The 55,016-nt window shown below is 64.4% G+C and carries 54 protein-coding genes and 2 pseudogenes (2 of these 56 cut by a window edge); 29 read left to right on the forward strand and 27 right to left on the reverse strand.

Annotated elements, in window-relative coordinates; translation table 11 throughout:
* Positions 1 to 712, reverse strand: partial view of a selenide, water dikinase SelD gene (gene selD / locus FAZ11_RS04835; protein WP_058761555.1) — the 5' portion only. 323 nt of this gene lie to the left of the window's left edge; only the first 712 of its 1,035 coding nucleotides appear in the window; its start codon is at positions 710 to 712; the stop codon falls past the left edge of the window.
* 342 nt (positions 713 to 1,054) lie between these two features.
* Here selD and FAZ11_RS04840 point away from each other — a divergent pair, with 342 nt between their 5' ends.
* Positions 1,055 to 2,245: a CynX/NimT family MFS transporter gene (locus FAZ11_RS04840; protein ID WP_240043561.1), complete on the forward strand. Its 1,191-nt coding sequence runs from the start codon at positions 1,055 to 1,057 to the stop codon at positions 2,243 to 2,245.
* Positions 2,246 to 2,404: 159 nt separating this feature from the next.
* Here FAZ11_RS04840 and FAZ11_RS04845 read toward each other — a convergent pair whose 3' ends face one another.
* Genes FAZ11_RS04845 through FAZ11_RS04870 form a run of 6 tightly spaced genes read right to left on the reverse strand, consistent with a single transcriptional unit; the run spans position 2,405 to position 6,357 of the window.
* Positions 2,405 to 3,214: a DUF4892 domain-containing protein gene (locus FAZ11_RS04845; RefSeq protein WP_058772743.1), complete on the reverse strand. Its 810-nt coding sequence runs from the start codon at positions 3,212 to 3,214 to the stop codon at positions 2,405 to 2,407.
* A 6-nt stretch (positions 3,215 to 3,220) separates the two neighbouring features.
* Positions 3,221 to 4,102, reverse strand: coding sequence for an alpha/beta fold hydrolase (locus tag FAZ11_RS04850; RefSeq protein WP_058772744.1), 882 nt, complete (start codon positions 4,100 to 4,102; stop codon positions 3,221 to 3,223).
* Between the two features lie 2 nt (positions 4,103 to 4,104).
* Entirely contained in the window at positions 4,105 to 4,542 is a 438-nt protein-coding gene (locus tag FAZ11_RS04855; RefSeq protein ID WP_058761552.1) for a hotdog fold thioesterase, read from the reverse strand.
* A 21-nt stretch (positions 4,543 to 4,563) separates the two neighbouring features.
* The gene (gene sixA, locus FAZ11_RS04860) at positions 4,564 to 5,019 is read right to left on the reverse strand and encodes a phosphohistidine phosphatase SixA (protein ID WP_137279170.1); all 456 of its coding nucleotides are present in this window, start codon (positions 5,017 to 5,019) and stop codon (positions 4,564 to 4,566) included.
* A complete protein-coding gene (locus FAZ11_RS04865; protein ID WP_058761550.1) occupies positions 5,016 to 5,303 on the reverse strand; it encodes a DUF4389 domain-containing protein in 288 nt (95 codons plus the stop codon). Before FAZ11_RS04865 ends, sixA begins: the two co-directional genes overlap by 4 nt.
* Before the next feature lie 31 nt (positions 5,304 to 5,334).
* On the reverse strand, positions 5,335 to 6,357 hold the full coding sequence (locus FAZ11_RS04870; RefSeq protein ID WP_058761549.1) for an NAD(P)H-dependent glycerol-3-phosphate dehydrogenase: 1,023 nt from the start codon (positions 6,355 to 6,357) through the stop codon (positions 5,335 to 5,337).
* Between the two features lie 365 nt (positions 6,358 to 6,722).
* On the opposite strand from FAZ11_RS04870, the gene fabA reads away from it, so the two are divergent.
* From fabA to FAZ11_RS04885, 3 genes are all read left to right on the forward strand, one after another.
* Positions 6,723 to 7,238, forward strand: coding sequence for a 3-hydroxyacyl-[acyl-carrier-protein] dehydratase FabA (fabA, locus tag FAZ11_RS04875; RefSeq protein WP_058761548.1), 516 nt, complete (start codon positions 6,723 to 6,725; stop codon positions 7,236 to 7,238).
* A gap of 11 nt (positions 7,239 to 7,249) precedes the next feature.
* Positions 7,250 to 8,467 (forward strand): beta-ketoacyl-ACP synthase I, encoded by a 1,218-nt coding sequence (fabB, locus tag FAZ11_RS04880; RefSeq protein ID WP_058761547.1) that lies wholly within the window; start codon positions 7,250 to 7,252, stop codon positions 8,465 to 8,467.
* Positions 8,468 to 8,721: 254 nt separating this feature from the next.
* Positions 8,722 to 9,936, forward strand: a complete 1,215-nt coding sequence (locus FAZ11_RS04885; protein ID WP_058772745.1) for a sugar MFS transporter — start codon at positions 8,722 to 8,724, stop codon at positions 9,934 to 9,936.
* Between the two features lie 412 nt (positions 9,937 to 10,348).
* Here FAZ11_RS04885 and FAZ11_RS04890 read toward each other — a convergent pair whose 3' ends face one another.
* Positions 10,349 to 11,695 (reverse strand): dicarboxylate/amino acid:cation symporter, encoded by a 1,347-nt coding sequence (locus tag FAZ11_RS04890; protein ID WP_058761545.1) that lies wholly within the window; start codon positions 11,693 to 11,695, stop codon positions 10,349 to 10,351.
* A gap of 387 nt (positions 11,696 to 12,082) precedes the next feature.
* Between FAZ11_RS04890 and FAZ11_RS04895 the strand changes: the two genes are divergently transcribed.
* The 5 genes from FAZ11_RS04895 (at position 12,083) to FAZ11_RS04915 (ending at position 20,924) form a co-directional block, all read left to right on the forward strand.
* Positions 12,083 to 12,823, forward strand: a complete 741-nt coding sequence (locus tag FAZ11_RS04895) for a 4'-phosphopantetheinyl transferase family protein (protein WP_058772746.1) — start codon at positions 12,083 to 12,085, stop codon at positions 12,821 to 12,823.
* 635 nt (positions 12,824 to 13,458) lie between these two features.
* Entirely contained in the window at positions 13,459 to 16,374 is a 2,916-nt protein-coding gene (locus FAZ11_RS04900) for a ribonucleoside-diphosphate reductase subunit alpha (RefSeq protein WP_058761544.1), read from the forward strand.
* 172 nt (positions 16,375 to 16,546) lie between these two features.
* On the forward strand, positions 16,547 to 17,797 hold the full coding sequence (locus FAZ11_RS04905; RefSeq protein ID WP_058773641.1) for a ribonucleotide-diphosphate reductase subunit beta: 1,251 nt from the start codon (positions 16,547 to 16,549) through the stop codon (positions 17,795 to 17,797).
* Between the two features lie 143 nt (positions 17,798 to 17,940).
* Positions 17,941 to 19,659: an AIPR family protein gene (locus tag FAZ11_RS04910; protein WP_081320045.1), complete on the forward strand. Its 1,719-nt coding sequence runs from the start codon at positions 17,941 to 17,943 to the stop codon at positions 19,657 to 19,659.
* Between the two features lie 221 nt (positions 19,660 to 19,880).
* Positions 19,881 to 20,924 (forward strand): hypothetical protein, encoded by a 1,044-nt coding sequence (locus FAZ11_RS04915; RefSeq protein WP_058773640.1) that lies wholly within the window; start codon positions 19,881 to 19,883, stop codon positions 20,922 to 20,924.
* 285 nt (positions 20,925 to 21,209) lie between these two features.
* On the opposite strand, the gene FAZ11_RS04920 is transcribed toward FAZ11_RS04915, so the two are convergent.
* Positions 21,210 to 21,635: a transcriptional regulator gene (locus FAZ11_RS04920; RefSeq protein WP_058768528.1), complete on the reverse strand. Its 426-nt coding sequence runs from the start codon at positions 21,633 to 21,635 to the stop codon at positions 21,210 to 21,212.
* Positions 21,636 to 21,808: 173 nt separating this feature from the next.
* On the opposite strand from FAZ11_RS04920, the gene FAZ11_RS04925 reads away from it, so the two are divergent.
* From FAZ11_RS04925 to FAZ11_RS04935, 3 genes are all read left to right on the forward strand, one after another.
* A complete protein-coding gene (locus tag FAZ11_RS04925; RefSeq protein WP_081320044.1) occupies positions 21,809 to 22,249 on the forward strand; it encodes a BRO-N domain-containing protein in 441 nt (146 codons plus the stop codon).
* Between the two features lie 300 nt (positions 22,250 to 22,549).
* Positions 22,550 to 23,683, forward strand: a complete 1,134-nt coding sequence (locus FAZ11_RS04930; protein ID WP_058773638.1) for a GGDEF domain-containing protein — start codon at positions 22,550 to 22,552, stop codon at positions 23,681 to 23,683.
* A gap of 55 nt (positions 23,684 to 23,738) precedes the next feature.
* Positions 23,739 to 24,203: a GNAT family N-acetyltransferase gene (locus FAZ11_RS04935; protein ID WP_058773637.1), complete on the forward strand. Its 465-nt coding sequence runs from the start codon at positions 23,739 to 23,741 to the stop codon at positions 24,201 to 24,203.
* A 258-nt stretch (positions 24,204 to 24,461) separates the two neighbouring features.
* Here FAZ11_RS04935 and FAZ11_RS04940 read toward each other — a convergent pair whose 3' ends face one another.
* Positions 24,462 to 25,337 (reverse strand): LysR family transcriptional regulator, encoded by an 876-nt coding sequence (locus tag FAZ11_RS04940; RefSeq protein WP_137279169.1) that lies wholly within the window; start codon positions 25,335 to 25,337, stop codon positions 24,462 to 24,464.
* Positions 25,338 to 25,555: 218 nt separating this feature from the next.
* Here FAZ11_RS04940 and FAZ11_RS04945 point away from each other — a divergent pair, with 218 nt between their 5' ends.
* Entirely contained in the window at positions 25,556 to 26,314 is a 759-nt protein-coding gene (locus tag FAZ11_RS04945; protein ID WP_058773635.1) for an SDR family oxidoreductase, read from the forward strand.
* Positions 26,315 to 26,320: 6 nt separating this feature from the next.
* Here FAZ11_RS04945 and FAZ11_RS04950 read toward each other — a convergent pair whose 3' ends face one another.
* Positions 26,321 to 27,064 carry a class I SAM-dependent DNA methyltransferase gene (locus FAZ11_RS04950; protein ID WP_058773634.1) on the reverse strand — a complete coding sequence of 248 codons (744 nt, stop codon included), beginning with the start codon at positions 27,062 to 27,064 and terminating at the stop codon, positions 26,321 to 26,323.
* 96 nt (positions 27,065 to 27,160) lie between these two features.
* On the opposite strand from FAZ11_RS04950, the gene FAZ11_RS04955 reads away from it, so the two are divergent.
* Positions 27,161 to 27,628 (forward strand): RNA methyltransferase, encoded by a 468-nt coding sequence (locus FAZ11_RS04955; RefSeq protein ID WP_007160503.1) that lies wholly within the window; start codon positions 27,161 to 27,163, stop codon positions 27,626 to 27,628.
* A 6-nt stretch (positions 27,629 to 27,634) separates the two neighbouring features.
* Here the strand turns inward: FAZ11_RS04955 and FAZ11_RS04960 are convergent, their stop codons facing one another.
* Positions 27,635 to 28,465 (reverse strand): IclR family transcriptional regulator, encoded by an 831-nt coding sequence (locus tag FAZ11_RS04960; RefSeq protein WP_058773633.1) that lies wholly within the window; start codon positions 28,463 to 28,465, stop codon positions 27,635 to 27,637.
* A gap of 238 nt (positions 28,466 to 28,703) precedes the next feature.
* Between FAZ11_RS04960 and FAZ11_RS04965 the strand changes: the two genes are divergently transcribed.
* The 8 genes from FAZ11_RS04965 to FAZ11_RS05000 all read left to right on the forward strand — a co-directional run bounded on the left by FAZ11_RS04965 (position 28,704) and on the right by FAZ11_RS05000 (position 35,652).
* On the forward strand, positions 28,704 to 29,723 hold the full coding sequence (locus FAZ11_RS04965; RefSeq protein ID WP_058773632.1) for an ABC transporter ATP-binding protein: 1,020 nt from the start codon (positions 28,704 to 28,706) through the stop codon (positions 29,721 to 29,723).
* Positions 29,720 to 30,586 carry an ABC transporter permease gene (locus tag FAZ11_RS04970; protein WP_058783144.1) on the forward strand — a complete coding sequence of 289 codons (867 nt, stop codon included), beginning with the start codon at positions 29,720 to 29,722 and terminating at the stop codon, positions 30,584 to 30,586. Before FAZ11_RS04965 ends, FAZ11_RS04970 begins: the two co-directional genes overlap by 4 nt.
* 3 nt (positions 30,587 to 30,589) lie before the next feature.
* Positions 30,590 to 31,384 carry an ABC transporter permease gene (locus tag FAZ11_RS04975; protein ID WP_058768537.1) on the forward strand — a complete coding sequence of 265 codons (795 nt, stop codon included), beginning with the start codon at positions 30,590 to 30,592 and terminating at the stop codon, positions 31,382 to 31,384.
* Positions 31,385 to 31,401: 17 nt separating this feature from the next.
* Positions 31,402 to 31,692, forward strand: coding sequence for a (2Fe-2S)-binding protein (locus tag FAZ11_RS04980; protein ID WP_058768538.1), 291 nt, complete (start codon positions 31,402 to 31,404; stop codon positions 31,690 to 31,692).
* Complete coding sequence (locus FAZ11_RS04985; RefSeq protein ID WP_058773621.1) at positions 31,689 to 33,050, forward strand: NAD(P)/FAD-dependent oxidoreductase; 1,362 nt, start codon at positions 31,689 to 31,691, stop codon at positions 33,048 to 33,050. The genes FAZ11_RS04980 and FAZ11_RS04985 overlap by 4 nt, the downstream gene beginning before the upstream one ends.
* A complete protein-coding gene (locus tag FAZ11_RS04990) occupies positions 33,047 to 34,183 on the forward strand; it encodes an NAD(P)/FAD-dependent oxidoreductase (protein WP_058783143.1) in 1,137 nt (378 codons plus the stop codon). Before FAZ11_RS04985 ends, FAZ11_RS04990 begins: the two co-directional genes overlap by 4 nt.
* Positions 34,174 to 35,202, forward strand: a complete 1,029-nt coding sequence (locus FAZ11_RS04995) for an ABC transporter substrate-binding protein (RefSeq protein WP_058773619.1) — start codon at positions 34,174 to 34,176, stop codon at positions 35,200 to 35,202. Before FAZ11_RS04990 ends, FAZ11_RS04995 begins: the two co-directional genes overlap by 10 nt.
* Before the next feature lie 102 nt (positions 35,203 to 35,304).
* Positions 35,305 to 35,652, forward strand: coding sequence for a cupin domain-containing protein (locus FAZ11_RS05000; protein WP_058773618.1), 348 nt, complete (start codon positions 35,305 to 35,307; stop codon positions 35,650 to 35,652).
* 79 nt (positions 35,653 to 35,731) lie between these two features.
* On the opposite strand, the pseudogene FAZ11_RS25335 reads toward FAZ11_RS05000, so the two are convergent.
* Positions 35,732 to 35,933: pseudogene (locus FAZ11_RS25335) on the reverse strand (histone deacetylase family protein); the annotation flags it as partial.
* Between the two features lie 67 nt (positions 35,934 to 36,000).
* Between FAZ11_RS25335 and FAZ11_RS05010 the strand changes: the two are divergent.
* The gene (locus tag FAZ11_RS05010; RefSeq protein ID WP_058773617.1) at positions 36,001 to 36,861 is read left to right on the forward strand and encodes an ion transporter; all 861 of its coding nucleotides are present in this window, start codon (positions 36,001 to 36,003) and stop codon (positions 36,859 to 36,861) included.
* Positions 36,862 to 36,873: 12 nt separating this feature from the next.
* Here the strand turns inward: FAZ11_RS05010 and FAZ11_RS05015 are convergent, their stop codons facing one another.
* Positions 36,874 to 37,497, reverse strand: a complete 624-nt coding sequence (locus tag FAZ11_RS05015) for a glutathione S-transferase family protein (protein WP_058773616.1) — start codon at positions 37,495 to 37,497, stop codon at positions 36,874 to 36,876.
* A complete protein-coding gene (locus tag FAZ11_RS05020; RefSeq protein WP_058773615.1) occupies positions 37,491 to 38,123 on the reverse strand; it encodes a DJ-1/PfpI family protein in 633 nt (210 codons plus the stop codon). The genes FAZ11_RS05015 and FAZ11_RS05020 overlap by 7 nt, the downstream gene beginning before the upstream one ends.
* 245 nt (positions 38,124 to 38,368) lie before the next feature.
* On the opposite strand from FAZ11_RS05020, the gene FAZ11_RS05025 reads away from it, so the two are divergent.
* Entirely contained in the window at positions 38,369 to 39,385 is a 1,017-nt protein-coding gene (locus FAZ11_RS05025; protein WP_058764450.1) for a GGDEF domain-containing protein, read from the forward strand.
* A gap of 4 nt (positions 39,386 to 39,389) precedes the next feature.
* Here the strand turns inward: FAZ11_RS05025 and FAZ11_RS05030 are convergent, their stop codons facing one another.
* The 3 genes from FAZ11_RS05030 to FAZ11_RS05040 form a co-directional block, all read right to left on the reverse strand.
* Positions 39,390 to 39,788 carry a septal ring lytic transglycosylase RlpA family protein gene (locus tag FAZ11_RS05030; protein ID WP_058764452.1) on the reverse strand — a complete coding sequence of 133 codons (399 nt, stop codon included), beginning with the start codon at positions 39,786 to 39,788 and terminating at the stop codon, positions 39,390 to 39,392.
* A gap of 137 nt (positions 39,789 to 39,925) precedes the next feature.
* A complete protein-coding gene (gene trhA, locus FAZ11_RS05035) occupies positions 39,926 to 40,552 on the reverse strand; it encodes a PAQR family membrane homeostasis protein TrhA (RefSeq protein ID WP_058773614.1) in 627 nt (208 codons plus the stop codon).
* A gap of 33 nt (positions 40,553 to 40,585) precedes the next feature.
* Positions 40,586 to 41,947, reverse strand: a complete 1,362-nt coding sequence (locus FAZ11_RS05040; RefSeq protein WP_193557138.1) for a cation:proton antiporter — start codon at positions 41,945 to 41,947, stop codon at positions 40,586 to 40,588.
* Positions 41,948 to 42,128: 181 nt separating this feature from the next.
* Between FAZ11_RS05040 and FAZ11_RS05045 the strand changes: the two genes are divergently transcribed.
* Complete coding sequence (locus FAZ11_RS05045) at positions 42,129 to 44,522, forward strand: DEAD/DEAH box helicase (RefSeq protein ID WP_058773612.1); 2,394 nt, start codon at positions 42,129 to 42,131, stop codon at positions 44,520 to 44,522.
* A gap of 154 nt (positions 44,523 to 44,676) precedes the next feature.
* On the opposite strand, the gene FAZ11_RS05050 is transcribed toward FAZ11_RS05045, so the two are convergent.
* Positions 44,677 to 45,144, reverse strand: coding sequence for a DUF4442 domain-containing protein (locus FAZ11_RS05050; RefSeq protein WP_058773611.1), 468 nt, complete (start codon positions 45,142 to 45,144; stop codon positions 44,677 to 44,679).
* A gap of 167 nt (positions 45,145 to 45,311) precedes the next feature.
* On the reverse strand, positions 45,312 to 46,502 hold the full coding sequence (locus tag FAZ11_RS05055; protein ID WP_058764461.1) for a sugar transporter: 1,191 nt from the start codon (positions 46,500 to 46,502) through the stop codon (positions 45,312 to 45,314).
* Between the two features lie 406 nt (positions 46,503 to 46,908).
* Here FAZ11_RS05055 and copM point away from each other — a divergent pair, with 406 nt between their 5' ends.
* Both copM and FAZ11_RS05065 read left to right on the forward strand, forming a co-directional pair.
* Entirely contained in the window at positions 46,909 to 47,244 is a 336-nt protein-coding gene (copM, locus tag FAZ11_RS05060; RefSeq protein ID WP_058764463.1) for a CopM family metallochaperone, read from the forward strand.
* Positions 47,245 to 47,305: 61 nt separating this feature from the next.
* Positions 47,306 to 47,386: pseudogene (locus FAZ11_RS05065) on the forward strand (VOC family protein); the annotation flags it as partial.
* 165 nt (positions 47,387 to 47,551) lie between these two features.
* Here FAZ11_RS05065 and FAZ11_RS05070 read toward each other — a convergent pair.
* From FAZ11_RS05070 to FAZ11_RS05095, 6 genes are all read right to left on the reverse strand, one after another.
* Complete coding sequence (locus FAZ11_RS05070) at positions 47,552 to 48,871, reverse strand: purine-cytosine permease family protein (RefSeq protein ID WP_058773610.1); 1,320 nt, start codon at positions 48,869 to 48,871, stop codon at positions 47,552 to 47,554.
* Positions 48,872 to 49,065: 194 nt separating this feature from the next.
* Complete coding sequence (locus FAZ11_RS05075) at positions 49,066 to 50,043, reverse strand: 5-oxoprolinase subunit C family protein (protein WP_058773609.1); 978 nt, start codon at positions 50,041 to 50,043, stop codon at positions 49,066 to 49,068.
* Positions 50,033 to 50,911, reverse strand: coding sequence for a 5-oxoprolinase subunit B family protein (locus tag FAZ11_RS05080; RefSeq protein ID WP_058773608.1), 879 nt, complete (start codon positions 50,909 to 50,911; stop codon positions 50,033 to 50,035). The genes FAZ11_RS05075 and FAZ11_RS05080 overlap by 11 nt, the downstream gene beginning before the upstream one ends.
* A gap of 1 nt (position 50,912) precedes the next feature.
* The gene (locus FAZ11_RS05085) at positions 50,913 to 52,277 is read right to left on the reverse strand and encodes an acetyl-CoA carboxylase biotin carboxylase subunit (protein WP_058773607.1); all 1,365 of its coding nucleotides are present in this window, start codon (positions 52,275 to 52,277) and stop codon (positions 50,913 to 50,915) included.
* A gap of 10 nt (positions 52,278 to 52,287) precedes the next feature.
* Entirely contained in the window at positions 52,288 to 52,536 is a 249-nt protein-coding gene (locus FAZ11_RS05090) for an acetyl-CoA carboxylase (protein WP_058764472.1), read from the reverse strand.
* A gap of 70 nt (positions 52,537 to 52,606) precedes the next feature.
* Entirely contained in the window at positions 52,607 to 53,365 is a 759-nt protein-coding gene (locus tag FAZ11_RS05095; protein WP_058773606.1) for a 5-oxoprolinase subunit PxpA, read from the reverse strand.
* Positions 53,366 to 53,494: 129 nt separating this feature from the next.
* Here FAZ11_RS05095 and FAZ11_RS05100 point away from each other — a divergent pair, with 129 nt between their 5' ends.
* Both FAZ11_RS05100 and FAZ11_RS05105 read left to right on the forward strand, forming a co-directional pair.
* Entirely contained in the window at positions 53,495 to 54,412 is a 918-nt protein-coding gene (locus tag FAZ11_RS05100) for a LysR family transcriptional regulator (protein ID WP_058773605.1), read from the forward strand.
* 125 nt (positions 54,413 to 54,537) lie between these two features.
* Positions 54,538 to 54,918 (forward strand): VOC family protein, encoded by a 381-nt coding sequence (locus FAZ11_RS05105; protein WP_099049459.1) that lies wholly within the window; start codon positions 54,538 to 54,540, stop codon positions 54,916 to 54,918.
* On the opposite strand, the gene FAZ11_RS05110 is transcribed toward FAZ11_RS05105, so the two are convergent.
* Positions 54,915 to 55,016 carry the 3' end of a CAP domain-containing protein gene (locus FAZ11_RS05110; RefSeq protein WP_058773603.1) on the reverse strand. The gene runs 747 nt beyond the window's last position, so only the last 102 of its 849 coding nucleotides appear in the window; its start codon lies off the right edge, out of view; its stop codon occupies positions 54,915 to 54,917. The genes FAZ11_RS05105 and FAZ11_RS05110 overlap by 4 nt on opposite strands.

The raw sequence follows: 55,016 nt of genomic DNA on the forward strand, positions 1-55,016 counted from the left end.
CCACCAGGTGCCCGAGCAGGCCGAAACCGGTGACGTCGGTCATCGCCGTGACCCCCGCCAGACGACCGAAACGACTGCCGGGGCGATTGAGCTGGCACATGGTGTCCCGCGCCAGGTGCTGGTCCTGCGGGCGCAGCAGCGCGCGCTTCTCGGCGGTGGTGAGGATGCCGATACCCAGGGGCTTGGTCAGATAGAGGCGGCTGCCGAGAGTCGCCGTGTCGTTGCGCTTGAGATGGCGCTTTTCCACGATGCCGGTCACCGCCAGACCGAAGATCGGCTCGGGGGCGTCGATGGAGTGCCCCCCGGCCAGGGGAATGCCGGCCTCGTCGCACACCCGCCGCCCGCCAGCGATGACCTCCCGGGCCACTTCGGGCGGCAGGACATTCACCGGCCAGCCAAGGATGGCGATGGCCAGCAGCGGATCGCCGCCCATGGCGTAGATGTCGCTGATGGCATTGGTGGCGGCGATCCGGCCGAAGTCGAACGGATCGTCGACGATGGGCATGAAGAAATCGGTGGTCGAAACCACCCCGCGCTCCTCGTCCAGGCCATAGACCGCCGCGTCGTCGCGCGAGGCGTTACCCACCCACAGCCGCGGATCCAGATGCTGGGCGCCACTCCCCGCCAGGATGGTCTCCAGGGTCTTGGGTGCGATCTTGCAACCACAACCGGCGCCGTGGCTGTATTGGGTGAGGCGAATGGGATTGGTCATCGAAACTCCGGATCAGCGGCGCCGCTCGTTCGACAGGCAGCGCGAGGGGCGCTAATAGTAGCAAAAGCCCGTTCCGGGGCGGTGATCGAGGCGCCTAACAGATCGTCAACCAAAGCAAAAGGGCCTATTTCTGGCGGTAATCCACAGTTGCTGTGGATAACCACGTGGAAAACCTTAAGCTGGCCGCGGACAAGCGAGCGGCAGTGCGGCAGTGGTCGAACTGGTGATTTTTTAGCCGGCCCGCCAAACTATTTTTTCTACGCCAAGGCTGGCATAAGACAGCGCCGTGCGTTATGGCCAAGGTGCGCTAGCATTGCTGGTTTCCCTGCCATTGCCGTGCTCATGTCTTCTCTCGCCACCACCCGTCTCACCGCTTTGCAACGCGGCTGGCTGCTCGCCAGCCTCATGCTCATCGCCCTCAACCTGCGCCCCGCGCTTTCCAGCCTGGCGCCACTACTGCGCCAGATCGAGAGCAGTACCGGCCTTTCCAGCAGCGCCATCGGCCTGCTGACCACCCTGCCGGTGCTCTGTCTGGGTCTCTTCGCCCCCCTGGCGCCGCGCCTGGCCCGCCGCTGGGGCAGCGAACGCACCCTCGGCGCCATCCTGGCCCTACTGGCGGTGGGTATAGTGCTGCGCAGCCTGTGGCCACCTTTGGGCCTGTTCCTCGGCAGCCTGATCGCCGGTGCCTGTATCGGCATCCTTGGCGTGCTGCTGCCAGCGCTGGTCAAGCGTGATTTTCCCGCCCAGGCCGGCCAGTTGATGGGGCTCTACACCATGATGCTGTGCATCGGCGCAGCCATAGCGGCCGGGGCGACCGCGCCGCTGGCCGCGGCCTTCGACGGCCACTGGCAACCCGCCCTCGCCGCCTGGGCAGGGGTTGCGCTGCTGGCCTTGCTGATCTGGCTGCCGCAACTGCGCCAGCCTCCAACCATGGCGCCGCCGCGAGGCGCGGGCGGTTCGCTGTGGCGCAACCGCCTGGCCTGGCAGATCACCCTCTACATGGGCTTGCAGTCGTCCCTGGCCTACATCGTGTTCGGCTGGCTGCCCACACTGCTGGTCGACCGTGGCCTGGGCGTCGTGGAGGCTGGTCTGATGCTGTCGGGGTCGGTGCTGACGCAGCTGATCAGCGCCCTGACCGCGCCCTGGCTGGCCACCCGTGGTCGCGATCAACGCCTGGCCATCGTCGTGGTGATGGCCGCCACCCTGGCCGGCCTGCTGGGCTGCCTGTATGCGCCCGTGGATAGCCTTTGGCTGTGGGCGGTGGTGTTGGGCCTGGGTCAGGGCGGCACCTTCAGCCTGGCCCTCGCCCTGCTTGTATTGCGTTCGCGCGATGCGGAGACCGCCGGACGCCTGTCGGGCATGGCCCAGGGCGCGGGCTACAGCCTGGCGTCGCTCGGGCCACTGCTGGTTGGCATCCTTCACGACGCCACCCACAGTTGGGCGCCCATGGGCGCGCTCTTCACCCTGATCGCCGTCCTGGCCACGCTGTTTGGCCTAGCCGCGGGGCGTACCCGCTACGTCAACGACGTCTAGTGTGGTGTTTCAGAAGTTCGCGCAAGAATTGGCGAGTGATTTTTGGGTATGGGCCAGGCGCCGCGACGAGTCATAGCAGGGCTATGGCGAGGAACGGCAACGCCGCCCAAGCCCAAAAAGCGCCGCCAAAATTGTGCAGTTAACTTCTGAAACACCACACTAGCGTCGATAGAGACCAGCCGCGCGATCACCATCGGTCTGCAATCGCGGCGCGCGAGTACCGGCCTCGAGTAAGGCGCTCTGCCAGGCTTCGGCCTGGGCGCCGCCCAGGGTCACGGCGACGTCGCGATTGAGCGCCAGGGCCGCCGCGAGAAGCTCGACCCAGGGTTGTTCCGGAGCCTCACCCAGGGCCGGCAGCAACAGTTGACCGTCACGCTGCAGCTCCTTGAGCAGGGTACCCGCCGTCGGTAACAGCTCCGGCAAGGGCTGCGCCGCCTGCAGGCGTTCGGCGTGCAGATAGCCGCGCCGATTGCCGCGCACTATGCCGTAGAGCATCAATACGGTTTGCGGTTCTTGTAATTGCAGCACGACCAGGCCCTGCTGGTCGTCGGGACCATAGAGCATGGCCTCGCCGAGAAGGTTGTTGGCGATGACGTTGCTGGCGCCGCAGTCGCGCCCTTCGCACCAATAGAGCAGGGTCGCGCCCCGTTGCTGCAGGCGCTGGCGTTCGCTGTCGAGGCGTGCGAGCGGTGGATGACCACTGGCCAGTTCGAAGGTCTGGGTCTGCAATTCGCCCTCGACCCGCAAGGACGCCTCCAAGCGCAACCGGCCACCGATGCGATTGACCGGTCCCAGCGGATAGAGTCGCTCGACCGTCGCGGGTCCCGTCTCGCGAACGAGTTGCGCATGGTCCAGGGGGGCGATTTCCGCCAGCACCGCCCCTTGCGCCCAACCAGCGGACAGCAGCAGACCGATCAGCAGGAAGCGGCGAGTGGATACAGCGCGAGGAAGGAGCGGACGGCTAGGCATGCCGCATTATTCGTTGCGTCCGACCTCGGCGGCAAAGAAGGCATTGAAACAATCTGCGACGGCCTGGGCGCCCTGGGCGTCATCCAGATGCAGATGATGCCCGCCCGGCAGCTCATGGAGGGTGAAGCACGGCTGCTCCCGGGCCAGCGCCATGGCCTCTGGATGCGGCGCCAGCAATCCGTCGGCGGCAATCACCAACGCGGTAGGACAGCTTACGGCGCGCACGCAGGCCTGCGCCTGCTGCGGGGTGAATCTCATACGACTGGGCAGCCGCAGACGGGGATCGGAGCGCCAGGTGTAGCCGCCAGGCACGGCCATGAGGCCACGCTCGGCCAGGAGTTCGGCCGCTTCCCGGCTCACCGTCAGGGCGCCTTTCAAGCGCGCCGCCACGGCGTCTTCGACACTGGCATAGACGGGCTTGCGCCGGTTGGGCAGCTCCAGTTCAGCGAGCAGTGCCTTGCCCAGTTTCTCGGGCACCTCGTCCGCGGGCGTGGTGTAGGGCAGCAAGCCGTCGATCAGGGCCAGACGCTCGATCCGCTCCGGCAAGGCCGCGGCGGCGATGACACCGACGATGGCACCCATGGAGTGTCCGAGCAGCCCGAAACGCGTCCAACCCAGTTGCTCGGCGGCGGCCAGCACGTCCAGCACATAATCCTGGATCGCATAGCCACCGCCAGCCGGCCGATGCGCCGACAGCCCATGGCCGGGCAGATCCAGGGCGACGATGCGCAGTCCGGTCAGCCGCGGCGCGAGCTGGGCGAAGGTCATGGCGTTGTCCAGCCAGCCGTGCAGTGCCAGCACCGGATAGCCGTCCTCGGGGCCAGACACCCGCGCGCTCAGCTCCACATGGGGCAGCTCCAGCCGCAACTCCTGAACGTGCGCCGTCATGCTCAAGAGGCGTCTCGCTGCAGGGGAACCACGGCGACGGTCAGCCGCGACACACAGGTCAGCCGCCCTTCGTCGTCGCTCAAGCGGATGTCCCAGACGTGACTGCTGCGTCCCAGATGCAGCGGCCGGGCGACCGCCGTCACCCGCCCGGAACGCACGCCGCGCAGGTGGTTGGCATTGATTTCCTGGCCCACGCAGTAGTAACGCGCTCTATCCACGCACAGCATGCTGGCGACCGAACCCACCGTCTCGGCCAGGGCCACCGAGGCGCCGCCGTGCAGCAGGCCCATCGGTTGATGGGTACGGCGATCCACCACCATGCTGGCGGTGAGGCTGTCGTCGTCCCAGGCTTCGATACGCATGTCCAGGTGCTGGCCAAGGGTATCGTCGAGCAGGCCGGTCAGGGCCGCGGGATCGGGAGGGGTCTGCCAGATGCTCATGTCGCTTCCTTAGAAGAGGCGTCAGGCGTCGAAACGACTGACCAGATCGAAACCACCCGCCAATGGCAGCGGTGCTTCCAGACATAGTAGGCAAGCGGTACCCATGGGCACCGGCGCCTGACGATGGCCATGCAGTAGCCAGCCGGCCAAGTCGCCGACGAAGGGATTGTGGGTCACCAGCAGCAACCGCTCCACCCCCTGCCGCTCCAGCTCCGCCAAGGCCCGCTCGGGTTCACCGTCGGGCGTCGCCCAGGCGGCGGTATGCAGCTCGCCGGCCCAGGCCAGGTGCTGCTGCACCAGGGCGGCGGTCTGGCGCGCTCGCACATAGGGACTGGCCAGGATGAGTTGCAGGTCAGCGTCCTGCAACTGCGCAGCGCTGCGCAAGACGGCGGCGCGACCGGCCACGGTCAGCTCACGCAACTCGTCGCTGGGCGCCCGCGCCTCGGCTTCGCCGTGTCGTAGCAGCCAGAGCTTCATGGCGCGGTGGCGGAGCGGCCCTCGGCCGGCCAGTCGGCGAAGGGCCAGGGTTTCGCCTCACTGGCAAAGGTGCCGAAACGCACGATCTGCGCCAGGTAAGTCGCCAGCGCCGCGCCGAAATCGGTCAGGCCAGGGTTGGCTTCACCCTTGACCAAGCGTACGACCAGTTGCAGCAGCACCACCACCGCCAGCACGTATTGCGCGCCCAGCCAGACGAACAGGAACAGCAGCATCCAGATCAGGCGCAGGCCAAGCAGCTCGCGGGAATGCGTGGGTTCGGACATGAGAATTCCTCTTTTTGGACAGTGTAGCGGCTCAGATAAAGGTGGCGTCCGCGACATCGACATCGGTCTTGGGCTCTCCGCCCATCAGGGCCTCGATCACCTGGCCCAGGCTACGACCCTGGAACAGGATCGCATGGAGGCCATTGACCAGTGGCATGTAGACGCCCAGCTCATCCGCCTTTTCCTTGAGCACCTTGAGGGTATTGACGCCCTCGGCGGTCTCGCCGATCTGCGCCACCGCCTCTTCCAGGCTAAGGCCCCGGCCGAGCGCATGGCCTACCCGGTAGTTACGGCTCTTTTCCGACGAGCAGGTGACGATCAGGTCCCCTACCCCGGCCAGGCCCAGGTAGGTGATGGGATTGGCACCACGCTGCACGGCGAAGCGGGTCATCTCCGCCAGGGCGCGGGTGATCAGCATGCTGCGGGTGTTCTCGCCCATTTCCAGCGCCGCGGCCATGCCGGCGATGATGGCGTAGACGTTCTTCAGCGCCCCGGCCAGCTCCACGCCGAGGCGGTCGGCGCTGGCGTAGACGCGGAAGGTCCGGCCATGCAGCGCGGCCTGGACCTGGCGGCAGACGGCTTCGTCCTCGCTGGCCACCACGGTGGCGGTGAGTTGATGCTCGGCGATCTCGCGAGCGAGATTGGGCCCGGAAATGATGCCGATGCGCGCCCGCGGCACGATCTCCGCGAGGATCTCGCTCATCAGCATGAAGGAGTGCGCTTCGATACCCTTGGTGGTGCTGACCAGGAAGCGCCCTTCCAGTTGGCTGGCGATGGGCGCCAGGGCCTGGCGCAAGGCACTCGACGGCAGGGCTACCAGTACCAGTTCGCAGCCGGCGATGGCGGCCGGCAGATCACTGGTCGCCTCGACCGCGGCGTGTACCTTGATGCCTTTCAGATAGCGCGGATTCTCGCGCTCGCGGCGGATGGTCTCGGCCTGTTGCGGATCGCGCATCCACAGGCGTACCGGCAGCCCGTTCTCGGCGACCAGATTGGCCAGGGCGGTACCGAAACTGCCGCCACCCAGCACGGCGATAGGGGATTGGACTGTCATCGAAACTCTCGTCTTCACCGCGGTCGCGCGGCCTTGTCACCATTATACGGTAGCCGCTCGCACGTCTCAGAGCCCGTTCTCGATCGGCCGAACGGCGTTGAAAACGCCTGCGGAAGGCTCATGTACCCAGCGTAAACTCGGCGTCCTCAGGCCTGCCAGCCTCGTTTGGCACTAGCCTGCGCGATCATGAACAGGCGCTCAGGATGGAGAATTGACTGCGGAAAGTGCACAATGGTCCGTTAACGAGCGGGGCGCTGGCCTGTGACTTTCCCGATGCCCCGGCAGTCTACTGCTACACGAAGCCATACCCAGAGCGACCTTTGGAGTCGCCAGAGCCTGGATCTAGGCCAGCTACAGGAGCTTGCATGACCAAACAACACGCCTTTACCTACGAAGACTTGCTGCGCTGCAGCCGTGGCGAGCTCTTCGGGCCGGGCAACGCCCAACTGCCCGCGCCGAACATGCTGATGATCGATCGGATCGTGCATATCAGCGAGGTAGGCGGGAAATACGGCAAGGGCGAACTGGTGGCGGAACTCGACATCCGTCCCGACCTCTGGTTCTTCGGTTGCCACTTCGAAGGCGATCCGGTGATGCCGGGCTGCCTGGGCCTGGACGCCATGTGGCAGCTGGTCGGTTTCTACCTTGGCTGGCAGGGCAATCCGGGTCGCGGTCGCGCCCTGGGCTCCGGCGAAGTCAAGTTCTTCGGCCAGGTACTGCCGACCGCCAAGAAGGTCACCTACAATATCCATATCAAGCGCACCATCAACAGGTCGCTCATTCTGGCCATCGCCGATGGCACCGTTAGCGTGGACGGCCGCGAGATCTATTCCGCCGAAGGTCTGCGCGTCGGCCTGTTCACTTCCACCGACAGCTTCTAAGGGCTTTTCGCATGCGTCGCGTCGTCATTACCGGTCTGGGTATCGTTTCGTGCCTGGGCAATGATAAAGACACCGTTTCCGCCAACCTGCGCGCGGGCCGCGCCGGCATCCGTCACAACCCGGAATATGCCGAAATGGGTCTGCGTAGCCAGGTGTCCGGCTCCATCGACCTGAACCTCGAAGAATTGATCGACCGCAAGGTCAAGCGTTTCGTCGGCGATGCCGCCGCCTACGCCTATCTGGCCATGGAGCAGGCCATCAAGGATTCCGGTCTGTCCGAAGAGCAGGTCTCCAACCCCCGCACCGGCCTGATCGCCGGTTCCGGTGGCGCTTCCACCTTCAACCAGATGGAAGCCCTGGACATCCTGCGCGAGAAGGGCGTCAAGCGCGTCGGCCCCTACCGCGTGACCCGGACCATGAGCAGCACGGTATCCGCCTGCCTGGCCACCCCCTTCAAGATCAAGGGCCTGAACTACTCCGTGGCCTCGGCCTGCGCCACCAGCGCCCACTGCATTGGCCTGGCCATGGAGCAGATCCAGCTCGGCAAGCAGGACGTGGTCTTCGCCGGCGGCGGCGAGGAAGAGCACTGGACCCAGAGCATGCTGTTCGATGCCATGGGCGCGCTCTCCAGCGACTACAACGAGACCCCGGAAAAGGCCTCCCGTGCCTACGACAGCAAGCGTGACGGCTTCGTCATCGCTGGCGGTGGCGGCATGGTGGTGGTCGAGGAACTCGAACACGCCCTGGCCCGTGGCGCCAAGATCTATGCCGAGATCGTCGGCTACGGCGCGACCTCCGATGGCTACGACATGGTCGCTCCGAGCGGCGAAGGCGCCATCCGCTGCATGCAGCAGGCGCTGTCCACCGTCGACGGCGAGATCGACTACCTGAACACCCACGGCACCTCCACCCCGGTGGGCGACGTGGCCGAGATCAAGGGCGTACGCGCCGTGTTCGGCGACAAGGCCCCGACCATCAGCTCCACCAAGAGCCTGTCCGGTCACTCCCTGGGCGCTGCCGGCGTGCATGAAGCCATCTACTGCATGCTGATGATGGAAGGCAACTTCATCGCCGCCTCGGCCAACATCGACGAATTGGATCCGGAAGTCGCCGACATGCCGATCCTGCGCGAGACCAAGGAAGGCGCCAAGCTGGACCTCGTCATGAGCAACAGCTTCGGCTTCGGCGGCACCAACGCCACCCTGGTACTCAAGCGCTGGCAGGGCTGATAGCCCCCACCTCGCTCGATGAAAACGGCGCCTCTGGCGCCGTTTTTCATTTCCGCTTCCCTGCCCGGCTGAACCGGCCATGCCCTTGGCGGTCGAAGGCGCCAGCACTTCGCCTGCGAACCTCTCGGAAGAATGGATTCAGCAGCGCGAATAGCTTAATCTCGCGCCGCCTCGCTGTGCCTGCGCATCTGCCATAGACAGCGCTGTCCAGAAACCTGGGCAGAGACAAGAAATCGTTTTCCCCTGGAGCCCCAATGCACAATCAAAACCAGAGCTACCGCGGACCCTTGATCGTCCTCACCATGCTGTTCTTCATGTGGGGTCTGATCACCTCGCTGAACGACATCCTGATTCCCCACCTCAAGGCGGTCTTCACTCTCAGCTATCTGCAGGCCTCGCTGATCCAGTTCTGCTTCTTCACCGCCTACTTCATCGTCTCCTTCCCGGCCGGTCGCCTGGTGGAAAGCCTGGGCTACAAGAAGGGCATCATCGTCGGCCTGCTCACCGCCGGCGTCGGTTGCGTGCTCTTCTACCCGGCAGCCGGCGCTCACTCCTACGGCTTCTTCCTGACCGCCCTGTTCGTGCTGGCGGCCGGTATCACCGTGCTGCAGGTGGCGGCGAATCCCTACGTCACCATCCTCGGCAAGCCGGAAACCGCCGCCTCGCGCCTCAACCTGACCCAGGCCTTCAACTCCCTGGGTACCACCGTCGGCCCGCTGGTGGGCGCCGTGACCATCCTGGCGCTGGTCGGTGAAGATTCCGCCGCCCATTCGGTGCAGCTGCCCTACCTGATCCTGGCCGGCATGCTGGTCGCCCTGGCGGTGATCATCGGCCTGTTCCGCCTGCCGCAGATCAAGGACACCGAACAGGACAACGCCACCGACGAGAACGCCCTGACCGCCAACAGCGTCTGGGCCTATCGCCACCTGCTGCTCGGCGTGGTCGGCATCTTCATGTACGTGGGTGCCGAAGTCTCCATCGGCAGCTACCTGGTGAGCCTGATGGAAAGCCCGGACGTGGCCGGTCTGGACGCCGCCACCGCCGCCAAGTACCTGTCCCTGTACTGGGGTGGCGCCATGGTCGGTCGCTTCATCGGCGGCGTGATCATGACCAAGGTGCGCCCGAACCTGGTGCTGACCTTCAACGCCATCGCCATTGGTGTGCTGCTGGCCGTGGCCGTGCTGCAGGGCGGCAAGATCGCCATGTGGGCCCTGCTGGCCATCGGCTTCTTCAACTCCATCATGTTCCCGACCATCTTCTCCCTGGCGCTCAAGGGCCTGGGCAAGTTCACCTCCAAGGGTTCGGGCCTGCTGTGCATGGGTATCGTCGGTGGCGCGCTGGTGCCGGCCATCCAGGGCTACTTCGCCGACACCATCGGCCTGCTGCCCTCCTTCGTGATCCCGCTGATCTGCTACGTCTACATCCTGTTCTACGGCGTGATGGGCTATCGCCCCAGCCTGCGTCGCTGATCCACCCTCCGAAGCGCTGGCGGCCTGCCAGCGCTTCGTCCCCTCTGCTACCCCTCCGCTCCTCCCCCCCTCCTTCTCTCGCGCCTGACCGACCCGCGCCCCTGCCAGCTAGCGGGCTGTGCGACCCTACGCGAGCCATCCGGTCCACCCTGCGCCATCCCTGCTCCTCCCGCTATGCAGCATCGACAGAGGCCGCCCGGAGCGCCCTGCCTTGCCCTTTAGCTCTCGGCGTAGGCAAGACGGCTCGGCGGGCTCCCCTACCTGCCAATCGAAGGACTCGACATCACTGCCTGACGCGGCGCGACCACCCTGCCCTGGCCAGATCCTGGGCAAAAGAAAACGCCCGCATCTTTCGATACGGGCGTTCGTCGTTACCGCAGGGACCGCTCCAGGAGCGGCCCTTTTGCTAGGCTCAGGCAGTCTGACGCGCTTCCTCGATCTCGACGGCGTTCGGGCCGCGGGCGAGTTCGGTCTTCAGGGTCTGCTCGTCCAGCTGGCCGCACCACTTGGCGACCACGATGGAGGCCACGCCGTTACCGACCAGGTTGGTCAGGGCGCGGGCTTCGGACATGAAGCGGTCGATACCCAGGATCAGTGCCAGGCCGGCGACCGGTACGTGACCGACGGCGGACAGGGTGGCGGCCAGCACGATGAAGCCGCTACCGGTGACGCCCGCAGCACCCTTGGAGGAGATCAGCAGCACCAGCAGCAGGGTGATCTGGTGGGTGATGTCCATCTGGGTGTTGGTGGCCTGGGCGATGAACACGGCGGCCATGGTCAGGTAGATGGAGGTGCCGTCGAGGTTGAAGGAGTAGCCGGTGGGGATCACCAGACCAACCACCGACTTCTCGGCGCCCAGCTTCTGCATCTTGGTCAGCATGCGCGGCAGGGCGGACTCGGAAGACGAGGTGCCCAGCACGATCAGCAGTTCTTCACGGATGTACTTGATGAACTTGAGGATGCTGAAGCCGTGCATACGGCACACCGCGCCCAGCACCACCAGTACGAACAGCAAGCAGGTGATGTAGAAGCACGCCATCAGGTAGCCCAGCTGCACCAGGGTGCCGACGCCGTATTTGCCGATGGTGAACGCCATGGCACCGAAGGCGCCGATGGGGGCGAGCTTCATGATGACGTTGATGATGTTGAAGAAGACGTGGGAGATACGGTCGATGAAGTTGAACACCAGTTGACCGGTCTCGCCCAGACGGTGCAGGGCATAGCCGAACAGCACGGCGAAGAACAGCACCTGGAGGATCTCACCGGTGGCGAAGGCGTTGACCACCGTCGACGGGATGATGTTGAGCAGGAAGTCGATGGTGCTCTGCTTCTCGCCAGCCGCGGCGTAGGCAGCGATGCCCTTGGTGTCCAGGGTGCTGACGTCGACGTTCATGCCAGCGCCGGGCTGGACGATGTTGACCACGACCAGGCCGATCAGCAGCGCGATGGTGGAGAAGATCTCGAAGTACAGCAGCGCCATGCCGCCGGTCTTGCCCACGGCCTTCATGTTCTGCATACCGGCGATACCGGTGACCACGGTGCAGAAGATGATGGGCGCGATGACCATCTTGATCAGCTTGATGAAACCGTCGCCCAGCGGCTTCATGGCAGCGCCGGTCTGGGGATAGAAGTGGCCGAGCAGAACACCCAGCACGATCGCCACGATCACCTGGAAGTACAGGCTCTTGTAGAGGGGTTGCTTGACGTTTCGCTTGGGCGCGGGAGCAGTAGTAGTTGTTGTGTCGACGGTTGCTGTCATGGCTCGTTCCCTTGTGGCCACTGGCTGACGTCCTGTCTGAGTGGGCACCTGACTGAAAGTGGCTCTCTCATCCTGAGAGCTTTTTGTTGTGGATCCGATGGCCGCGCTGACGGCAGCACCAGTATCTGGCTGGAATATAAGCAAGCGTCGTTCCACTTTTATTACGCAAGCAAAAGGCCAGCTTTCATGCACCTTTCAGCCAAGAGTCTGGTGAGTGGATGATGGCGGAACCTCGCCATCCGACCGAAATGGGCGGAAATCCCCCACCGCCCTAGGCGGTTTTCCGCCAGCATGAGCCGGTAGTCGGCTATCCTTTAGCGCCTTGTTGATGGAGTCCGTCGTGGTTGTTGGTAACCGCTCTTGCCTGCTCGGGATCGCCTGGTCGTCATGCCTCGCCCGTCACTGAATGACCTGCCGGGCTGCTGCAGCGCTCCCAGCGAATTGCCGCCCCTGAACCCGGAGCTGGCGACGCTGGAAATCCTCTGCTGCCGGTTCGACCCCACCCAGGTGAACCTTGAGCGTGATGCCCTGCGCCTGGGCATAGAGCCTCCAGACACCATCCGCCGCGCCGTGGCCAAGCGCCAGGCCGAATACCTCGCCGGCCGCCTGTGCGCCCGGGAAGCCCTGCGCCGCTTGAGCGGCATCGACGCCGTGCCAGGTCATACCAGCGAGCACCGGGGCCCGGTCTGGCCGAGCGACCATGTCGGCGCCATCACCCACAGCCACGGTTGGGCCGCCGCGGTGGCCGGCCGTCAGCAGGACTATCTGGGGCTCGGCTTGGATGTGGAATCCCTGCTCGAGCCCACCAAGGCCCTGCGCCTGGCCGAGCAGATCCTCACCCCGACCGAACTGGAGCGGCTCGATCCGCTGGACGAAACCGAACAGGCCTTTGCCATCACCCTGGCCTTCTCCGCCAAGGAGAGCCTGTTCAAGGCCTTGTATCCACAGGTGCGGCAGATGTTCTTCTTCCAGGATGCCGAGATCCTCAGCCATCGACCGACCGGCAGCTTCGGCATCCGCCTGCTGCTCGACCTCTCGCCGCGCTGGCAGGCCGGTACGCAGTTGGAGGGCTATTTTCGCCTGGACGAGGAAAACCGCCTGCTGACGCTACTGGCGCCCAAGGCCTGAGCACGGCGACTGCTGCCTTATTAAAGGAGAGCTTCTTACCTTCCGCGCTGGAAGATGGGCCGCGGAGATAGCCGATAGCCTGACCGGGGCAGAACGTCGCAGTCGCTATCTACCGTTTTCTTATGGTGAAGAAAATCCTCATAGCGAACCGGTATATCCCTTGACCCTTCCCAAGGCGACAACCGGGTGAGCTGTACGTTATTTGACCACCCCCCTCGGAGCCCAGCGCTCATGCGCAACGACTCGGCATCGCCCCCAGGATACCCCCCAGCTCCAAACAGCTTATCCACGTCTTATCCACAGACCGAAATGTGATAAACGCGACATCTAGTGGCCAATAGAGCCTCACACCACCATATATAGCAGTTCGTCGGTGAGGGCTGGGACGGTGAAACACCCCTCTGTCAAGACTGTCTCTCCTTGCGAGGAGGGCTTATCCTGTCGCCCGAATTGTGAATTTCCAGGGTCGTTAACCCCGCCCGCCGTTCTTTCGGGAGCCGGCGTCGGCACGGCTTTTCGTTGGAATCTTCATTGGTAAAGGCGCGACAGGCAGTCGTCGCGCAGGCCCTGGGCCAACCCTATTCCGGACCGCCGGCTCGCCGTCGGTCCCCTCTTTCAGATCAAGGGAGATCCGCATGCACACCGACCTGACCCGCGAGCAAGCCCAGCAGGGCCGCCCGGCGCAAGACGACAGCCAGGACCTGGGCGCCACCGCCCCCGGTCAACTGCGCGTCATCAAGCGCAACGGTACCGTCGTCCCCTACACCGACGACAAGATCACCGTGGCCATCAGCAAGGCTTTCCTCGCCGTGGAAGGCGGTACCGCCGCGGCCTCTTCGCGCATCCACACCACCGTCAAGCAGCTCACCGACCAGGTCAGCAGCACCTTCAAGCGCCGCATGCCGTCCGGTGGCACCATCCACATCGAAGAGATCCAGGACCAGGTCGAACTGGCCCTGATGCGCGCTGGCGAGCAAAAGGTCGCCCGCAGCTACGTGATCTACCGTGAAGCCCGCAGCCAGGAGCGCAAGCAAGGCGCCGCCAGCGACATCGCCGAGCCGCACCCGAGCATCCGCGTGACCAAGGCCGACGGCACCACCCAGCCGCTGGACATGGGCCGCCTGAACACCATCATCAGCGAAGCCTGCGAAGGCCTCGAAGAGGTGAACGGCGAGCTGATCCAGAAGGAAACCCTGAAGAACCTGTACGACGGCGTGGCCGAGAAGGACGTCAACACCGCCCTGGTGATGACCGCCCGTACCCTGGTCGAGCGCGAGCCCAACTACTCCTACGTCACCGCCCGCCTACTGCTGGACAGCCTGCGCGCCGAAGGCCTGAGCTTCCTTGGCGTGGCCGAATCCGCCACCCACCACGAGATGGCCGACCTCTACGCCAAGGCCCTGCCCGCCTACGTCGCCAAAGGCGTGGAGCTGGAGCTGCTGGACCCGAAACTGGCCACCTTCGACCTGGCCAAGCTGGGCGCCGCCATCGATCACGAGCGTGACCAGCAGTTCACCTACCTGGGTCTGCAGACCCTGTACGACCGCTACTTCCTGCACAGCCACGGCACCCGCTTCGAGCTGCCGCAGCTGTTCTTCATGCGCGTGGCCATGGGCCTGGCGCACATGGAGAAGGACAAGGAAGCCCGCGCCATCGAGTTCTACAACCTGCTGGCCAGCTTCGACTACATGGCGTCCACCCCGACCCTGTTCAACGCCGGCACCCTGCGTCCGCAGCTGTCCAGCTGCTACCTGACCACCGTGCCCGACGACCTGTCCGGCATCTATGGCGCCATCCACGATAACGCCATGCTCTCCAAGTTCGCTGGCGGCCTGGGCAACGACTGGACTCCGGTGCGCGCGCTGGGCTCCTACATCAAGGGTACCAACGGCAAGAGCCAGGGCGTCGTGCCCTTCCTCAAGGTGGTCAATGACACCGCCGTGGCGGTCAACCAGGGCGGCAAGCGCAAGGGCGCGGTCTGCGCCTACCTGGAAACCTGGCACCTGGACATCGAGGAATTCCTCGAGCTGCGCAAGAACACCGGTGACGACCGTCGGCGTACCCACGACATGAACACCGCCAACTGGATCCCCGACCTGTTCATGAAGCGTGTCTTCGAGGACGGCAACTGGACTCTGTTCTCCCCCGCCGACGTGCCCGATCTGCACGATCTCTACGGCAAGGCCTTCGAAGAGCGCTACGAGTACTACGAAGCCCTGACCGAGTACGGCAAGCTCAAGCTGCACAAGACCATCAAGGCCAAGGACCTCTGGCGCAAGATGCTGTCCATGCTGTTCGAGACCGGCCACCCGTGGCTGACCTTCAAGGACCCGTGCAACCTGCGCAGCCCGCAGCAGCACGTGGGCGTGGTGCACAGCTCCAACCTCTGCACCGAGATCACCCTGAACACCAACAAGGACGAGATCGCCGTGTGCAACCTGGGTTCGGTGAACCTGGTGAACCACATCGTCGACGGCAAGCTGGACACCGCCAAGGTCGCCCGCACCGTCAAAACCGCCGTGCGCATGCTCGACAACGTCATCGACATCAACTACTACTCGGTGCCCCAGGCGGAGAACTCCAACCTCAAGCACCGTCCGGTCGGCATGGGCATCATGGGCTTCCAGGATGCGCTGTATCTGCAGCACATCGCCTACGGTTCGGATGCCGCCGTACAGTTCGCCGACACCTCCATGGAAGTGATCAGCTACTACGCCATCCAGGCCTCCTGTGACCTGGCCGAAGAGCGTGGCAGCTACTCCAGCTTCCAGGGTTCGCTGTGGTCCCAGGGCATCCTGCCGATCGACTCCGAGAAGCGCCTGATCGAAGAGCGCGGCGCCAAGTACATCGAGGTCGACCTGTCCGAGACCCTGGACTGGGCCCCGCTGCGCGAGCGTGCCAAGAAGGGCATCCGCAACTCCAACATCATGGCCATCGCGCCGACCGCGACCATCGCCAACATCACCGGCGTGTCCCAGTCGATCGAGCCGACCTACCAGAACCTCTATGTGAAGTCGAACCTCTCGGGCGAATTCACCGTCATCAACCCCTACCTGGTACGCGACCTCAAGGCCCGCGGCCTGTGGGACTCGGTGATGGTCAACGACCTCAAGTACTACGACGGCTCCGTGCAGCAGATCGAGCGCATCCCGCAGGATCTGAAGGACCTGTACGCCACCGCCTTCGAAGTGGAGACCAAGTGGATCGTCGAGGCCGCCAGCCGTCGCCAGAAGTGGATCGACCAGGCCCAGTCGCTGAACCTGTACATCGCCGGCGCCTCGGGCAAGAAGCTCGACGTGACCTACCGCATGGCCTGGTTCCGCGGTCTGAAGACCACCTACTACCTCCGTGCCCTGGCCGCCACCAGCACCGAGAAGTCGACCATCAACACCGGCAAGCTGAACGCCGTGAGCGCCGACCCCATCACCGGCGTCCAGGCCAGCGCAGCGCCCGCCCCGGCCCAGAAGGTCGAAGCCGCTCCGGCCCCCGCACCGGCTCCGGTGCCCAAGGCCTGCAGCCTCGACGACCCCGAGTGCGAAGCCTGCCAGTAACACCCAGCCCTCTCTAGCAGAGGGCCGCTCTCCATCCCCTCTCCCTCAGGGAGAGGGCTAGGGTGAGGGCCACCCCACACCCAAAGCTCCAGATCCCCTCTCCCCCGGGAGAGGGCTAGGGCGAGGGCCACGCCGCCCCGCCCCCACCACACAGCCACCCAGGAGACACCCCATGCTGAACTGGGAAGAATTCGACAAAGACGACGACACCACCACCGCCAAGCCCGCCCAGGCCGCTGGCCAGCAAGCCCCGGCCCAGACCGAGCGCCTGGATTCCGAAGGCGACGCCCTGGTCCATGACGCCCGTGCCCTGTCCGCCGATGACTCCGATGCCGTGGCCCGCGCCAAGGCCGCGCTGAACGAGCTGGACATCCAGGAAGGCCTGGACGATCTGGAAGGCTCCTCCGCCCGCGTGCACGTCGGCGACAAGCAGATGATCAACGCCCGCGCCGACCTCAACCAGCTCGTGCCCTTCAAGTACGACTGGGCCTGGCAGAAGTATCTGGATGGTTGCGCCAACCACTGGATGCCCCAGGAAGTGAACATGAACGCCGACATCGCGACCTGGAAGAGCGCGGACGGCCTCACCGAGGACGAGCGCCGCATCGTCAAGCGTAACCTCGGCTTCTTCTCCACCGCCGACTCCCTGGTCGCCAACAACCTGGTGCTGGCCGTCTACCGCCTGATCACCAACCCCGAGTGCCGCCAGTACATCCTGCGCCAGGCCTTCGAAGAGGCGATCCACACCCACGCCTACCAGTACTGCATCGAATCGCTGGGCATGGATGAAGGCGAGATCTTCAACATGTACCACGAGATCCCGAGCGTCGCGAAGAAGGCGAGCTGGGGCCTGAAGTACACCCGCTCCATCTCCGACCCCGAGTTCAAGACCGGCACCCCGGAGACCGATCGCCAGTTCCTCAAGAACCTGATCGCCTACTACTGCGTACTGGAAGGCATCTTCTTCTACTGCGGCTTCACCCAGATCCTCTCCATGGGCCGCCGCAACAAGATGACCGGCACCGCCGAGCAGTTCCAATACATCCTGCGCGACGAGTCCATGCACCTGAACTTCGGCATCGACATGATCAACCAGATCAAGATCGAGAACCCCCATCTGTGGGATGCTCAGATGAAGGACGAAGCCACCCAGATGATCCTCCAGGGTACCCAGCTGGAGATCGAATACGCCCGCGACACCATGCCCCGCGGCGTGCTGGGCATGAACGCGGCGATGATGGAGGACTACCTCAAGTTCATCGCCAACCGCCGCCTGACCCAAATCGGCCTCAAGGAAGAATACCCGGGCGCCACCAACCCCTTCCCCTGGATGAGCGAGATCATGGATCTCAAGAAGGAGAAGAACTTCTTCGAGACGCGGGTGATCGAGTATCAGACGGGTGGGGCGTTGAGCTGGGATTGAGCTCCAGGCAGAGCACACAACTCCTATGACAAATAGAACCCTCGCTATAGCGAGGGTTTTTCTTTTATAACACCACAAAAGCCTGTACTTGCAAGCCTTTGGCTACACCGCTACGATCAAGAAGTGCCCATGGAGGAAATCAAATGCAAACTAAAAATGATGGCCTGCCAGAGTTTCTTCAAGACTACGGCTCTCTACTAAGCCATTTCCAAGGACAAATGGAAGGACTAAATACCGTTGAAATGGGCGATAAGTTCGCCGAACTAGCGGAGCACCTAATACCACACACGGAACCAGGCGCAGATTTTGAGCGAGCCACAAAGTCCAAAAAAAGCTGGGACAAAGGTGTCGATTTAATTTTTCAAAACAAAGAAAATAGCGAAATAGAATTAAGAGTCCAAGCAAAATATACAATATCAGGAATTGATGACTTAGATATAATTTTTAGTAAATTTCAAGAGTATGAATCAAATAGAAACAACAGCTCACAAGGGGAGTTGGATCTTAGTGGAATAGAGCACTCGAATCATCCTCCAAAGGATTGCTACCTAATAATAACGGCATCTAAAGCCTCAACCTTAATTGAAAAATTTTCGAAGAGCCTGCGCCCTTCAAAATTTTTTCTCGAAAAAATAAAAAAAGAAAAAAGATTTTCAATAATAGATGGACTGGAAATTCTTCACACTATTCAGTCCATTTACAAAAGTGTGTATATTCGACCACAGAGCACGTCTATTTCTTTCGACAATGCATATATAAAGATCAATAACGTCTATATAGGTGCACTACCTTGTAGCGAGCTCAGAAAGATTTATGAAGAATCTGGAGACGCTATATTTTTTGAAAACATTAGGGAATGGCTAGGATTCCAAGGTAAAAAAGTCAAATCTGGTGGCGTTCGCGAGACAGTTAACGAAGCTATTGCATCCACACTGGAAGAGTCGCCGGAGAAAATGCTCGAACGCAATAATGGCATTGTAATCCGAGCATCCAAAGTAAACGAAACTTCCGGCTTTTCACTAAACCTCGAACAAGCCAGCATTGTAAATGGCTGTCAGACTACGATGAGCATTTTCTTCGTTAACCCAAGCTCGGGACATGTTCTTACAAAAATAGTAGAGACCGAAGACTCTTGGGAAATAGCAAAAGCAGCAAACTTCCAAACCGAGATTGAAAGGATCGAGCTAGAGCTTGCCAGATACCTTAGACCCCAACTAGCAAGAGCTGTCGGCGCTGAAAATAATTTCAAATTTGACAACCAAGTAGCAACAGGAGGGAAATCAGCATTCTCCCTACTTGACCAAGTTTACAAAGATGAAATCTGCTACGATGAATTAAAATCCATATTTATAGGTCTATTTTCTCGCTCCGCAAACAACGCAATATCTCCAAACTACACAGAGCTAAGAATCGACTTACTGCAAAGCTTTGAAAGAGACCCTGAAAAGTCGAGCTTCCTTGAGTCCCTTTTCATACTCCACAACAAATCCTCCAACGCAATGGAAACACTAAAAGACGGGCTTTTAAAGCCTGAAATAACCGACTTATTCAGAAGATTCTGGCGAGAAGACAAGCCTTCGTATAGGGCATTTGTAGCTTTGCTTGCGATATTTAGCTCCCTTGAAAAAAGGGACAGACGCTTTGAGAGTTACAGCGAACTGAAAAAGGGAATAACATCTCTTGCAGGCCAAATTGAAGCAGACCCATCCACCTACATAGAAACTTACATAAAAGCTTTCAAAACAATTGCCTTAGATGTCTTAAAAGGAAAAGAAGATAAAGACAAAATACTTCAAAGCATGTATCACCACATAGGCTCCATGAACTTTGAGAACGCCTTGCTATCGATGTCACTCCTTTAAAAATTTAACCAATAGCAAATCTAAAAACCTAACACCCAACACCCAACACCCAACACCCATATAAATATAGATAGAGCAAACAGTACAAGCCTTTCCCATCGACAAGTTTAATTCAAAGGTTGTTTCGTCACTACGTGCTAGCATCTATTATCTCGAAAAAACGTCACCATTTTCTACACATGAAAGCCTAATGCAGCGCCATAGTCGTCAAGGACGAACCCATGCCCCGCTGGACCGACCAACCCGCCACTGATACGGATGCCGTCTTCGACTTCATCCTCCAATTCTCCGGCACCGTCTTGCGGCGTCATGCTTCGCTCCTGGCCAAGGTACTGCCGCCGGCCCTGGGCTTCGGGATGTTCCTGGCCTATTTCGCCCGTAATCACTTCTATCCCAGCTTCGATCTCTTTCAGTTTTCGTCGCTATTGCTGGCGGCTGCCTGCCTGGGCTTTCTGACCATTGGCGCCTTCGTTGCCGCGCTGTTCCTGCCTGGGGCCTGGGTTTATTACCGCTTCATCAATACGCCGGCGATCAAGGAAGACATCACCTACGCCCTGCCCTATCGCGGCGAGGGGCGCTTTCGCAAGATCATGCTGTTGATGACGCTGGTGTTCTTCGTACCCTATCTGCTGGCGGGGTTCAGCGATGCGGTCATCCTCTTCGTCGATCCTGAGCTGTTCACCAGCGTTGCCTTTCTTGCGCCTATTCCCATCACGCTACTGGCGGGCATTGCCGTACAAGGCCTGTTCGACTTGCGCCGCTTCAGCTTCCTGAAGTTCGTCTGGGAGGCTTACCTGTCAACGATGGTCGTCGGCCTATTCATTGTCTGGATGCTGGCCCAGGCCTATCCGCTGGTGAGCGATTGGCAGCCGCTGCTCAAGTGGGGCGCTCTGGCCATCGCCCCCTTCATTATCAGCTTCGTCGTGACGATGACGTCCATGGTGTTCATCGCCGGCTGGAATGCAGCACTGATGTTTTCCCTGTTCTTCGCGCTCTTTCTGGCCGGCTATGGCGGTGTGCTCACCACCCTGCCCGAGACCATGGTGAAGACGCTAGGCCTGGGTAACTACCAGGCCAAGGCCATCGTGCTGGATGCCTCCTATTGCGCCAAGGAGCAGCCCAAGTTGCTGCCCACCAACGAGCAGTGCGTGCTGCAGGATGTGGAGGTGGTCTGGTCGTTGGGTGAGGCCTTCGTGCTGCGGCTGGCGGATGGCAGTACGGCGCGGTTGCCGGCGTCGGCGATTCGGGCGTTGGTGAAGCCCTAGGCGAAGATGAGGTTCAGCCTTCGCCATACCTCGGTCCACGGCTAGTCGCGGGCAAGACCATAGCGAGCGCCTGAATGTGCGTAGGAGGGACAACGCGAAGCTTGTCCGCCAGGGGTGCTCGATCGGAGCGTCTACGTGGAAAAGGCTGCGCCGTTTTCCACCCTACGCAAGGCTGGCATGCCGTAATTTGCGGATGGCCCCATGGTGGCGAGAGGTGCTCTGGCAAGATCCTGCTGCGGAAGGCACTGAGCCCTTAGTACCCCGCTGCGCCCCGTTTGGCCGAAATCACGCCTTCCCTTTGCCACCCTTGGCGACGGGCTGGGAGGGGCCGGCCTTGACGAAGGCCAGGATGACGTCGCGCACGACCTTGCGCTGCTCCGCCGGCAGTTTGAGGAAGGCCTCGATGGCCTCGCGTTCGGGATAGAGTTCGGGGGTTTCCCAGTTGCCCCGGGTTTCGCGAATCGCGGTCTGCGCCTGTTCGCCGAAGCGCAGGACCTGGGGTTCGATCTGCAGCCACTGGGCCAGGACCTGGAGCTTGTCCTGGGCGGGGATGGACTTGCCGCGCAGCCAGCGGGAGACCGCCTGGAAGGTGACGGAGCGCCCCCAGTAACGGGAGTTGAATTCGCGCTCCAGGACCGCGGGGCGGTCGGGGTAACCGGCCGCGAGCATGGCGTTGCGCAGGCGCTGGGCGAAGTCGGCTTTATCGTTCATGGAGGCGGACGTTAAGGTCCGCTTCAGCTCCACATTGAACATTCGATTGCGCAAAAAATGAAATTCATGATTTCATTCGAGCTCACAGAGGTGCTTTCCCAGCGTCTAGACCGGGGATCTCCCACGTGCAAGCGGATAGTCTTCCGCCTTATCTTGGCTACGGAGGTAATGGAATGCCTACGTCTCATCTCATGCACTTCGCCGGTCGTCCCCTGCGCATCTACCAGTTCTTCGATGGCCAGCTCTGGTTCGATTGCCGCGACGTGGCCAAGGTGTTGGGTTATCCGGATGCGCTCGAGGCCATGCGTGTCCACTGCAACCGCAACGGCATCCACTTGGGTAGCGGCGATCGGCCCACTATGCTGATCGACCTCCCCAACACGATGCGTCTGCTGATCGGCAGCTCCAGCGAACACGCCGAACGCTTCGAGGAATGGCTGCGACACGATTGCCTGAACCGCTTCTTCTGCCGTCTCCTGCTGCCTAGCGAAGGCCAGGTAACGGTCGACGCCCAGCCACTCATCCGTCTCTGCTGGCGCGACCAGTACTGGGTGAAGCTGTCCGACGTCGCCGAGGCGCTCGGGCCGCGCTTGCGCCTCGGCCGGCCGAGTTGAACAGGCTGCGGTAGCCAGCACCTTCAGCTTCGTCACCTCACGCCTGGCGGGTCAGCCCGTCTCCAGCGAATCTCTTCAAGAGCCTGTCTTTTCAGCCGATAGATATACTCAGCCTGTCGCTATCGGCGGGGCAGCTTTCCCAGAGACTCCATAGCGCACGCAGCATATCAGACGTCAGACGGAGCGCTCACAGGGGTTAAACTGGCTTTATCCGTCAGGTTTCGTTCGGTCTGAGGTCGCCTGGCACCGTTCCAGTCAGTGATTGACCGCTCTTGCCCGTTGCAAAGGTTCGCCCCGCCCATGGCACTCGATGCCCCTACCATGCTGACCCTCACCATCGCCCTGGCGGCCGCTGCGGCCGGCTATCTGGCCGTCGAGTGGCGGGCGGTGCGCGAGTCGGCGTTGTTGTACTGGAGCACGGGTTTCGCCCTCATTTCCGTAGGCAGCACGCTCGCCCTATTGCGCAGCCAGGGGCAGGTGCTGGTAGGAATCTGGTTCGCCAATGGTCTGCTGATCTTCGTGCACGGTCTCTTCTTGCTTGGCGTGGCCCGCTTTACCGGGCGTCGCCTGAGCCTGGGCTGGTGGGCCTTCGCGCTGATCTGGCTGGGGTTGTTGCTACTGCCCAGCCAGCCCTGGTGGTCCAAGGTAATGCTGGTGGCGCAATCGCTGATGGTCGGCGTCCTGGCGGTGCGGGCGAGCCTGCTGCTGCGGCGGCGTCATGCGGGCGAGCGACAACTGCGCCTGGTCCTGCTGGCCCACGGACTCTTCTACTTCGCCAAGACGATTCCGCCGCTGACGCCCGGGACCCTGATCAATCTGGAATCCTATCGCGGCGCGATCATCCAGATTTCCCTGGTGGAAGGCGTGATGGCGGTGATGCTGATCGCCTTATCGATGACTGGCACGGTGCGCTATCGCCGCGAGCGCCGTATCGAGCAGCTGGCCGGCAGCGATCCTCTCACCGGACTCTACAATCGCCGTGCCCTGGAGGCGGAAGCACCCTCGTTGTTCGGCCAGGCGACACCCGAGTGCCCAGGCGCCCTGTTGCTGATCGATCTGGACAACTTCAAGCTGGCGAACGACCTGCACGGCCACGCGGCGGGTGATGAGCTGCTGATCGCCACGAGTGACCTCCTGCGCACCACCCTGCCCCAGTACGCCTTGGCGGCGCGGCTGGGAGGTGACGAATTCGTGGTGATGCTGGCCGAGACGAGCGAGGCCGAGGTGATGCGCCTAGCGGAAACGCTGCGCACAGCCTTCAATCCCCTGGCTGCACAACGCTGCGACACGCCCGAGCCGATCACCCTGAGCATTGGTGCCGTACTGTTCGACCAGCCGCCGGAGAGCCTGGCGACTTTGCTGGAGCGCGGTGATGGGGCGCTCTACGAAGCCAAGCGTGGCGGGCGGGATGGCCTGCGGATCAGTGCGGGGTGATGGGTGACGGCGGGATAATCGCTTAGGCTTGAGCGACTTACCGAGCGGAGTCGCCATGCCCATCGCCCTCGAATCCCCCGATCAACCTGAGGTGATCGCCCTGATCGCCGAGCTGGACGCCTATCAGGACGGGCTTTATCCGCCGGAGAGTCGCTACGCCCTGGATCTCGCATCGCTGCTGCAACCGAACGTGTTGTTCATGGTGGCGCGTGACGAGAGCGGCTGCGCCTTAGGTTGTGGGGCCATGGTGTTGCATGACGGTTATGGTGAGATCAAGCGGATGTATGTGAGCCCGGCAGCGCGGGGCCAGGGATTGGGTAGGCGTTTGCTCGCTCGACTGGAGGCTGAAGCGGTCACGACAGGATGCGAGCGGGCGATGCTGGAGACCGGTCCTTACCAACCCGAGGCGTTGGCGTTGTATGCCGCGGCGGGCTACGAGCGGTGCGGGCCTTTTGGTGGGTATCGGGATGATCCGTTGAGTGTGTTTATGGAGAAGCGGTTGGTGACGATGGAGCCATAAGGCTGACGATGAATCGGTGAGAGTGGAAAAGGCTGCGCCGTTTTCCACGCTACGGGGTCCGGGCGGTAGGGTGGACAACGCGAAGCTTGTCCACGCGGGGTCTTGGGGTCACACAGGGGTGTGATCAGTGGAAAAGGCTGCGCCGTTTTCCACGCTACGGAGCCTGGGCGGTAGGGTGGACAACGCGAAGCTTGTCCACGCGGATCTTGGGGTCAGGGTTGCTGGCGACCAGGGGAAAAGGCTGCGCCGTTTTCCAGGCTACGGAGTGAACTCCGCCACTAGAAACTCCACGAAACTCCTCACTGTCACCGACCGCCATCTCGTCTGGGGATAGAGCGCATTCAGCGGGCGGGTGAGTTCCTGCCCCTGGAACAGGCGTACCAGGCGACCCTCGGCGACGTCGTCCTGTAGCAGAAAAGCCGGCTGGAGGATGATGCCGAGGCCCTGCAAGGCGGCGAGGCGCAGGGCGGGGCCGTTGCTCAGGTGCAGGCGGCCGGGTGGTAGTGGGCCGAAGGTGGCGCCGGTCTGGGTGCGCCATTGGGCCAGGGCGCGGGGGTCCATGCCAAGGCAGTCGTGAGCTTCCAGATCGGCCAGTCGCTCCGGAGTGCCGCGGCGCGCCAGGTAAGCCGGTGCGGCGCAGCACCACACCACATAGGGTGCCAGCGATCGCGCCACCAGGGAGGAGTCGGCCAGTTCGCCGATGCGGATGGCGATGTCGATGCCCTCTTCTACCAAGTCCTGCACCCTGTCGCTCAACGTCAGGTCGAGGGTGACCTGGGGATGGCGCTCCAGGTAATCCCCGAGTCGTGGCGTGAGGCCGTAGGTGCCGAAGGATACTGGTGCGGAGACACACAGGATGCCAGCCGGGGCCAGGCGCTGGGTTTCGGCCTGGCGGTCGGTGTCGGCGACCAGGGCGAGAATCTCGCGGCAGCGGGCGTAGTAGCCCTCGCCGAAGGCGGTCAGCCGCTGCCGCCGGGTGGTGCGCACCAGCAATTGCAGGCCGAGGCGCTTTTCCAGGGCGCGTAGGTGATTGCCGGCCATGGTCGGTGAGATGCCCTGGGCTTGGGCGGCGGCGGCCAGGCTGCCGCGTTCCACCACGGCGACGAACACCTGCATGCTGTCGAGCAGATCCATTCCACACTCCTGATGAGGAATCCTCGCACTTTAGCGGCGTTTATCTCATCTGGGTGCTAGGTGAGGCTAGCCGTGTGCTGAGCGGCGATGACCTTGTTGGACTGCGGTGCTCAGCCAGCCGCGTGGAAAAGGCTGCGCCGTTTTCCACCCTACACGACTGTTGGGCTTCGCTGTGCTCAGCCCAACCTACGAAAGCCCTAACTTCTGGAGAATCGATCATGGATCTGCAACTGCACGAGCGTACCGCGCTGGTCACCGGCGCCAGCATGGGCATAGGCGTTGGTGTCGCCCGGGTCCTGGCGGCGGAAGGCGTTCGGCTGGCCATTACCGCGCGGCGGCGTGAGGCCCTGGAGGAACTGGCCGAGGAGATAGCCGCAGCGGGGCATCCCAAGCCGCTGGTGATCGTTGCGGATATCACCGACGCCGAAGGCATCCAGCGCCTGGCGCGGGAAGCCGAACAGGGATTGGGCCGGGTAGACATCCTGGTCAATACCGCTGGTGGCCACCGCAATTTGCCCCTGGATGCGGGGGACGATCTCTGGCAGGAGGCTTTCGATCTGAACTTCGCTTCCGCCCGCCGTCTGACCCAGGCGCTGCTAGGCGGGATGCGCGAAAGGCGCTGGGGACGCATCGTCAATTTCAGCGGCTCGATGGAACCCCGGGAAGTCGGGGCTTCAGGAGCGGCCAAGGCCGCGATCCAATTCTGGTCCAAGGGCCTGGCGAGTCAGTTGGCGGCTGAGGGCATCACGGTCAACACCATCGCCCCGGGGCGGATCAACTCCGAGCAGATCCTGCAGCGGCTGCACCCGACGCCCGCGGCGCGCCAGGCCTTTATCGACCGCCATATCCCCATCGGCTATTTCGGCGAGCCGGAGGACGTAGGCTATCTGGTGGCCTTTCTCGCCTCGCCACTGGCGCGCTATCTCACCGGTGAAGTGATCGCGGTGGATGGCGGGATGCACGCCTACGCCCACTAACGCCCTCTAGCGTTTGACGCAGGCGAACAGGGCATTGCCCGTCTCGCCGTCCCAGGGTTCGATGCGCTGGTAGTCGTGCTCCAGCACCTGGACCTCGAAGCGCGGCTCCAGCAGCGCCAGCAGTTCGGGGAAGTCCACCGCCACCATGGGGTGTTCGTCCTGCCAGGTCTGGCGCTCACCCGCGTGGTGGCGCTCGATGCGCAGGCGGAGCTGCTGGCGCTCGCCCTCGCCTGGGTAGTGCCAGGCAGAGGCGAAATTGAAGTGACCATCCGCCCGCTCGACGCTGTGGCCGACGCTGGAGCCATTGTCGATACGGCGCTTGTCGACGGCGTTGAAGCAGAACAGGCCGCCCGGGGTCAGGGCCGCCTGGACCCGCGCCAGGCAAGCCTGGAGCCGTGCCAGGCTGCCGCTGTAGTGCAGGGAGTAGAGAAAGCAGGTGATCAGATCGACCGGCTGCTCCAGCTCGAAGGCGCACATGTCCTGGCAGGAGAACTGCGCTTCCGGGCAGCGCAGTGCGGCCTGGGCCAGCATCGGCGGATTGAGGTCCAGACCGCTGCTCTGAAAGCCGGCATCGAGGAAATGCCTGACATGGGGCCCGGTGCCGCAGGCGAGATCCAGATGGCGGGTGCCGCCGTTGCCGAACAGCCGCTGCAGGCGCAGTACCGCCTGGCTCTGGGCCCCGTAGTCGATGTCGGCGCAGAGCAGGTCGTAGTAGGCCGAGAGGTCGGTGTAGAGGGCGGTGGCGGACATCGCAGGGGCTCGGGGCGGGGGACGCGGGCGCGCATCTTAGTCGGTTTTCGTAATGGCCGAACCCTTATACTGGCGTTTTAACCAGAGTCCCCTGACGTGAGCAACAAGAGATATGCCTGCATCGGCCTGAGCAACCCCAAGTCGCCGTCCAACGTCGGGTCCATCATGAGGGCGGCAGGCTGCTATGGGGTGGCCTCGGTGTTCTATACCGGCACCCGCTACGACCGTGCCAAGGACTTCGTCACCGACACCAAGAAGGTCCACCAGGACATCCCGCTGATCAACATCGACGACCTGCGCCGCATCCTGCCGCTGGGTTGCGTGCCGGTGGCGGTGGAGCTGGTGGACGGCGCCCGGCCATTGCCCGAGTACACTCATCCCGATCGTGCCCTCTATCTGTTCGGTGCCGAGGACGGTTCGCTGAGCCAGGAGCTGCGCGACTGGTGCGAGGACGTGGTGTACATCCCCACCCAGGGCTGCATGAATCTCGCGGCCACGGTCAACGTGGTGCTCTATGACCGGCTGGCGAAGGGCAATAACACCCGCTCCGGTCCACTGTTCTAAGATTTTTCAACCAAACCCCTGAGTCGGCCGGCGCAGCACCGGATCGAAGGGGTTGATGCGTGCGGCGATCACGCCCGCCTCGCGTTTGAGCAATTCGATCACCGTGGGCAGGCGCTGGGCGTTGAGACGCTCGCTCAGGGTGCCCACGCTCAGGGCCGCCACCGCCCGGCCGTTGCGGTCGAGGATGGGGACGGCCAGCCCCGCCATGCCTTCCAGCACCCCGGTGTTGCGCGCGGCGTAACCCAGGCGGCGGACGTTATCGATCTCGGCGCGCAGCAACACCTCGTCGTAGTGATGGGCGTCGCGCAGGCGCGGCAGGTTGTAGCGAATCACCTCTTCGCGCTCTTCCTCGGGCAGGAAGGCCAGGATCGCCAGGGCGCCCTGGCCGCCACCGAGGGGCACGCGTCCGCCAATGTCGCCGGTGAAGGTGCGGATGGGATAGGGCCCTTCGCTGCGATCCAAGCACATGGCGTCGAAGCCGCTGCGTGCCAGCAGGAACAGCGAGTCGCCCAGGGAGGCCGATAGCCGCAGCAGACTCGGCCGCGCCAGGTCGCGCAGATTGCCGACCTGGCCGGCGCGCGCCGCCAGGGCGAAGAAGTCCAGGCTCAGCCGATACCTCTTACTGCGGGCGCACTGCTCGACCATGCCCTCTTCCACCAGGCCACGCAGCAGCCGGTGGGTGGTGGGTTGCGACAGCCCCACGCGCTCGGCCAGGCGGGTGACCTTCTCGCCTTCGGGATCGCCCTCACTCAGGGCGCGCACCACGGCGAACACCCGGCTGATGGCGCCGACACCTGCTTCGCCTGAGGTAGCCTTACTCTCTGTGGAATTTTCCATCTCGATAATTCCTTTAAATTTCACTGAGTGAATAAATTCAGAAAAATAGTTCGATCAGTGAAAAACCTGCTTGTCCGGCATCCTAGATCGCCCTTACCTTCGGGTCCATAGGGCGATACTCACAATCACCGGACGCCGCCATTCGAGCGAGCGCCAACGTCCAGTTCCAGGCTGTCTTTCGCCCTGCCCACACCCTGCCCGCCGTCTGCGTGGGCGCGACCGGAGGAGCATTGCGGCCATGGCTTTCCTGACTCTCGACAATCTCAGCAAGCGCTACGGCGACAGCTACGCGGTGACCGGTTCGACCCTGGCCATCGAGCGCGGCGAATTCGTCTCCCTGCTCGGCCCCTCCGGCTGCGGCAAGACCACCACCCTGCAGATGATCGCCGGGTTCGTCGACGTCAGCAGCGGACGCATCCTGCTCGACGGCCAGGACATCACCCACGCCAAGCCGGCCAGCCGTGGTCTGGGGGTGGTCTTCCAGAGCTATGCGCTGTTTCCGCACATGACGGTGCGCGACAACGTCGCCTTCGGCCTGCGCATGCGCAAGGTGGCGGGCGCCGAATTGGCGCGGCGCGTCGAGGAAGCTCTCGGCCTGGTGCACCTGGGCCAGCACGCCGAGCGCTATCCGCGCGAACTCTCCGGTGGCCAGCGCCAGCGGGTGGCCCTGGCGCGGGCGCTGGTGATAGCCCCGCCGGTGCTGCTCTTGGACGAGCCGCTGTCCAACCTGGACGCCCATCTGCGCGAAGAGATGCAGTTCGAGATCCGCCGCATCCAGCGCGAGGTGGGCATCACCACCCTGATGGTGACCCACGACCAGTCCGAGGCGCTGTCCATCAGCGACCGGGTGGTGGTGATGGAGGCCGGGCGCATCACCCAGGTGGATGCGCCCTATCGGCTCTACGAGCACCCGCGCAACAGATTCATCTCCGACTTCGTCGGCAAGGCCAACCTGCTGCCCGGCAGCCTGGATGCCCAAGGCCTGCCGCAGATCGCCGCCGGTGGCACCCTGGCGATCTCGCTGCGGCCGGAAAAGATCGAGCTGCGCCCTGCTGGTGAGGGGCGTCTACAAGGGCGGGTGCTGACCCGCTTCTTCCTTGGCAGCCAGTGGCTGTACCGCCTGGAGACCACCCTTGGCGAGCTGTCGGTATTGCGCAGCAACGATGGCCAGCCGCCGCTGGACGAGGGCCAGGACGTCGGGCTGCACTGGGACGACGCTCTGCTGCGCCGCCTGGAAGCCGCGGAGGCCGCCGCATGAGCACCCTGCTGCGCGGCACCGGTCGCGCCTATCTGCTCAGCGCACCGGCGCTGGTGCTGTTCAGCGTACTGCTGTTGTTGCCCTTGGCGCTGACCCTGGTGCTGTCGTTCAACGTCTTCGACTACGAGACCGGGGTGAAGGAAGGTAGCTACACCCTGGCCCACTACCTGGCGCTGCTGAGCGACCCCTACTACTACGAGATCTTCCTGCGCACCTTCTGGATCAGCGCCCTGGTCACCCTGCTCTGCGTGCTGATCGGGGTGCCGGAGGCCATCGTCCTCAGTCGCATGGGCGCGCCCTGGCGCTCGATCTTCCTGATCCTGGTGCTGACGCCGCTGCTGATCTCGGTGGTGGTGCGCGCCTTCGGCTGGAGTCTGCTCCTGGGCGCCGATGGCCTGGTCAACCAGGCCATCGTGGCCCTGGGCGGGCGGCCGCTGAAGCTGCTCTACACCCCCTTCGCGGTAGTCGTCGGCCTGGCCCACGTGATGCTGCCCTTCATGATCATCCCGGTGTGGACCTCGCTGCAGAAACTCGACCCCGCCGCCGAACAGGCCGCGCTGTCCCTGGGCGCCAGCCACCTGACGGTGCTGCGGCGCATCGTGCTGCCCCAGGTGATGCCCGGGGTGCTCTCCGGAACCCTGATCGTCTTCGGCCTGGCCGCCAGTTCCTTCGCCATTCCCGGCCTGCTCGGCGGACGCCGGCTGAAAATGGTCGCCACCCTGATCTACGACCAGTACCTGGCCGAACTCAACTGGCCGATGGGCGCCACCCTGGCGGTGGCCCTGCTGCTGCTCAATCTGCTGGTGATGCTGGGCTGGAATCGCCTGGTGGAACGCCGCTACCAACGTGCCCTGGGAGTCTGACCCATGACCCGCAACGGCCCGCTCGGGCTCGCCTTCCATACCCTGGTGATGGTCTTCATGCTGGCGCCGCTGGTGGTGGTCTGCCTGGTGGCCTTCACCCCGGAGAACACCCTCAGCCTGCCCACCGCCGGCTTCTCGCTGCGCTGGTTCGCCGCGGTGTTCGAGCGGGCGGACTTCCTCACCGCCTTCTACAACAGCCTGCAACTGGCGGCGCTGTCGGCCAGCCTGGCGACGCTGATCGCGGTGCCGGCGGGGCTGGCCATCACCCGCTATCGCTTTCCCGGCCAGGGCTTGCTCAACGGCCTGTTCCTCTCGCCGATCATCATCCCGCACCTGGTGCTGGGTGTGGCCATGCTGCGGTTGTTCGCCCTGCTGGGGGTGAACGGCAGCTTCAGCTGGCTGGTGCTGGCCCACGTGGTGGTGATCACCCCCTATGTGCTGCGCCTGGTGATCGCCGCCGCCATCGGCATCGACCGCAGCGCCGAGCAGGCTGCCGAGAGCCTGGGCGCCAGCCGCACCACGCTGTTCTGCCGCATCACCCTGCCAATGATCCTGCCCGGGGTGGCCGGCGGCTGGCTGCTGGCCTTCATCAACAGTTTCGACGAGGTGACCCTGTCGATCTTCGTCACCTCCCCGGCGACCCAGACCCTGCCGGTGCGGATGTACGTCTACGCCACCGAATCCATCGACCCGATGATGGCGGCGGTGTCGGCCCTGGTGATCGCCCTCACCGCGGCCACCATGATCCTGCTCGACCGCATCTATGGCCTGGATCGCGTGCTGGTGGGCAAACAATGAACGACCGAGACCCCTCCATGGCACTGCTCAAGCGGGTGGCCGAACGCGACCGCCCGACCCTGGCCTTCACCCTCGATGGCCAACCGGCCGAGGGCCTGCAGGGCGATACCCTGCTCACCGCCATCCTCACCCAGAGCGATCACCTGCGCGGCAGCGACTTCGGCGGCGAACCCCGCGCCGGTTTCTGCCTGATGGGCGCCTGCCAGGACTGTTGGGTGCGCCTGGCCGATGGTCGCCGGGTGCGCGCCTGCGCCACCTTTCTCGAAGCGGGCCAGCAGGTCAGCCGCGATCCGGGGCGGTCGCTGTGAGCGCCGTCGTGGTGGTGGGCGCCGGACCGGCCGGCATTCGCGCGGCCCAGACCCTGGTCGCCCACGGCCTCAAGCCGGTGCTACTGGACGAAAGCGCGCGCGGCGGCGGCCAGATCTATCGCCAGCAACCGGGCAATTTCCAGCGCCCGATCAAGGCGCTGTACGGCTTCGAAGCGGGTAAGGCCCAGGCGCTGCACGGCGCGCTGGAAGAAATGCAAACGGTGCTGGACTACAGGCCTGACACCCTGGTGTGGAATGCCGAGCAGAGCGCCCTGGATACCCTGAGCCAGGGCCGCACTGTCGATCGCCTGGCCTTTGACCAGGTGATCGTCGCCACCGGCGCCACCGACCGCATCCTGCCGGTGCCCGGTTGGACCCTGCCCGGCGTCTACAGCCTGGGCGCCGCCCAGGTGGCGCTCAAATTCCAGGGCTGCGCCATCGGCAGCCGTCCGGTGCTGGCCGGTACCGGGCCCCTGCTCTATCTGGTGGCCTATCAATACGCCAAGGCCGGGGCCAAGCCACTGGCGGTGCTGGACAGCGCGCCCTTCCACGCCCAGGCCGCCGCTACCCCGGCCCTGCTGGGTCAACCGGCCACCTTCGCCAAGGGCCTCTACTACCGCAGCTGGCTGGCGCTGCACGGCGTACCTGTGCAGCAGGGCGCCGAGCTCCTGGCGATCGAAGGCGAACGCCGGGTGGCTGCCGTGCGCTGGCGCGCCGCCGATGGCGAAGCGCACCGACTGGAGTGCGACGCCCTGGGCTTCGGCCAGACGCTACGCAGCGAGACGCAACTGGCCGACCTGCTGGGCTGCGACTTCGCCTGGAGTGCCCTCAATCGCGCCTGGCTGCCGGTACACGACAACGGCGGCCGCAGCAGTCAGGCCGGGGTCTACCTGGCCGGCGACGGTGCCGGTATCCAAGGCGCCGACGCCGCCGAATTGGCAGGCGAGCTGGCGGCCCTGAGTCTGCTGGCAGATCGCGGTGTGGCGGTGGACGCGGCGCGAGTCGAAACCCTGCAAGGGCGCCTGGCGCGCTTCGAGGTCTTTCGCCAGGGCCTGGAGCGGGCCTTTCCCTTTCCCGCCGACTGGGCGGCCAAGGCGCCGGACGCACTCGTGGTCTGCCGCTGCGAGCAGATCAGCGCCGGCGAGATCCGCGCGGCCGTGGCCCAGGGCCATTGGGAGATCAACAGGGTCAAGGCCACCTGCCGGGTCGGTATGGGGCGCTGTCAGGGGCGCATCTGTGGCGCCGCGGCGGCCGAGTTGATCGCCTGCGCCAGTGGTCGCCCGCTGGACCAGATCGGCCGGCTGCGCGCCCAGGCGCCGATCAAGCCACTGCCCTTCGGCGTGGAGCTGGCGCCATGAGCCGGCTGGACGTGGATGTCCTGATCATCGGTGGCGGCATCGTCGGCAGCAGCGCGGCGCTGTTCCTGGCCCAGGGCGGCCAGCGCGTCGCCCTGCTGGAACGCAACTTCTGCGGTGCCCAGGCCAGTGGCGTCAACTACGGCGGGGTGCGCCGCCAGGGGCGGCCGCTGGTGCAGTTGCCGCTGTCCAGTCGTGCGCACCAGATCTGGGGCGGCCTGAGGGAATTGCTGGGTACCGATGGCGAATACCTGAGATCCGGCCACCTCAAACTGGCGCGTAGCGAGTCCGACTTCGCCGCCCTGCAGGCCTATGAGCGGTCCAGCCAGGGCTTCGGGTTGGACTTGCAGTTGCTCGACCGGAGCGAATTGCGCCGGCGCTTTCCCTGGGTCGGCGATATCGCCGTGGGCGCCTCCTTTTGCCCGGAAGACGGCCATGCCAATCCACGACTGGTCTCCCCGGCCTTCGCCCAGGCGGCCGCCCGTGCCGGTGCCCAGGTCTTCGAGCGCACCGCCGTGACGCAGGTCGAGCACGACGGCCAGCGCTTCCAGCTCCGCACCGACAGCGGCCTGACCCTGAGCGCCCCCTGGCTGCTCAATTGCGCCGGCGCCTGGGCGGCGGAGCTGGCCGCCCGCTTCGGCGAGCCGGTGCCCCTCACCGCGGCCCATCCGGCCATGCTGGTGACCGAACCCCTGCCCCTGTTCATGACCGCCAGCACTGGCGTGGAAGGCGGCGGCATCTATGCCCGCCAGGTGGCGCGGGGCAATTGCGTGCTGGGCGGCGGGCGCGGTTTCGCCCTCGACGCCGATCGCGCCCGCCCCGGCCAGCTGGCCATCCTCGACATCCTGAGGAACGCCGCCGAACTCTATCCGGCCCTGAGCGGCGCCCAGGCCATCCGCACCTGGAGCGGCGTCGAAGGCTATCTGCCGGATCACCAGCCGGTGCTCGGTCCCAGCCGCACCACCCCCGGCCTGCTGCACGGCTTCGGCTTTGCCGGCGCGGGCTTCCAGATCGGGCCGGCGGCGGGTGAAGCCCTGGCCGAATGCATCCTGCAGGGCGCGCCCCGGCATAGCCTGCAGGCCTTTTCCATCGCCCGTTTTCCTTCCCAGCCCAGGAGTTCTCAATCATGCGCCTGACCTCTGCCCTGCTCGTGGCCCTCGCCGGCCTGCCCCTGGCCGCCCTGGCCGAACCGACGCTCTACCTCGGCATGAATGGCGGCACCATGGAGCGCCTCTATGCCGACAGCGTGCTGCCCGCCTTCGAGAAGGCGCACAACGTCAAGGTGGTGATCGTGCCCGGCACCTCGGCGGACATCCTCGCCAAGGTCCAGGCCAGTCCGCAGAAGCCGCCGATCCATGTGATGTTCCTCGACGACGGCATCATGTACCGCGCCATCGGCATGAATCTGTGCAGCCCGCTCAAGCCCAGCGCGGCCCTGGCGCAGATTCCCGACAAGGCCAAGATCAAGGACCAGGCGGCGGCCGTCAGCCTGGGCGTGACCGGCCTGGCCTATAACAGCCGGCTGTTCAAGGAAAAGGGCTGGGCGGCGCCGACCTCCTGGGCGGACCTGGCCGATCCCAAGTACAAGGGCAAGGTGGTGTTCCAGTCGCTGTCCTCGTCCACCTTCGGGCTGCACGGCTTTTTGATGTTCAACCGCCTGCAAGGCGGCACCGAGCAGGACGTCGATCCGGGCTTCAAGGCCTGGCCCACCACCGTCGGCCCCAATGTGCTGGAGTACATCCCCAGCTCGGCCAAGCTGTCGGAGATGGTGCAGACCGACGAGGCGGCGCTGTTCCCGCTGACGCCCACCCAGGTCACCGCGCTCAAGCTCAAGGGTATCCCGGTGGAATACGCGCCGCCCAAGGAAGGCGCCGTGGTGCTCAACGTCGCCGAATGCGTGACCGCCAACAACGACCAGCCGGAGCTGGCCCAGCAACTGGCGGAATACCTGCTGACCCCCGAGGCCCAGGCGCCGGCGCTGGAACTCGGCGACCAGATCCCGTCCAACCCCAACACCCCCACCACCGACAAGACCCGCGGCCAGGTGGAGGCCATGCAGAACTACCTGAAGACCGCCGTGACCATCGACTGGGACGAGGTCAACAAGGTACGGCCGCAGTGGAACGCCCGCTGGAATCGGCAGGTGGAGCGCTAGTCGCTCGAACAGCGCAAACGCACCGGTGGAGGTCGACCCTGGACAACTCGGCTTCGGGGCGACCCTTCACCCTTGGCGGCTTCCATCCTCAGGAGAGCCGCCATGGCCAACCCGCCCATCACCGTTCTGCGCGATACCCAACCCCTGCCCGTGGTCGATGCCTGCAAGTGGGAGCGCATCGAAGGCGAGCCCCATACCGTCAACCTCAATGCCTACACCTCCGATGACGGCAGCAAGATCATGGGCACCTGGATCTGCACCCCTGGCAAGTGGCGCGTCGAGTACGTCAAGTGGGAGTACTGCCACTTCCAGGAGGGTTATTGCATCATCACCCCGGACGGCCAGGAGCCCATCCACCTGAAGGCCGGCGACATCTTCGTCGTCGAACCCGGTATGAAGGGCACCTGGGAAGTGGTCGAGACGGTGCGCAAGTATTTCGTCTTTGCCTGATCCTGCCAGCCCCCGGCGCTAACGCCGGGGGCCACGCCTCGGCGACCGTCGACGCCGCGGAAGAAGCGCTCGGCGTTCAGCCCAGGGCCTTGAATCCTTCGCCCAGCACGCCGAACCCCGCCCGGTCACCGCTACCTTGGACTGGGGATCGTTTTCGTAGCTGTCGAAGCCAAGGGACAGCACCAGTACGTCCGGCGCCGCCGCGACCCCTCCAGCCGGGCGAAGAAATCCGTTTCGGAAGAACCAGGGGGCATCGGCAGCTTGCGATTGCAGCCCCCGCCCTAGCCCCCGTGCGCCGGACTCACCTTGCTATGCTAGTCCGTTGGCTATCCCTGCTAAGGAGCTCCCATGGATCCCTACCCTCGCCCTGGCACCTGGCGAGAGCGCCTGTACATCATCATCTTCCACACCCATACCCCGGCGGGAAAACTCTTCGATACCCTGCTGCTGGCGGTCATCATGGCCAGTCTGACAGTCGTGATGCTGGACAGCATCCAGGCCATCCACCTGCGCTACGGCAGCTGGCTCTATGGGCTGGAATGGATCTTCACCGCCCTCTTCGCCCTGGAATACCTGCTGCGGGTGTTCTGCGCGCCCCGGCCACGGGACTACGTTTTCAGCTTCTATGGCCTGATCGATCTGCTGGCCGTGCTGCCGGCCTTCATCGCCCTGCTGGTGCCCGACGCCCAGTATCTGCTGGTCATCCGGGTACTGCGGATGATGCGGGTGTTCCGGGTGCTCAAGCTGACGCCCTACCTGAGCCAGGCGGATTTCCTCATGGTGGCGCTGAGCAGCAGCCGCCAGAAGATCACGGTCTTCCTGCTGGCCATCTGCACCCTGGTGACCATGTTCGGCACCTTCATGTATGTCATCGAAGGACCGGCCAACGGTTTCACCAGCATCCCGCGCAGCATCTATTGGGCGGTGGTGACCCTGACCACCGTGGGTTTCGGCGACATGGTGCCCAAGACGGCCCTAGGGCAAACCCTGGCGGGCATGATCATGATCACCGGTTATTCGATCATCGCCGTGCCCACCGGGATCTTTACCGCGGAGCTAGCCAACGCCATGCGCAGCGCCACCCTGCAACGCGACTGTCCGCACTGCCAGAAGCCCACCCACGAACCCGACTCATCCTTTTGCAGCCGCTGCGGCAGTCCGCTGTTTCCCCGGCAAGAGCAGAGCCCGTCGCAAGAGTCGAAGTCCTAGAGCGCAGGTGGCCTAGGGAGTGGCCTCGCTGGCATAGCAGGCCCAGGCCGGTCGCGTGGCCAGGCGCTGCAGATAGGCCCCGACCGCCGGTGCCGCGATCCGCTCCAGCGGGGTGCTGCGCCAGCGGTGCAGCGACAGGCCCAGGGCGATGTCGGCCAGGCTGAACTGCTCGCCCGCCACATAGGGACCATGCTGCGCCAGATGGGCTTCCAGAATGGCGACCCGGCCGTTCCAGGCGGCTATCCCCTCCGCCAGGCGCTGCGGATCGGGTTCTGGCGGCTGCTGCTTCACCAACGCCAGATAGGCATAGCTCCAGGCCGGATTGAGTTCGCTGGCCTGCCAGTCGAGCCACTGATCGACCTGCGCCCGAGCGCGCGGTGCGGTTGGATAAAGCGCCTCGCCACCATGGGCATTGGCGAGATAGCGCAGGATGCTGTTGGACTCCCAGAGCACGAAGTCGCCGTCCAGTAGCACCGGTATCTGCCCATTGGGATTCCACTGCAGGTACTCGGCGGACTGCGCCGAGCGAAAGCCGGCACCCCAGTCCTCGCGCTCATAGGCGAGGCCAAGTTCGTCGAGGCACCAGAGCACCTTGCGCACGTTGATGGACGAAACCCGTCCGAGGATCTTCAGCATGAGGCGGCGACCTCCAGGGGTTGGCGGCTGAGATAGGGATCGATGTTGCCGAGTGCCCGAGCCACATAGTCTGACTTTTCCCCCACCGGCGCCACATAGTGCAGGGCCTCGACCGCCGCGTCGCGTCCCACCAAGCGGGCGATGGCCCAAGCCGCCAGATAGCTGGAGGCCAGGCAACCGCCGGCCGTGGCCAGGTTGCCGCGGGCGAAGAAGGGCTGTTCCAGCACCTCGATGCCGGCTTCCTGCACCCAGGGCTTGGTGGTGAGGTCGGTACAGCCGGGCACGCCATCCAGCAGGCCGAGCCGGGCCAGCAGCAGGGTGCCGGAACACTGGGCGCCGATCAGTTGGCGGGCCGGGTCGAGCACGGCGAGTTGTGCCAGCAACGCCGCGTCCTGGGCGATCTCGCGGGTGCGGATGCCACTGCCCACCAGCACCGCAGCACAATCCGCAAGGTCCTCGAAGCCGGCCTGGCGCTCCAGGCGCACGCCGTTCATGGAGGTCACCCAGGGCGTGCGCGCCATCAGCGATACCCGCCAGTCCGGACGCTTGATGCGGTTGAGGATGCCCAGGGCGATCAGGGAGTCGAGTTCGTTGAAGCCGTCGAAGGTGAGGATGGCGAGGTGCATGGGGCGCTGCTCGATATCGGGAGGTTTCCCATTCTCATGCCCCCTCTCGAACCCGGCCAGATACAGCGCTCAGGCCAGCCAACCATACAGTCCATGCCACGTACAGGCCAGCCGCTCTGGCCTGGGGTTCTAGTTTTACGATAATGGCATCTAGCCACTAAAGTATTGTAGCTCCGAGTCGATATGTTGTTCTAACTCCCCCACTCTGCCTTTACCGACAGCCCGCAAGTAGTTCAGAGATCACGATGAACGATGAAATTCGTTACGAGCGGCATGTCAAACGGATATTCCGGCTTCCTCTACTGGTACTGCAGCCGCTGATTCTGTTGATCTGGCCCTTGAGCCTGCTGAACAATCCGCTGATCGACACCCCCTACCAACCACGCTATCTCGCCGTATTGGTGCTGCTGCTGGCCGTGACCGCGCTGCTCTGCCTGGCGCGTAGCGCGCGTATGATGAATATCGCCTTCACTGGCAACATCTGGGCGCTCGCCTTCGCCTTTCGGCTGGAGATGAACGATTCCGGGGAGCTGGGGCTTTACTGGAATCTACCGATCGCCATCCTGATCACCCTGGGTACCTGTGGCATGACCTATAGGCTCAAGGACTACCTCATCACGCTTTCCGGAGCCTGGTTCATCCTCTTCGTCGGCCAGGAGCAGCTTGCTCCCGCCACGATGCCCAGGCAGTTGGTATGGATGCTGGTCGTTACGACCCTGGCCATCGGTATCGCCTACAACTACGTCAACAGCCACTGGATGCGGCGCACCTTCAGCATGAAGGAGCGTTATCGCATCCTGGCGGAAACCGATGCCCTCACCGGGATCGCCAACCGGCGCAAACTGCTGGTGGAGCTGGAAGCCCTCATAGATTCCAGCAGCGAAAGGCCCTGTCATTTCGTCATGCTCGATGTGGATGACTTCAAGAGCATCAACGATCGCCACGGGCATCAGGGCGGGGATGAAGTACTGATCGCCCTGGCCACCGCAATGCGCACTCTCGACCCGGCGCTCAGTGTCGGACGCCTCGGCGGCGAAGAATTCGGCATCCTGGCGCAAGGGCTGAGCAACGCCCGACTAGATGAACTCCTGGAGCGCTTGCGCACCGGTCTCGCGTGCCACCCGCTCCAGCCGATCACCTTCAGCGCCGGCGCGATACGGATGCAACTAGGCGAGTCCCTGAGCGACCTCTTGCGACGCGTCGACGAAGCCCTCTATCTGGCCAAACGCCAGGGCAAGGACAGGGTCGTCTGGTCGTCCTGACGCCCTACTCCAGCTTCTCCACCTTCACCGGGGTGGTGCCGTCCTCGACCATGTCCACCCGCCGGGCCGCGGCGCGGGACAGGTCGATGATGCGGCCGCGGATATAGGGGCCTCGGTCGTTGATGCGCACGATGACGGCGCGATCGTTCTCCAGGTTGGTCACCTTGACCTTGGTGCCGAGCGGCAGGGTCTTGTGGGCGGCGACCAGTTCATTGTTGTCGAAGGTCTCGCCGCTGGCGGTTTCCTTGCCATGGAACTTGCGCGCATAGAAGGAAGCCTTGCCACGCTGTTCGAAGCTCGCTTCCTTCTTGACTGGCGCCGCGACGGTCTTGGCATCCTTTTCCTGGCAGGCGGTACAGGCGAGCACCAGGAGCAATACGAGGGTTCTGGGACGGATGAACACGTTTCACCTTCCTCTTCTTCTTGGTTCTGGGAAAGCGGTACAGGAGGGCTCGATTCAGCTAGCTATGAACCGACCCAGCCTGGGGAGGTTCGCCCGGGAGGGCGCTGGGCCGCCCTGTCTGTGACGGGCTCCGCAGGCTAGCGCGCCGGCAGCACGTACCTGAGGATGGCGACGAAATGCAGGACGCTACCGGCCATCACGAAGCCGTGCCAGATACCGTGCCAGTGGCGGAAGCGGTCGTCGAAGACGAAGAACAGGATACCGACGGTGTAGAGCACCCCGCCAGCGACCAGCCAGCCGAAGCCGGCCTCGCCCAGGGCGGCCTTGAGCGGCCCTACCGCCACCAGCACGATCCAGCCCATGGTGGCGTAGATCACCAACGACAGGACGCGCGCCTCCGAGCGCGGCTTGAGCTCCTGCAGCATGCCGATCACGGCCAACCCCCAGACGATGCCGAACAGCGTCCAGCCCCAGGGGCCGCGCAGCGTCACCAGGCAGAATGGCGTGTAGCTACCGGCGATGAGCAGATAGATCGACAGGTGATCGAGCTTTTGCAACAGGCGCTTCGCCCGTCCCTTCACGCTGTGATAGAGGGTGGACACGCTATAGAGGATCACCAGCGCCACGCCGTAGATGGCGACGCTGACGATCCGCCAGGGATCGCCCTGCAGGCTGGCCAGCACCACCAGGGTGATGGCCCCGGCCAGGGCCAGCAAGGCGCCGATGAGATGGGTCCAGGCATTGAGGCGTTCGCCGTGGTACATGCGTCCTCCGTAGCTAAGCACGCGAGGACTGGCTCAAGGCTTGGCCGAGCCCTCGCGACGGGCGGTAAGGCGCTCATAACGATCGAGCAGCGGCTGGATGGAGATGCCATGAACCGCGATGCTCAGGGCGACCACCGACAGGGTCAGGTCGACGATGGTCCCGGCCCAATCGGCCGTGACCTGGTGCGTGAGCGCGTAGCACAGGTAATACAGGCTACCAATCCCGCGGATGCCGAACCAGCCGATCAGCCCACCCTGATGGCGATCGATGCGGGTGAAAGGCAGCATGGTCGCCACGCCAAGCGGGCGGATCACCACGAACAGTAGGGCGCCCAACAGCAAGGCCCGGCTGTCCCAGTGGGTGATGAGCACCACGCCGAGCAAGGTCACCAGCAGCACCTCGAAGGAGCGCTCCACCAGGCTACCGAAGGCGAGCATGTCGCCCATCATCACGCCGGCGGCCATCCGGGGTTCTTCGATGTCCTCGGCATTGGCCACCGTGGCGCGCTCCGGTGCCCCGGTCAGGTGGCCGATCACCGGTTGCGCCAGCTGCTCGGAGGGCGTTTCCGCATTGCCGGAGGTCTGCACCTCGGCCTGGCGCAGGCCCAGGCCGGCGGCGAATACCGCGAGAAAGCCGAACGCGCCGATCTCGTCGGCCAGCACATAGGACAGCGCGATCAGCGCCAGGGCGAGGAAATCGTTGGGCGAAAGGGTGCTGTCGCCGTGCCGGGTGCGCAGAAAGATCATCAGCCGGCCCACCCCCTTGCCCATGGCGTAGCCCAGCAGCAGGCCCGCCGGCACGCCCCAGACCACGCTCTTGAGGAACCAGGCCAGCGTCCAGTCCCACTGCAATTCGCCATGGTGCAACAGCAGCAGACCGAGCAGCACGAAGGGGAAGGCAGTGCCGTCGTTGAGCCCCGCCTCGCCGGAGAGCCCGAAGCGTACCAGGTCGAAATCCTGCGCATGGTTGACCTGCACCAACCCGGCCAACACCGGATCGGTGGGCGCGAGGATGGCGCCGATCAGCAGGGCCACGCCCCAGGGCAGGCCCAGCAGGTAGTGCGCCACCAGGCAGACCCCGGCGATGCTGAGGATCATCACCGGTCCGGCCAGCAGATAGGCGCCATGCCAGGAAGAACGGTGGAACGACAGCCGTAGCTTGAGGCCGCTGACGAACAGCGAGAACAGCACGGCCACCTCGGTCAGATGACCGATCCAGGTCGCGGATTCCTGGAAGTCGACCTCGGCCAGGCCCAAGCCAATCGGACTGATGAGCATGCCAAAGGCCAGGCAGACCACCGAGGTGGTCACCGGCAGCCAGCGCAGGTAGGCGGAGGTCAGGGCCAGGATCATCAACAACGATCCCAACACCCCGACCCAGACGAGAAAAGTCATAGGGGTAGCGTGATCCAGAACTGAAGAACGAGAGCGGGTGACGGGCGACCGTCCTCTGATGGAGACTGCGCCAACGTAGCCGCGGTGCCGCCGGTCTGCCGAATGGCGCGCACCCAGGTGACCCCAAGCCCGCAGCCGGGGTCCCATGTTCCATAGTCCTCCACGGAAGGCCTCTTCTCGCATGAGCGACCATCGCCTCCGCAAGCACCGCCGCCTCGAACGCCTGCAGCGTTTTCTCGACTGGGCCAGCCGTACCCATCCTGACTTCGTCGCCAAGCAACAGCACCAGGAGCAGTGGTTCAAGCCCTATGTGGGCTATCCCTTTCCCCACCTGGGGCGGATCGCCAAGGCCTTCTGGCTGGGCCTCGACGCGTCCGCGGCGGCGGCCAACGGCACGACGCCCGAGCCGGAGACCTTGCTCGGCCAGGCTTTGCTCAGCGCCAGCAAGACCTTCGGCTATCCGGTAGACGTCTTCGGCAGCGAGAAACTCTTCACCGGCGGCGCGGCGAGCGAATTGCTCGAAGCCCATTGGGCGCTGAATCTGGCCGACAGCGACTCGGCGGCCGGCTTCGAAGCGGCGGTGGGCGAGCGCCTGGGCGCGGCGGTACGGGAGCGGCTCGCGCTGCTGGCCGGGCCCTTCGCCGAGATGGCGGCGGAAGATCGCCAGCGCGTGCTGGAACGGGTGCCCCAGGCGCTGATCCGCCTGGACGATTTCCTGCCGCGGGCGGTGGAGGTCCTCAACGAGACGCGGCACGAGCTCAGGTTCAATGTGGTGCTCAGCCACGAAGACATCCGCCTGGAAATCCCCCGGCGCCTGGCAGCGAACCAGGGGCGCCTGCTCAGTGACGCCGATGTCATCGCGCTCAAGGCCGAGGCGGAAGACGACCTGCGCCAGCGCTTCGCCGTGCTGGTGGGCGAGGCCGATGCCCTGGATTTCGATCTGCACCAGCTCGGCACGCCACGGCTGCAGGAGCTGATGCGCCAGGAGACCGACAAGCTGCGGCGGGCGCTGCGCCACGCGGTGGAGCAGCAGCGCGAGAAGATGGCCTTCGCCGTGCTGCTGGAACACAACCCGCGTTTCGCCCAGTACCACCAGAACTACCCGGCGCGGCGCCTGACCCGCACCTGGACCGCCCTGCTCGGCCCGACCAACAGCGGCAAGACCCACAGGTCCATCGAGGCCATGGCCGCGGTCACCCACGCCATCTACCTCTCGCCGCTGCGGCTGATGGCGCTGGAAAACCAGGAACGCCTGGAGTCCCTCGGGGTGCCCTGCTCCCTGGTCACCGGCGAGGAAGAGATCATTCGGCCAGGCGCCACCCACTTCTGCTGCACCGTCGAGGAATTCGCCCGCTTCCGCCGCCAGCAATGGGAGGTGGTAGTGGTCGACGAGGTGCAGATGCTGGCCGATCCGCAACGCGGCTGGGCCTGGGTCGACGCCCTGGTCAGTGCCCAGACCAAACGCTTGCTGATGACCGGTCCGGCATTGATCGAACCCTCGCTCCGCACCCTCTGCGAGCTGTGCGAGGACCGCCTGGAGATCAAGCCCACCAAGCGCCTGTCGCCGGTCACGGTGGCCCGCCACGCCACCACCCTGGAGCGACTGGAGCCGGGCTCGCTGCTGGTGGCCTTCAGCCGCCGGGTGGTGCTGGAACTCAAGGGCCTGCTGGAGATGGCCGGGCGGCGGGTCTCGGTGGTCTACGGCGCCCTGTCGCCGGAGGTGCGCCGGGAACAGGCGCGGCGCTTTCGCGAAGGCGAGACCGAAATCATGGTGGCCACCGATGCGGTGGGCATGGGCCTCAACCTGCCGGCTCACACCCTGTGCTTCTACACCGACGAAAAATTCGACGGCGTGGAGAATCGCCCGCTACGGGTGCAGGAGGTCAAGCAGATCGGCGGCCGCGCCGGGCGCTTCGGTCATCATGCCGAGGGCGAGATCACGGCGCTGGCGCCCCATGTGCTGCGCAACATCAAGCGGCTGTTCCACAGCCCGGACGATCCGGTGGACCTGCACCAATTCCAGGTGCGGCCGAGCCTGGAACACCTGCGTGCGCTCTCGGACTTCATGCAGGAACCCAGCCTGCTGCGCACCTGGCTGACCTTCAACCGCAACATCAACTACGGCGACGCCTTCGTCTCGGTACTGCCCGACGAACTGGCCGAATGGATCAAGCTGATCGACCTGCCCGGCATCGACTTCCAGCTACGCTGGATCTTCGCCTGCACCCCGATTCGCGGCGGGCTGGAGGGTCCGGCCAGTGGTCAGGCCCAACGCTGGCTTAGGATCGTCGCCCGCGGCGAACCGGTCGACCTGCCCCGCATCCCCCTGGGGACGGATCTGGCCGGTCTGGAAAGCGCCCTGCACGTGGTGGAGACCTATCTGCACCTGGCGCGCAGCCTACCGGAGCTGTTTCCCGCCCTGGCGCGCGGCGAGGAGCACCGCAGCCTGCTCAACGAGGCCATCACCCGTGAGCTGTCGCGCCGCCGCCGGCCGCGTGGCCAGGAAAAGGGTCAGGGCAAGGGTGGACGGCGCCAGGGCCGCGGCGAGCGGCGCGGGGGGCGGTTCGGGCGCTAGGCCGCACGGGATTCGCCGCCTGAAGCCGGCAGCCAGGTAGCGTGGATAACGGCGAAGCCTTATCCACCCTTCGCAGCGCCCTGCCCGTGGGCGACGCCACGCGTGTTTTCACCCAACCTATCGTAACCATGGCGGTCCGCCGATGCGGCCGCTGCTACTGGGACGCCCCTAGCGGCGACCGCGCCTTGAAGCTCCAGGTAAAGCAGAATTCGGCGACCTGATCGCCACTCTCGTCGGTGCCGAGGCTGCGCAGTTGCACCTCCTGCGGCTCGCCGGTCTCCCGCGCCAGGCGCAAGGCGGCGGCGATGGCCTCGCCCTGGTCGCAGCGAAAGACGACGGTACCCACCGCCTTCTTGGTGAAGCGGGCATTCATGGCCACCACCAGCATGGCGTAGCGACTGCCGGAGCGGCGGATGTGCAGGTCGGCGAGGATGCCGGTGGAGAATTCCGCCGCCATGCCCTCCACCGCCCAGAACATGCTCTTGAAGGGATTCTGGTTCAGCCAGCCAAGGGTCACCTGGATCTGGCAGCCGGCGGTATCGAGCTGGCGCAGGCGCAGCCCGGCGAGCTTGGCGATGGGCACCTTGGCCCAGACGAAGAGATTGAACAGCAGTCGATTCATGGGCAGCGCATCCCGTCCCGCGAGCCCCGGCAGGAGCGCCAGGTGCCGGGCAGCTTAGCGCGCTGCCTGCGGGCGCTCCATCCGCACGGCGAGCGGCCGCGCAGACAGTTCGCGACCCATGGGTCGCAGGCCCGGGGAGCGCGACGGCTCCCCGGGCAACCGCGCCCCTACAGCGGATTGGCCCGCAGTTGCTCGGCGTAGCGGCGAGTCATGAAGACGGCGAAGGCCACGCCGGCCACCGCCAGGCCGCCGCCGACCAGGCCGATATAGGACATGCCGACATGGGTACCCACCACGCTGCCCAGCAAGGCGCCGCCGCCGATGCCGACATTGTAGATACCGGAGAACAGCGCCATGGCCACGTCGGTGGCGTCCTTGGCCAGGGCCAGCACCTTGGCCTGCAGCGCCAGGCCGAAGCTCATGATGGCGACGCCCCACACCACGCTGAGGCCTTCGAGCAGGAAGCCCTTCCAGGCGAAGGGCAGCAACAACAGCAGCGACAGGGCGATACCGCCGATGGCGAGGATCAGGAAGCCGTTGGGAAATCTCAGGCTGTAGCGACTGAACAACAGCGAGCCGATCACTCCGGAGCCGCCGAACAGCAGCAACAGGGCGGTGATCTGCATACCGCCCATGCCCGCCACTTCCACGGCGAAGGGCTCGATGTAGCTATAGCCGGTGAAGTGGGCCGTCACCACCAGCACCGTGAGCAGGTACACGCACAGCAGCGCCGGCCGCTTGAACAATACCGGCAGGCTGGCCAGGGAACCCGAGTTCTCGCTGGGCAACAGTGGCAGGTTGCGTGCCAGCCAGAGTACCGTCCCCACCGCCACGGCGGCGATGGCGAGGAAGGTGTAGCGCCAGCCGAGCAACTCACCGAGCACCCGGCCCAGCGGGATACCCAGCACCATGGCCAGGCAGGTGCCGGTGGCCAACAACCCAAGGGCCTGGGTCTGCTTGCCGGGGGGAGCGATGCGCACGGCGAGCGAGGCGGTTATCGACCAGAACACCGCGTGGGCGAAGGCGATGCCGACCCGGCTGGCCACCAGCGCCTCGAAGCTCCAGGCCACGCCTGACAGGGCATGACAGGCGATGAAGACGATGAAGACGAACACCAACAGGCGCCGCCGCTCGATGGAACGGGTGGCGAGCATCATCGGCAGGGACATCAAGGCGACCACCCAGGCATAGATGGTCAGCATCAGCCCGACCTGGGAGGCGCGCATGTCGAAGCTGCGCCCGATGTCGCTGAGCAACGCCACCGGGACGAACTCCGTGGTATTGAAGATGAAGGCGGCCAGGGCCAAGGCGATGACACCGGACCACGTGGATTTCCGGGCTTCGGCGTTAGCATCCATCAAAGATCTTCTACTCCCGAGCGGGTGGATGGATCGTGGCCCCGAGCGGGGCCCGACGACGAAAACCCACGAGCAAAACCGCTGCCCGCCTGCGCCGAAAGGATCGCGAGCGAGAAGGTCGTCGTAGGTCAGGATTTTCTTGAATGTAGTAAAAATTCTACGCCGTTGTTTCGGACGACCACAACCGCCCCCACCGCCCGCCGACCCTGGCGTTCAGCCCAAGCCTGACGCCAACTCCTTGTTCAGCCAGGTTTTTCGCATCAGTTCGAGCCGTGTTCAGTGCGACAAAACATCGCGAAACCTTTCGGCGTCGCCAGGCTTCGAATTGACGAGGCGCAGCGGTTGACCTTGCCCCGAGGGCAAGCTCTAGCCTCAGCCTCGCCCCCTTTCTCCAGGAGCTTCCCTCATGCGTATCGCCCTGCCCACTACCCTGCTCGCCCTCACCCTGCTGGTAAGCGGTGCCGCCAGTGCCGCCGAGGAGACTCACCAGGCTCATCAGGACATGCAGAAGAGCATGGACGCCATGCACCAGGGCATGGAGGAAGGCCTCAAGGCCAAGAACCCGGATCTCGGCTTCGCCAAGGGCATGCTGGCTCACCATGAGGGCGCCCTCGACATGGCCCGCTACGAACTCCAGCATGGCAAGGACCCGGAAATGCGCAAGCTGGCCGAAGACATCATCCAGGCCCAGCAAAAGGAGATCGACCAGCTCAAACGCTGGATCCAGGCCCATGGCAAGTGATGACCGGGCACGCGCGGGACTGGCACAGGGCAAGGCCAGTCCCGTCGCGGAGACCACCATGCTGATCGACCATCTGGATCACCTGGTCCTGACCACCGTGGACTTCGCCGCCTGCGAGGATTGCTACACCCCGGTGCTGGGGAGGTAGTTCTAAGTCGACTGGACAATCTCTTGCTGGCGCTTTTCAGCGCGGGCGGCGTCACTACTTTTCGCCATAGCTTCGCGATGACGCGTGATGACTGAGGCGGCGAACATAGAGCTATGACGCCGCCACTCCTTGGTCGAAACCATCAATCAAGCTGGGTTTTCATGAGCCCGACGTAGTGGCGGGCAACGCCACGCGTCTCCGGCGCAACAGGGCGTACATTCCCGCCGACAGCAAGAACGTCAAAGGCGCGGAAAACGGTTGCAGGCTCTGGCCCCCTTCCATCAGCGCGAAACCCAGCAGCGCACCGCAGAACCAGGCGGCAAGGCCGACGCCATTCAGCCGGGCCGGCTCATCTGACGATGACGGCACCTTGCCCAGTATGTGCGCCAGGGCAACGCCGACCCAGGCCACCACGAAGACGCCCTGCCAGGCCAAGGCCTTGAGCAGCCAGGCGAAGACATCGGCCAGCATCAGGGCATAGACCACCGCCCCGACAACCAGGGCCCAGACCAGTCTGGACGCGCGCAAATGGAACACCTCGCCGAAGAACGCCTGCATGTTCTCCGTTGCCAGATAGTAGTTGGCGGTGTTGATCCGCGTCTGCGTCACCCAGACGAACAGCAAGCCCCACAGCCCCATCAGCTTGAGGATCGCCAGCAACACGGTGACCTCGCTGAGCGCGCCATCCCGCGGAATGCTGCTGGCCAGGTAGATGCCGGCCATGCCGTTGAGTAGAAAGGTCACCAGATAGAACGGCATGCCGAAGTTCCAGCGACCGTGCCAGGCAGCGTCTTCCGGCCTGCCGAAGCGGGCGTAATCGAAGGTGAACATCATCAGTACCCAGACCCCCATGTAGGCACTGAAGCAGTTCCACCAGCCCCCTGCCGGCGGCTGCGCCGGGCCGAAGTCCAGCCACTGGGGCTGGTAACCATACTTGCCGATGGACAAGGCCACCGCTGCCAGCAGGCCGAACAGGTAGAACGGCAGCAGCACGCCGTTGAAGCGATCCAGCCAGTGCTGTACGCCGCCGAAGATCAGCGGGACGCTGTACACCACCACCAGCAGCGCTGCCAGCGAGTAGGAAACCCCGGGATACAGGTGATTGAGCGCCACCGCGATCACCGAGCCTTCGAATATGGCGTAGTAGATGGCGGTGGAGAAGAAGATCAAGGTCGCCAGCGAGGCGCCCAGCGAACCGAACAGCACGCGTGAGAACAAGGCCACGGAGAGTCCGGTACGCATGGCATAGCGGCTGATCACCGCGTTGATCAGTCCGTAGCAGAGCACCGACAGCACCATGCCGAAGATGGCGTTGCGAGCGCCGTAGGCCAGCGCCAGCGAGGCGCCAACGACGATGTAGAACATGGCGCTGCATACGGCCCACCAGGCCATGCTCAGGGAAAGCCGGCCCATTCGGGCATGGCTGGGAAGATGGGGAACGGAAGAGTCGACCTCGGGATGTTGCGACAGACTTGCCATCTTGGTTGCTCCGCAAGATTGGGTTCTGTACGAAAAGTCGCCGAGCGACGGTCAGGCGAAGCGCTTTTCAACGAAGCATCACCGAGCGCAGGCATTTTTCGTACAGAATTTAGGGGTGGCGAGCGGCAGCAGGACGCCCTGGCGGCGCCCTCAGGGGAACCACCCGGTGTCGTACCGCCGCGGCGTTTTATTGGCTAGGCAAGAAAGAAGCGATGGAGTTTTTCGAGTTGTTGGTTGTATCGACGGCGCGCCGCCAGGGCCTCCTCCAGGGTGATGGCGACGAAGCGGGCCTTCTGGTTGGGTTGCATCTGGGCCATGAGATTGAGATCCGGACTGATCACCGTGCCGATGGTGGCGTAGCCGCCGCCGGACACCGCATCGCGGTGCAGGATGATCGGCTCCAGTCCGCCGGGTACCTGGATCGAGCCGATCGGGTAACAGGCGTCGACGATGTTCGACGGATCGGAGCCGGCGCCGAACGGCTGCTCGCGCGGCTCGAACACCAGTGGGGTGCCGCCTTTGAAGCGGTAGCCGGTGCGATCCGCCTCGGAACCGACGGTCCAGGTGTCGGCGAAGAAGCGCTCAGCGGCCTGCGCCGTCAGGCGGTGGTGATAAAGGCCAGGCAGCACCCGTAGACTGACCTCACCGCCGACGTCGATCTGCAGCGAACGCGGCAACACCAGTCCTTCCTGCCCACGAGTGTTCGGTTCGCCCAACGGCAGCTCATCGCCAGCCTGTAGGCGCCGCCCGTTGAATCCCCCGATGGCCCCCAGGCCATAGGTCGAGCGGCTGTCCAGCACTGGCGGCACGGCAATGCCGCCATCGATGGCGATATAGCCGCGGGCGCCCGCCTTGATGAAGTCGAAGCCCAGCACCTGCCCGGCACGCACCCGGAAGGCGGTGTCCAGCGGCATCTCGGCGCCATCCAGGCGCGGGGTCATGGCCGCGCCGCAGATGGCTACCAAGGCGTCGCGCTGGACTTCGAACTGCGGGCCGAGCAGCGTGCATTCGAGCACCGCCGCCATGGCCGGATTCCCCACCAGCAGGTTGGCGGCGCGCAACGCATACTGGTCGAGCGCCCCGGACGGCGGGATGCCCAGGTGGTAGTAACCCTCGCGGCCGCCATCCTGCACCGAGGTCGCAAGTCCGGGCTTGAGTACCTTAAGCGACATGGAGCACCTCCTGCAGGCGCTGCGTGCAGCCCTGGGGATCGTTGAGGAAAGCGTCGAGGTCGAACTCGACCGGACGAATACGCAGGTCGAAACTACCCGCCTCCACGGCGGCGCTCGCCTGGTCGTACTCGGCACGATCGATCGGCTTGAACTGGACGATGTCGCCGGCGCGGAAGAACACCATGGAAGCCTTCAGGTAGCCCAGGCGCTGCTGCGGGTCGTAGATCGGCGCCGGGGTGATGCCGAACATCTGGTAGCCGCCGGCGCCCCGTACCGAGTAGATACAACCGAAGCAGCCGCCGTGACCGAGGGTCAGTTTCGGCGTGTCGGTGCGCGGCCGCAGGTACTTGGGCACCTGCAACTGCCGCTCGCGCTCGACCATCTGGTACATGAACGGCAGGCCGGCGACGAAGCCGACCATGGAGACGAACCACGGCGTGCCGCTGTGCGCCTCGATGAACGCCTGGGTGTCTCGGTAGCCGTTGATCCGCGTCGCGTATTCCAGGTCGGTGGAGTCAGGGTCCTGATGGCGGTCACGGAAGCGCATCAGCGTCTCGTGGGTCCAGGGGTCGTTGTACAGCACCGGGATCTCGATGATCCGCGTCTGGATGCGCCGCTCGGTAGTGGCCAGCGCTTCCAGTTCGCGTACCTGGTCGAGCAGCGCCTGCGGAGCGATCAGGTCGGGATTGAAACGCACCTGGAACGAGGCATTGGCCAGGCAGACGTCCAGCACACCGGGAATCCGCTGCTGCTCGATAGCGCGGGTAACGGCCATGCCACGAAAGAACGCCGCCAGCGACATGGACTCGGCGACCTCGGCGAACAGGTGCTCGTCGCCGCCGAAGCTGTAACGGATCTGCTCATGCATCTCACACCTCCGCGGTAGCCGAACGCTCGGCCAGCCAGGTTTCCAAGGTACCGGTATCGAACCGCGCCGCCTGAACGCGCGCATCGGCCAGCAGCCAGCGGTGCAGCGACAGGGTGGTCGCCATGCCGGTCAGCTCGGTGTCCGCCAACGCTTGCCGGGCTCGGGCGAAGGCTTCCGCGCGATCCCGGCCATGGACGATGATCTTCGCCAACAGCGAGTCGTAGTACGGCGGCACGCGATAGCCGGGGTACAGGTGGCTGTCCACCCGCACGCCCTCGCCCTGCGGCCAACCCAGACTTTCCACAACGCCCGGACAGGGAAAGAAGTTGCGCGCCGGATCCTCGGCATTGATGCGCATCTCGAGTGCCGCACCCTGTAAACGGATATCGCCCTGGCACAGCGTCAGGGGCTCGCCACCCGCGATGCGCAGCATGGCCTGCACCAAGTCGATGCCGGTGATCATCTCGCTGACCGGGTGCTCGACCTGGATGCGGGTATTCATCTCGATGAAGAAGAATTCGCCGCTGTGCTCATCGAACAGGTATTCCAGGGTACCGGCGCCGCGATAGCCCAGGCGCTGCGCCAGGCGTACCGCACTCGCGCAGAGGGCTTCGCGCTGGCTTTCATTCAGCGCGGCCGAGGGCGCTTCCTCGAAGACCTTCTGCCGGCGCCGCTGCAGCGAACACTCGCGCTCGAACAGGTGCACGACACGCTCACCGTCACCAAGGACCTGCACTTCGATGTGTCGCGCCCGGTGGATGAAGCGCTCCAGATACACCGCACCGGAGCCGAACGCCGCCTGCGCCTCGCGCTGAGCAACCGGAAATTCGCGGCGCAGTTCATCGGCATCCTGGGCGATGCGGATACCACGCCCGCCGCCACCGGCAGACGCCTTGATCAACAACGGATAGCCGACCTCCTGCGCACAGCGCAATGCCGACTCGAGGTCCTCCAGCTCACCCGGCGAGCCCGGCACCACCGGCACACCGGCTTCCCTCGCGGTACGCCGCGCCTCGGCCTTGTCGCCCATGCGGCGGATGGTCTGCGCATCCGGACCGACGAAGATCAGTCCGGCATCGACCACCGCCTGGGCGAAAGCGGCGTTCTCGGAGAGGAAGCCATAGCCGGGGTGGATCGAGTCCGCACCGCTATCCCGCGCCGCCTGCAGCAAGGCCTCGGCATTGAGGTAGCTGCGGTCGGCACGGGCCGGACCGATGATCCGTACTTCGTCGGCCTGGCGCGCCGCCAGTGAATCGGCATCCGCTTCGCTGCAGGCCGCAACGGTGGGAATCCCCAGGGCTCGCGCCGCGCGGATGATGCGTACGGCGATCTCGCCACGATTGGCGATCAGCAGTTTCTTCAGCATGCTCAGGCCCTCAGGCGTCGACGCTGATGGTCGCGAGTGCCTGCCCCGGCTCGACCGGATCGCCGTCTTCCACCAAGAAGGCCTGCAGGGTACCGGCACGCTCGGCGAGCACTTCGGAGAACTGCTTCATCACCTCGATCAGTCCGATCACCCTGCCGGGTTCGACCCACTGGCCCACCTCCACATAGACCGGGGCGTCCGGCGCCGACTTGCGGTAGAAGGTGCCCGGCAAGGGCGACTGCACATTATGTTCGGCCACGGCTGTTCCTCATTATTCGAATGTGTGGATGGCAGATTCAAAAAAGGGGATCCCGGCGTGCGGGGGGCGCTCAGCGCGGCGCCTTGATGGTGATGCCCGCGTCCTGCAAGGCCGCTCGGATCGCCTGGACCAGCGCCAGTGCGCCGGGGGTGTCACTGTGGATACAGATCGAATCGAAGGCGATTTCGATGTCGTCGCCCTCGACCGTGTGCACGCATCCCTCCTGGCAGGCCCGCAGCACCTTGGCGGCCACCTCCTGAGGATCGAGCGCCTTGACTCGGCGGATGAAGACGATGGAGCCGCTGTTGTCGTAATCGCGATCGGCGTAGAACTCGCGTACCGTCGGCTGGCCCAACGCCTGGGCGACGCGCCAGGTGGCCGAACCGGGCATGCAGAACAGCAGGAGCTGCGGATCGACCCGCTGCAGCGTCTCGACGAATTCGCGGGCGGCCCGCTCGTCTCGCGCCAGGTGCATGTACAAGGCGCCGTGCGGCTTGATGTGCTGCAGCGCCGCGCCGTGCAGGCGCGCGAACTCACGCAGGGCGCCGAGCTGGTAGAGCATGTCGTTGATCAGCTCGGTGACGGGTGCGTCGAGGTACCGACGGCCGAAGCCGACCAGGTCACGGAAGCCGGGGTGGGCACCGATACCTACGCCGAGTTCGAGGGCCCGCTCGACGGTACGGCGCATGATGTTCGGATCACCGGCGTGGAAACCGGTGGCGATGTTGGCACTGCTGATCAGCGGCATGATCGCCTCATCCACGCCATCGCCGATGGTCCAGGGGCCGAAACCTTCACCCATGTCGGAATTGAGATCGACTGTCTTCATCACCGCGTGGCCTCTGTCTTCGAAGGTGCAAGGTCAGTGCAGTGACGTTAAGTCGCAGGGGTGGTATTGGGTAGATTTATTATCCGATAGAGTAGTTTCGGAAAAATCGATACCTACCCGAGCAGTCCTATGGCCTTCACTCTGCGTCAGGTGCGTTACTTCGTCGCCACCGCCGAACTCGGACAGATTTCCCAAGCGGCGGCGAACCTGCACATCTCGCAATCGGCGATCACCAGCGCGATCCAGGAACTGGAGCAACTGCTCGGCGCCGCCTTGTTCACGCGCACGGCCCAGGGCATGACGCTGACCGATAACGGTCGGCACTTCCTCAACCACGCCTATTCGATCCTGCGCAGCGTCGATGACGCGCTGAACAGCCCGTTGCCGGACACCCAGTTCAACGGCAGCCTGAACGTGGCCGCCAGTTACACCGTGATGGGCTACTTCCTGCCGCACCACCTGCAACGCCTGGCGCAGTGGTATCCGGACCTGCGCATGCACCTACACGAACGGGAACGGGTGGATATCGAGCAGGGGCTGCTCGGCGGCCGCTACGATATGGCCGTCGTGCTTACCGGCAACCTGACCGAGCCGCAAATCGCCGCGGAAACCCTTTTCAGCTCGACGCGCCGGCTCTGGCTGCCCGCGCGCCATCCCCTGGTCGAGCAACCCGCGGTGAACCTGGCCGATGTCGCCGCTCAGCCGTACATCATGCTCACGGTCGACGAAGCCGGTGAGTCCTCCATGCGTTACTGGCGCGCCAGTGGGCAGGAGCCGCGGGTGATCTTGCGCACCAGTTCAGTGGAAGCCGTTCGCAGCATGGTCGCCAATGGCTCCGGCGTCGCCATCCTATCCGACCTGGTCTACCGCCCCTGGTCGCTGGAGGGTAAACGCATCGAGACGCTGAGCCTGCTCGACCCGGTCCCCTCGATGAGCGTGGGCTTGGCCTGGCACCGGGAGCGTGAGCTGACGCCCGCCATGCAGGCCTTCCGCGAATATTTCCGCCAGTCCTTCCTGACCCCACAACTGACCAGTACGAGACGCTAGGGAAGGTCGAAGACGTCCAGCCGGGCCAAGAGCGACAGCCAAGCCGGCTCCAGGCTACCGATGGCCGAGCACGCGCGGCACTGGCACAGTGCAAGGCCAGCCCTGTCACGGAGATCGTCATCATGCTGATCGACCACCTGGATCACCTGGTCCTGACCACCGTGGACCTCACCGCCTGCGAAGACTTCTACACCCGGGTGCTGGGCATGCGCCTGGAGGCGTTCGGTGCCGGGCGCAAGGCGCTGAGATACGGCAACCAGAAGATCAACCTGCACGAGCGCGGCCGGGAATTCGAGCCCAAGGCACACCTGCCAGTGCCAGGCGCGCTCGATCTCTGCTTCATCGCCTCCCAGCCGCTAGAGGCGGTGATCGCCCATTTGCAGCGCGAAGGCTGGCCGATCCTGGAAGGCCCGGTGGACCGTACCGGTGCCACGGGGCCGATCCGCTCGGTCTATGTACGCGATCCGGATCTCAACCTGATCGAGATCGCCGAATACCAGGCCTAGCGCGGCCGACCGAACACCTGGGTCCAGTAGAGACTATGGGTGCTGCGCGGATTGAGCGCGTAGGCCGCGCCCATCTCGGTGAACTCGGGATTCATCAG

It is taken from the genome of Pseudomonas rhizoryzae, from assembly GCF_005250615.1.
Classification (GTDB): Bacteria; Pseudomonadota; Gammaproteobacteria; order Pseudomonadales; family Pseudomonadaceae; genus Chryseomonas; species Chryseomonas rhizoryzae.

What these genes read in the sequence shown, in the direction of transcription:
- FAZ11_RS04840 (WP_240043561.1), top strand. Translation starts at nt 1,055, where the DNA reads ATGTCTTCTCTCGCCACCACCCGTCTCACCGCTTTGCAACGCGGCTGG.
- FAZ11_RS04845 (WP_058772743.1), bottom strand. Translation starts at nt 3,214, where the DNA reads ATGCCTAGCCGTCCGCTCCTTCCTCGCGCTGTATCCACTCGCCGCTTC.
- FAZ11_RS04850 (WP_058772744.1), bottom strand. Translation starts at nt 4,102, where the DNA reads ATGACGGCGCACGTTCAGGAGTTGCGGCTGGAGCTGCCCCATGTGGAG.
- FAZ11_RS04855 (WP_058761552.1), bottom strand. Translation starts at nt 4,542, where the DNA reads ATGAGCATCTGGCAGACCCCTCCCGATCCCGCGGCCCTGACCGGCCTG.
- sixA (WP_137279170.1), bottom strand. Translation starts at nt 5,019, where the DNA reads ATGAAGCTCTGGCTGCTACGACACGGCGAAGCCGAGGCGCGGGCGCCC.
- FAZ11_RS04865 (WP_058761550.1), bottom strand. Translation starts at nt 5,303, where the DNA reads ATGTCCGAACCCACGCATTCCCGCGAGCTGCTTGGCCTGCGCCTGATC.
- FAZ11_RS04870 (WP_058761549.1), bottom strand. Translation starts at nt 6,357, where the DNA reads ATGACAGTCCAATCCCCTATCGCCGTGCTGGGTGGCGGCAGTTTCGGT.
- fabA (WP_058761548.1), top strand. Translation starts at nt 6,723, where the DNA reads ATGACCAAACAACACGCCTTTACCTACGAAGACTTGCTGCGCTGCAGC.
- fabB (WP_058761547.1), top strand. Translation starts at nt 7,250, where the DNA reads ATGCGTCGCGTCGTCATTACCGGTCTGGGTATCGTTTCGTGCCTGGGC.
- FAZ11_RS04885 (WP_058772745.1), top strand. Translation starts at nt 8,722, where the DNA reads ATGCACAATCAAAACCAGAGCTACCGCGGACCCTTGATCGTCCTCACC.
- FAZ11_RS04890 (WP_058761545.1), bottom strand. Translation starts at nt 11,695, where the DNA reads ATGACAGCAACCGTCGACACAACAACTACTACTGCTCCCGCGCCCAAG.
- FAZ11_RS04895 (WP_058772746.1), top strand. Translation starts at nt 12,083, where the DNA reads ATGCCTCGCCCGTCACTGAATGACCTGCCGGGCTGCTGCAGCGCTCCC.
- FAZ11_RS04900 (WP_058761544.1), top strand. Translation starts at nt 13,459, where the DNA reads ATGCACACCGACCTGACCCGCGAGCAAGCCCAGCAGGGCCGCCCGGCG.
- FAZ11_RS04905 (WP_058773641.1), top strand. Translation starts at nt 16,547, where the DNA reads ATGCTGAACTGGGAAGAATTCGACAAAGACGACGACACCACCACCGCC.
- FAZ11_RS04910 (WP_081320045.1), top strand. Translation starts at nt 17,941, where the DNA reads ATGCAAACTAAAAATGATGGCCTGCCAGAGTTTCTTCAAGACTACGGC.
- FAZ11_RS04915 (WP_058773640.1), top strand. Translation starts at nt 19,881, where the DNA reads ATGCCCCGCTGGACCGACCAACCCGCCACTGATACGGATGCCGTCTTC.
- FAZ11_RS04920 (WP_058768528.1), bottom strand. Translation starts at nt 21,635, where the DNA reads ATGAACGATAAAGCCGACTTCGCCCAGCGCCTGCGCAACGCCATGCTC.
- FAZ11_RS04925 (WP_081320044.1), top strand. Translation starts at nt 21,809, where the DNA reads ATGCCTACGTCTCATCTCATGCACTTCGCCGGTCGTCCCCTGCGCATC.
- FAZ11_RS04930 (WP_058773638.1), top strand. Translation starts at nt 22,550, where the DNA reads ATGGCACTCGATGCCCCTACCATGCTGACCCTCACCATCGCCCTGGCG.
- FAZ11_RS04935 (WP_058773637.1), top strand. Translation starts at nt 23,739, where the DNA reads ATGCCCATCGCCCTCGAATCCCCCGATCAACCTGAGGTGATCGCCCTG.
- FAZ11_RS04940 (WP_137279169.1), bottom strand. Translation starts at nt 25,337, where the DNA reads ATGGATCTGCTCGACAGCATGCAGGTGTTCGTCGCCGTGGTGGAACGC.
- FAZ11_RS04945 (WP_058773635.1), top strand. Translation starts at nt 25,556, where the DNA reads ATGGATCTGCAACTGCACGAGCGTACCGCGCTGGTCACCGGCGCCAGC.
- FAZ11_RS04950 (WP_058773634.1), bottom strand. Translation starts at nt 27,064, where the DNA reads ATGTCCGCCACCGCCCTCTACACCGACCTCTCGGCCTACTACGACCTG.
- FAZ11_RS04960 (WP_058773633.1), bottom strand. Translation starts at nt 28,465, where the DNA reads ATGGAAAATTCCACAGAGAGTAAGGCTACCTCAGGCGAAGCAGGTGTC.
- FAZ11_RS04965 (WP_058773632.1), top strand. Translation starts at nt 28,704, where the DNA reads ATGGCTTTCCTGACTCTCGACAATCTCAGCAAGCGCTACGGCGACAGC.
- FAZ11_RS04970 (WP_058783144.1), top strand. Translation starts at nt 29,720, where the DNA reads ATGAGCACCCTGCTGCGCGGCACCGGTCGCGCCTATCTGCTCAGCGCA.
- FAZ11_RS04975 (WP_058768537.1), top strand. Translation starts at nt 30,590, where the DNA reads ATGACCCGCAACGGCCCGCTCGGGCTCGCCTTCCATACCCTGGTGATG.
- FAZ11_RS04980 (WP_058768538.1), top strand. Translation starts at nt 31,402, where the DNA reads ATGGCACTGCTCAAGCGGGTGGCCGAACGCGACCGCCCGACCCTGGCC.
- FAZ11_RS04990 (WP_058783143.1), top strand. Translation starts at nt 33,047, where the DNA reads ATGAGCCGGCTGGACGTGGATGTCCTGATCATCGGTGGCGGCATCGTC.
- FAZ11_RS04995 (WP_058773619.1), top strand. Translation starts at nt 34,174, where the DNA reads ATGCGCCTGACCTCTGCCCTGCTCGTGGCCCTCGCCGGCCTGCCCCTG.
- FAZ11_RS05000 (WP_058773618.1), top strand. Translation starts at nt 35,305, where the DNA reads ATGGCCAACCCGCCCATCACCGTTCTGCGCGATACCCAACCCCTGCCC.
- FAZ11_RS05010 (WP_058773617.1), top strand. Translation starts at nt 36,001, where the DNA reads ATGGATCCCTACCCTCGCCCTGGCACCTGGCGAGAGCGCCTGTACATC.
- FAZ11_RS05015 (WP_058773616.1), bottom strand. Translation starts at nt 37,497, where the DNA reads ATGCTGAAGATCCTCGGACGGGTTTCGTCCATCAACGTGCGCAAGGTG.
- FAZ11_RS05020 (WP_058773615.1), bottom strand. Translation starts at nt 38,123, where the DNA reads ATGCACCTCGCCATCCTCACCTTCGACGGCTTCAACGAACTCGACTCC.
- FAZ11_RS05025 (WP_058764450.1), top strand. Translation starts at nt 38,369, where the DNA reads ATGAACGATGAAATTCGTTACGAGCGGCATGTCAAACGGATATTCCGG.
- trhA (WP_058773614.1), bottom strand. Translation starts at nt 40,552, where the DNA reads ATGTACCACGGCGAACGCCTCAATGCCTGGACCCATCTCATCGGCGCC.
- FAZ11_RS05040 (WP_193557138.1), bottom strand. Translation starts at nt 41,947, where the DNA reads ATGACTTTTCTCGTCTGGGTCGGGGTGTTGGGATCGTTGTTGATGATC.
- FAZ11_RS05045 (WP_058773612.1), top strand. Translation starts at nt 42,129, where the DNA reads ATGAGCGACCATCGCCTCCGCAAGCACCGCCGCCTCGAACGCCTGCAG.
- FAZ11_RS05050 (WP_058773611.1), bottom strand. Translation starts at nt 45,144, where the DNA reads ATGAATCGACTGCTGTTCAATCTCTTCGTCTGGGCCAAGGTGCCCATC.
- FAZ11_RS05055 (WP_058764461.1), bottom strand. Translation starts at nt 46,502, where the DNA reads ATGGATGCTAACGCCGAAGCCCGGAAATCCACGTGGTCCGGTGTCATC.
- copM (WP_058764463.1), top strand. Translation starts at nt 46,909, where the DNA reads ATGCGTATCGCCCTGCCCACTACCCTGCTCGCCCTCACCCTGCTGGTA.
- FAZ11_RS05070 (WP_058773610.1), bottom strand. Translation starts at nt 48,871, where the DNA reads ATGGCAAGTCTGTCGCAACATCCCGAGGTCGACTCTTCCGTTCCCCAT.
- FAZ11_RS05075 (WP_058773609.1), bottom strand. Translation starts at nt 50,043, where the DNA reads ATGTCGCTTAAGGTACTCAAGCCCGGACTTGCGACCTCGGTGCAGGAT.
- FAZ11_RS05080 (WP_058773608.1), bottom strand. Translation starts at nt 50,911, where the DNA reads ATGCATGAGCAGATCCGTTACAGCTTCGGCGGCGACGAGCACCTGTTC.
- FAZ11_RS05085 (WP_058773607.1), bottom strand. Translation starts at nt 52,277, where the DNA reads ATGCTGAAGAAACTGCTGATCGCCAATCGTGGCGAGATCGCCGTACGC.
- FAZ11_RS05095 (WP_058773606.1), bottom strand. Translation starts at nt 53,365, where the DNA reads ATGAAGACAGTCGATCTCAATTCCGACATGGGTGAAGGTTTCGGCCCC.
- FAZ11_RS05100 (WP_058773605.1), top strand. Translation starts at nt 53,495, where the DNA reads ATGGCCTTCACTCTGCGTCAGGTGCGTTACTTCGTCGCCACCGCCGAA.